The sequence below is a fragment of the Dyella japonica genome (assembly GCF_040545895.1).
GTDB classification, from domain to species: Bacteria; Pseudomonadota; Gammaproteobacteria; order Xanthomonadales; family Rhodanobacteraceae; genus Dyella; species Dyella japonica_D.
In genome coordinates, this window is the sequence record NZ_JBEPMU010000008.1 from 1 (window position 1) to 57671 (window position 57671).

The following is a 57671-nucleotide window of genomic DNA, read 5'->3' on the forward strand; positions in this document are numbered from 1 at the left end:
GCCGTTTCTGCGTTGGAACATTTCGTTCCGAGTGAGCCGCTCATCTTACATCATCTTTCCGGTCCGTCAACACCTTCAGCGAAGAATTTTTGCTGTCGTTGTTGCCGTGGGAAGAAGCTGCCAGCGGCGGGAGGCGAATAATAGGCAGGCACCCCATCTTTGACAAGCAATTTTTGAAATTATTTTTGATGTTTCGCCTAAGACGTTGTTCTCACGCGAAACATCGTTGATCGACGCATCGCGATGACGTTGCGTCATCGCGATCAACTCATGCTTGCGTCAACAGGACGCGCGCGAAGTTGCGTTTGCCGATCTGCAAAACCCCCTCAAAACCCGGGGAAAACACGCGCTGTGCGTCTTCGACGACTTCCGCATCGATGCGAACGGCGCGTTCCTTGAGTTTGCGATTCGCTTCAGCGTTGCTCGGCGTAAGTCCCGCCGCAGTAAGTAGTGCGGGCAAACGCAGGCCTTCTGCAGGCACCGTAATTTCGGTGAGCGGCAACAAGCTGGTGTCGCCTTCGCCACGCACCACTGCGTGCCAGCCGGCGATCGCTTGTTCTGCTGCCGCCGCGTCATGGAAACGCGTGGCCAGTTCACGTGCCAATTTGATCTTTGCGTCGCGCGGATTGAGCACGCCGCTGACGACCTCTTCCTTCATGCGCGCGATGTCCGCCATCGACGTCTCGAAACTCAACAGTTCGAACCAGCGCCACATCAGGTCGTCGCCGATCTTCAGCGTCTTGGTGACGATGTCGATGGCCGGTTCATTGATGCCGATGTAGTTGCCCAGCGACTTGGACATCTTGTTGACGCCGTCGAGGCCCTCGAGCAGCGGCATGGTGAGCACGATCTGCGGCGGCTGGCCGTGGTGTTCCTGCAGCGCGCGACCCATCAGCAGGTTGAACTTCTGGTCGGTGCCGCCGAGTTCGACGTCGCATTTGAGTGCGACAGAGTCATAACCCTGCACCAGCGGATACAGGAATTCGTGGATGGCAATGGGCTGCTGGCCGGCGAAGCGCTTGGAGAAATCATCTCGCTCGAGCATGCGCGCCACCGTGTGCTGTGCGGCGAGCTTGATCATGTCGGCAGCGGTCATCTGGCCGAACCATTCGGAATTGAAGCGCAGTTCGGTGCGCTCCTTGTCCAGCACCTTGTAGACCTGCTCGGCATAGGTCTCCGCGTTGGCGAGCACGTCTTCGCGTGACAAGGGTTTGCGGGTGACGTTCTTGCCGGTCGGGTCGCCGATCATGCCGGTGAAGTCACCGATGAGGAAAATGACCTGGTGCCCCAGGTCCTGGAACTGGCGCATCTTGTTGAGCAGCACGGTGTGGCCCAGGTGCAGGTCCGGCGCGGTGGGGTCGAAACCGGCCTTGATGCGAAGCGGACGACCGAGCTTCAGGCGTGCGGCCAGCTCTTCCTGCTTGATGATCTCGTCGGCGCCGCGCGCGATGGTGGCCAGCGCCTGCTCAAGCTCGTTCATGTATTCCTCAAATTTTCGTTGTTCGGGGAGCATCGGAAAGCATAGCTTCCCGGGCATTGACGTTAAGTGTGCGTTAACCGGAAAGTTATCGCAACTCATTGATGGAAAAGGCGTTGACGCCCTTTACACAGGGCCGCTATGGTACGCGGCAATTAGAAATGTAGTACCTGGGGAACACCGGGCATGGGTGAGAGAAACGAGACCGCGCGCGCTGCGCGCAAACAGGCTATGCGTCGAAAGGCGCAGAAGCGTCACTCTCATTTTTATGAACGCTGCGCCCACTGGTCCTTTGGTTGCCATGGTGAGGCCGAACCCATCCGTTGGCATCGCGAACGCTGGATTCTCGCCGGCACCGCCCTCCTTATTACTGCCGTTTCCGGCTTCCTGATTCCCGCCTGGGCCAGCGCCATGCGCCCGGACACCATTTCGACGGCGCATGCCGTGCTGCCGCTGGAATTGCCCAAGGCCGCGCCCGTGGCAGCCCAGGCGCCCACGGTGGAAGACTGGCACATTGTGCAGGTGCAGCCGGGCCAGACGTTGTCGGATCTGTTCCAGAGCCAGGGCCTGAGCCTCACCGACGTGCAGCATGTGGTCGACCAGTCGGGCGACGCCAAGGCATTGCATCACATCAGCCCCGGGCAGGAATTCGATTTCCTGCTCGACAACGATGGCAGCCTCAAGGGCATCCGCTTCGACAAGGACGAATCCAACCGCACCACCATGCGCTTCGAAGGCGACAAGGCCACGGTCACGGCACAGGCGCGCGAAGTGGACCATCGCGAGCACGTGGCCCACGGTACCATCGACAGCTCGCTGTTCGCCGCCGGGTCCAAGGCCGGCATGAGCAACGCGATGGTGCTCAAGCTTGCCGAGCTCTTCAAATACGACATCGACTTTGTGCAGGACCTGCGCGAAGGCGACAGCTTTACGGTGATCTACGACGACGTGTACCGCGACGGCGCCTATCTGCATGAAGGCGACATCGTGGCGGCCGAGTTCGTGAACCAGGGCGAGCGCTATACCGCCTACCGCTTCAAGAAGGACGACGGCAGCTACGGCTGGTTCAGCGAGGACGGCCGCCCGATCCAGAAGTCGTTCCTGCGTATCCCGGTGGATTTCACGCGCATCTCCTCGCAGTTCAGCGCGGCACGCATGCATCCGATCCTGGGCCTGATGCGCGCCCATAAGGGCGTGGACTACGCCGCGCCCACCGGCACGCCGATCCACGCAGCGGGCGACGGCGTGATCAAGTTCAAGGGCTGGATGAACGGCTATGGCAATTTCGTGGTCGTGCAGCACAACGGTTCGATCAGCACGGCCTACGGCCACATGTCGAAGTTCGCCAACGAGAAAGTTGGCCAGCATGTGGGCCAGGGCGAAGTGATCGGTTACGTGGGCATGACCGGCCTTGCTACCGGCCCGCATCTTCATTACGAATTCCGCGTCAACAACGTGCAGCGCGATCCGCAGACGGTGACGCTGCCCAAGCCCGAACCGCTGCCGGGCGTACAGCTGGCCAAGTTCAAGTCGCAGGTGGTGCAGCCGCAGCTGGCCCGCCTGAAGACGCTGGACGCCAACATCAAGCTGGCCAAGGCCAGCGGCACCAAACGCAACGACGACTGAGTCCCCGTGGACAACGCTACGGCGCTTTACCTTGGCCTGATCTCGGGCACCAGCGCCGATGGCATCGATGCCGCGCTGGTGCGGTTCGAGCACGACACGCCACAAGTGATCGACGCGCTCACGCATCCATGGCCTGAGGATCTGCGCACGCGCATCCTGGCGGTGGCGCAGGACGAGACGCGGCTCGATCTGGATGCCTATGGACGCCTCGACGTGGCCATCGGCCAATGCTTCGCGCAGGCTGCGCAGCAATTGCTTGGCCGTAATGCAGCGCATGCGCCGGCAGTTCGAGCGATCGGCTCGCACGGACAGACCTTGCGACACCGGCCCGCGGGCGCGTTTCCCTTCACGTTGCAGGTAGGCGACCCTTCGGTAATTGCCGAACACTGTGGCATCGATGTGGTGGCCGATTTCCGCCGGGCCGATGTGGCCGCGGGTGGCCAGGGCGCACCGCTGCTGCCTGCCGTGCACGCAATGCTGCTGGGTCGCGCTGATGGCGTACGCGTGGTGCTCAACCTCGGCGGCATCGCCAACATCACGGTGCTCGATCCGGCCGGGAAGGTGTTTGGCTTCGACACCGGTCCTGCCAACGGGCTGATGGATGCGTGGCATTTGCGCCACCGCGGCGCGGCCTACGACGCGAACGGTGCCTTCGCGGCTTCCGGCCGTGTGGACGACGTGCTGCTCGCCGCCTTGCTGGCCGATCCCTACTTTGCGTTGCCTGCGCCCAAGAGCACGGGGCGCGAGCATTTCCATCTCGCCTGGCTGGAAAGCCACGCAGGCGTAGCAACGCTCTCGCCTGCCGACGTGCAAGCCACGCTGCTGGAGCTTTCGGCGCGCAGCATCGCCGATGCCATCGAACGCCACGCGCCCGAAGCCTTCGACGTACTGGCTTGCGGCGGCGGCGTGCATAACGCCGTGCTGATGCGACGACTGGGCGAACTGTTGGGAACGCGCGAGCTGGCGAGCACGGCCGCTCACGGCGTCGATCCCGACTACCTGGAAGCCACGGCGTTCGCGTGGCTGGCGCGGCAACGTCTGCTGGGGTTGCCCGGCAATCTTCCCGCTGTCACGGGAGCCCGGGGGCCGCGCGTGCTGGGTGCGGTGTATCCCGCACCGCGCTGATCAGAAGCTGTCGTCGCCCAATACGCTGTTGCTCTGGGCCAGCGCGGCCGTGGGTGCGCGCGAAAGCGCCTGCAGCGCTTCCTGGAACGCGGCCTTTTCCTTGGCGTCCCACTGACCGCCGAGCGTGGTCAGGTCGCCCGGATCGAGCATGGTTTCCGCAAACACGTTCGACGAGGCCATGCCGAGGCCATGGCGCAGTGCGTGCAGCACCACGTCATTGATCGACCACTGCCTTTCCTTGGCGAGCGTCTTGATGCGCTCGGCCATGAGGTTGTCGATATGGCGTATGACGAGGTCCGGCACGGACGCTTCCTCCGACAGTCATAAGCCCCCTGTGACTTGATCTTGTCACAGGGTCAAGGGCGAGACTATCGACCGCTTGGCTGATTCACGCCGAAGGTTCTTTCGCGGCGGCGACGTCCCCGGGCCGGTCCTTGCTGAAACGTGGCCACAGATACGCAAAGAGCAGCGTGGCAGGAACGATGGACACCACGGTCAGCATGAAATAACTGCCATAGCCCGTGGCCATGGCGATGCCGCCGGCGAAGAAGCCCAGCACCTTGCCGGGCAGGTTGACCATGGAGCTGAGCAAGGCGTACTGGGTGGCCGTATGGTCGCGGCTGACCAGTGAGGAAAGAAACGCCACGATGGGAGGACCGAGCACGCCGAGGGTGAAATTCTCGACGGAAATCACCACGGTCAGCACGACAAGATTCCCAGGGTGTGCGATCAGCCACAGGTAACCCAGGTTGCTGGCACCGGCCAGCACCATCGACACCCCTAGGCTGCGCCAGGCGCCCCAGCGCGCCACCGCCGCGCCGCCGACGAACACGCCCACGATGCCGATCCATACGCCCCACAGCTTGGTGATCGTGCCGATCTGCGTCTGGGTGAACCCCATGTCCAGGTAGAACGGGCCCATCACGCCGCCTACGGTCGCCTGTTCGGGGATCTTGAACAGCAGGATGAAGAGCAAGGTGATGCTCGCCAACGCCCATCCATAGCGCCGGAAGAAATCCGCGAACGGGTCGATCACGCTCAACTGCATGGCAGCGCGCCAGCTATGCGGCGTTGTTCGCACTACCTCCGGTTCGCGTGCGAACAGCGTGGCCAGTATCGGCACCAGCATCGCCAACGCGAAAACGAAGTAGATCACCGGCCAATCGAGATGGTCGGCAAGAATGAGCGCACCGGCACCCGTGACGATGAGTGCGATGCGGTAGCCCAGCGAGTAGGTCGCCACCAGCGCGCCTTGCGTGGCCGTGGGCGCGATCTCGATGCGATAAGCGTCGACCGCGATGTCCTGCGTGGCACCGAAGAACGCCACGACCAGGGTCGCCGCCACGAACAAGGGCAATTGCGCCGGCGTCAACTTCGCCATGGCAAGCAAGCCGCCCATCACGGCCAGTTGCGCCAGCAAGAGCCAGCTGCGCCGCTGGCCCAGGCGCCCCAGCGCGCCAGGCAGACGCACGTGATCCAACAAGGGCGCCCAGAGGAACTTGAGCGCGTAGAACATCCCCGCGCTCGCGATCATGGTGATTTCCTTCAACACGATGCCGTGCTTTCGCAACCAGATGGCGACGGTGTAGGACACCAGCAGAAACGGCAGGCCCGACGAAAAGCCCAGCAGGAACATCGTCCACGCAGCCGGCTGCGTGAACGCATGCCACACCGACACCTTCGATTTCCTGGCCGGTGCCGCCTCAGTCGGCATAGTCGACCGTATACGGCGCGTGGTCCGAGAAGCGTTCGTCGCGGTAGATGGAACAACGCTTCAGGCGATCGCGCAGACCTGGCGTGACGATCTGGTAGTCGATGCGCCAACCCACGTCGTTAGCGCGCGCGTTGCCGCGGTTGGACCACCAGGTGTAGTCCTCGCCCTTGGGATGCAGCGTACGGTAGCTGTCCACCCAACCGTGCTTGTCGACCAGGTCGTTGAGCCACGCGCGTTCTTCGGGCAGGCAGCCTGAGTTCTTCTGGTTGGATTTCCAGTTCTTGATGTCCAGCTCGCTGCGCACGATGTTCCAGTCGCCGCACAGCACATAGTCGCGGCCGCTCTTCATCCACTCGTCGAAGATGGGCGCGATCCAGTCCATCACCTTGAACTTGAACTGCTGGCGCTCGTCGCCCGACGAGCCGGACGGCACGTACAGCGACACCACGCTGAGCTTGCCGAAGCGCGCCTCGATGTAGCGGCCTTCGTTGTCGAACGGTGCCCAGCCCAGCGCCGTGCGCACTTCGTCGGGTTCGCGCTTGGCGTAGATCGCCACGCCGCTGTAGCCCTTCTTGCTGCTGGCGTCACGATAGAAGCAGTGGTGCCCGTCGGGACGGAACATGGCGTCGGAGAGCTGGTCTTCCTGCGCCTTGGTTTCCTGCAGGCAGACCACATCGGCCTTCTGCTGCCGAAGCCATTCGAAGACGCCCTTGGTGCCGGCGGAACGGATGCCGTTGGCGTTGAGGCTGATGATGCGCATGTCAGGTGCTCGGGATCCAAAGGATGGGCCATCATAGCAACCATGCCTGATCGCCCCGATATCCGCGTCGTGCCCGCCGACGCTGCCCGCTACCCCACGTTGTTGCAGCTGCAGGTGCATGAGCTGCAACGCGATTTCGTGGGGCCCATCGCCGTCTCGCTCGCCGATGCCGCGCAGTGCGAGGGCAGCGAGGCCATGGCCATCCTGTGCGACGACGAGCCGATCGGTTTCTATCGCATCGAGAAACAGGCGCGCAGCATCGCGGACCGGGATTTCGAACGACCCACGCTGGGCCTGCGCTCGTTCTTCATCGACGCACGCTGGCAAGGCCAAGGCCTGGGCACGCGCGCGCTGGCTGCGGTGATGCGTGATCTCGCGCAACGTCACCCAGCGGCGCGCGACGTGGTGCTGACCGTGAACGTCCGCAACACGCCGGCCCTCGCACTGTATCGACGCGCCGGCTTCCGCGAGACCGGCGAGCTGTACCATGGCGGGCGTTCCGGGCCGCAGCACGTGATGCTGGGCGCCCTGCCCCTTTGAACCCGAACCAGAGAAAGCTGCCGTGCACGACTACCAGCGCGATTTCATCGAACTCACCCTGCAGCGCGACGTGCTGCGTTTTGGCGACTTCACGCTGAAGTCCGGCCGCCAGAGTCCCTATTTCTTCAACATGGGCCGCATCGATTCCGGCGCGGCGCTGGCCCAGTTGGGCCGCGCCTACGCAGCGGCCGTGGTCAATTCGGGCATCGAGGTCGACATGCTGTTCGGCCCGGCCTACAAGGGCATCGCCCTCGCCGCCGCCACGGCCATCGCCCTGGCGGACCAGCACGAGCGCGACCTGCCCTGGGCATACAACCGCAAGGAAGCGAAGGATCACGGCGAAGGCGGCGTGCTGGTCGGCGCACCGCTCAAAGGCCGCGTGCTGATCGTGGACGACGTGATGACCGCAGGCACCGCCGTGCGCGAATCGCTGGCGCTGATCCGTGCGCAGGGCGCCACGCCGGCCGGCGTGCTGATCGCGCTCGATCGCCAGGAGCGCGGCCAGGGCGAGATGTCCGCCGCGCAAGAAGTCACCGCCCAGTTTGGTATTCCGGTAATCGCCATCACCAGCCTGGGCGATGTGCTTGCCTATGCCGGGGAGCGCCCGGAGCTCGCGTCCGAACACGCGCGTCTGGTGTCGTACCGGCAACAGTACGGCGTGAACGGCTGACGGGCCGATCGTTGGCGACGTCGGTCACATCGTCACGAGTGACGCCATGCCAACCTCAAGGTGTCACGGTTTCGGCCGCTATACTTCCGCCCACAAGGGGGAATTCATGCGTAAAACTGCTTTTGTCATCGCGTTGCTCGCGCTGGCCACCGTCGTGCACGCCCAGAAGGCGGGGTCCTATCGATATCGGTGGAAGGATGCGACCGGCTTGCCACACTACAGCGACAGCCTTACCTCGGACGCACTGAAGTACGGTTACGACTTGGTCAACGATCGCGGCATCGTCGTCCAGCACGTCGACCGCCAGCTCACGCCGGAAGAGCGTGTGGCTGCGCAGAAGGCCGCCGAACAACAGGCCGTCGTGGACCGTGCCGCCGAACAGCGCAAGCGCAACGACGCACAGATGCTCGCGGCCTACCCGACGGAAACGTCGTTCAAAACGTCTCAGCAGGAAAACCTCGACAGCCTCGACCAGCAGATCGGCACGACCCGCTCCAACCTGCGTAGCCAGGAAAAGGCGCTGACGGATCTTCTGACCCGCGCAGGCGACCTGGAGCGAGCCAAGCAACCGGTGCCCAAGTCCCTCAACGACAGCATCGCCAAGCAGCGCGATGTAGTGGCTCATCAGCGCGATGCACTGGAGCGCCAGCAGAATGCACGCGACGCCCAGGTGCAGAAGAACACGCAGGATCTTATGCACTACCGCGATCTGAAAGCCGCCCAGGCCAAGGAACAGCAAGGCCAGTAATCCGATTTTCAGTTCAAGGAAAAAGCCCCGGCATGTCCGGGGCTTTTTTCAGAACGGCAGCTTGAGCGAGCGGTCGACCGCCAGCAACTGCTCGCGGAAGACTCTCTTGATGCGTGCGAGCGCCGCGTCGTTGTCCGCATCGAATCGCAGCACAAGAATGGGTGTAGTGTTGGAAGGACGCACCAGGCCCCAACCATCGGGCCAGTCCGCGCGCACGCCGTCGATGGTGGTTAGCGTGGCATCACCGAAGGTCGCCTTCTGGCGGAAGGCCTCGATGAAGCGGTAGTGCTCACCTTCGGCCATCTCCACCTTGAGTTCGGGTGTGGAAACGCCCTTGGGACAGGTGGCGAAGATTTCCTCGGGCGTGCGTTCTTCCAGGTCGCCGGCGAGGATTTCCATCAGGCGCGCGCCGGCGTAGATGCCGTCGTCGAAGCCGTACCAGCGTTCCTTGAAGAAGAAGTGGCCGCTCATCTCGCCGGCCAGTTCCGCCCCGGTCTCGCGCATCTTGGCCTTGATCAACGAGTGGCCCGTACGCCACATCATCGGGCTGCCGCCGGCATCGAGGATCACGCCCTTGAGGTGTCCCGTGCACTTCACGTCATAGATCACCGTAGCGCCGGGCTGGCGCGACAGCACGTCGCGCGCGAACAGCATCAGCTGGCGATCGGGAAAGATGATCTCGCCATCCTTCGTCACCACGCCCAAGCGATCACCATCGCCATCGAAGGCCAGACCAAGATCGGCCCCGGTCTGCTTCACCGCGAAGATCAGGTCTTCCAGGTTGTGCGGATCGGACGGATCGGGGTGATGGTTCGGGAACGTACCGTCGACATCGCAGTAGAGCGGAATGACATCGCACCCGATGCCTTCCAGCACCTGCGGCGCCACCGCGCCGGCGATGCCGTTGCCGCTGTCGATGACGACCTTGAGGCGACGCTCGGCCTGCACATCGGAGGTGATGCGGTCGATGTAGTCAGGCACGACGTCGACGTGGCGAAGGTTACCCTTGCCGCCGCGTTCGAGACGTTCACTGACGATGCGCTGGTAAAGGTCCTGGATGGCGCCTTCGGACAAGGTCTCGCCGCCTACTACGATCTTGAAGCCGTTGTAGTCGGGCGGATTATGGCTGCCAGTCACTGCCACGCCGCAGCCGGTATTGAAGCGGTAGGCGGCGTAATAGACCACCGGCGTGGGCACGGCGCCGAGATCGATCACGTCGATACCGGCCTCGCGCAGACCATCGGACAACGCACCCGCCAACTCAGGACCGGAAAGGCGACCATCGCGCCCCACCACGATCTCCCGCAACCCTTTCTCGTGCATCACCGTGCCGATGGCCTGGCCCAGCAGATGCGCCACCTCCTTGGTGAGCGACTTGCCAACGACGCCGCGCACGTCGTACGCGCGGAAGATGGCGGGATCGATCGTGGCGGGTGCGGGCTTGGCCGGCTTGGGCGGCGCGATGCGGGCGGGCGCGACGGGGGTTTCGGGTTCCGGCGGGGTATCGAGCAGGTCGGCCAGCACCGGCTCCGCCAGGTCCTCGCGGGCGCGAAGGCCTCGCGGGCGATTGCGCATCCAGATCAAATAGAGGCCACCGGCAAGACACAGCAAACTCAGGAAGGCGGTCAGCGGCCATACGCGCGGCAGCACGATGAAGGCGGTCGGCAAGGCCGCGAGTATGCTGAACGTGCTGCCATCGACGGGTACGCCGTTGGCTTCGCGTTCGGCCGAATTACTTCCGGAAGCGAGCAAACGCAGATCACCGCGATCGTCGCCCTGGCGAAGTTCCAGTCGTCCGCCACCCGTTGCAATGGACTCGAAACGTTCCTGCACCGGCGCAAACGGCAACGCCGTCCACACCCAGGCCTGCGGGTGCCCTGCCAGTCCCACCGGAATCACGATGGACAACACGCGCGTGCCCTTGGCATCGGGCACGCTTTGCGTCAGCGGTTTGCCGTCGGCGGTCTGCGCCGCCATCAGCTGGGCCGCCTTGCCGTAACCGAACACACGGTAGTTGGCGTGCAGCACTTCATCGAGACTGCCGCTGTACACCTCCACCGCCAGCGCGTGCGGAATGAGCTGGCGAAGTTCGGTGGCGGCCTGCGCGGGATCGGCGACGATGTGGGCAGGGTCCATGGAGTGAACGGCCGCTTCCACATGACCGCGCTCGCTGGCGATCTCCGCGGCAATGACATCGACCGCCTGCTTCTGGGCGCTATGCACGTGCTCGACGACGCTGCCTTCGTCGAAGATCTGCCAGGTCTGCCAGAGACAGAACAGGCCCGCGAGCACCAGCAAGGTACCCGCCGCCAGCGGCAGCAGGCGGCGCCCGTCGATGGATCCGGCAAGGCTTCGGCCGCCGGCGTTGAAGATCTTGGCCATGTCCTGTCCCCGCACAGGCTATCTGGTCGCTTCAAACGCGGGCGCGAGCGCCCGCATCACTCAATTGACACCGGTCGAACCGAATCCGCCTTCGCCCCTCTGCGATGGCGCGAACTCCTGCACCATCTTCAGCCGTGCCTGTGCCACCGGCACCAGCAGCAATTGGGCGATGCGATCGCCCACCGCGATGGTGTACGGCTGCGTGCCGCGATTCCAGCACGAAATCATCAGCGGGCCCTGGTAGTCCGCATCGATCACGCCCACCAGGTTGCCCATCACCAGCCCATGCTTGTGACCAAGACCCGAGCGCGGCACGATCAGCGCGCACCAACCCGGATCACCGATATGGATGGCCATGCCGCTGGGCACCAACGCGCTTTCGCCCGGCTGCAGGGTCAGCGGCGCTTCGATGGCGGCGCGCAGGTCCATGCCGGCGCTGCCGACGGTGGCCGCTTGCGGCAAGGGAATGGAATCACCCAGGCGCGCATCGAGGATCTTCAGCTCGACATCGATCCCGACGCCAGCCGTCACGGGCGCACCGCCCGGTAACGCTCGGCCACCTTGGCCACCAGCTGACGTGCCAGCTCCGTCTTCGAAGCACGCGGCAGTGCGATGGCCCCATCCGGACCGTAAAGCGTAAGAGCGTTGTCGGCGGCCTCGAAGCCGAGGCCACCGCCCACCTGGTTGGCGGCAATCATGTCCAATCCTTTGCGCTTGAGTTTGTCTTGCGCGTATCGCTCCACATCATGCGTTTCCGCGGCGAATCCGACCAAGAAGGGGCGCACGGTTTGCGCAGCCAGCGTGGCGAGGATGTCGGGATTCTCCGCAAGGCGCAGCTCCAGTGGCGCGCCGTCGTGCTTCTTGAGCTTCTGGCTGGCCACTTCGGCCGGGCGATAGTCACCCACCGCGGCGGCGGCGATATAGATGTCCGCACCAGCGGACGCATCCACCACGGCATCGCGCATCTGCTCGGCGCTGCGCACATCGATGCGGCGGACAATGCCCGGCGGCGTCGCCATGCTCACGGGGCCGGCCACGAGCGTCACGTTGGCACCGGCCTGCGCGGCGGCTTCCGCCACGGCGAAACCCATGCGACCCGAACTGCGGTTGCCGATGAAACGCACGGGGTCGATGTCCTCATACGTCGGCCCCGCGCTCACCACGACCTTGAGGCCGCGCAGCACCTGCGCACCGAACGAGGCGATCAGAGCCTCACGCAGCTCCAGGGGTTCAAGCATGCGGCCCGAACCGATGTCACCGCAGGCCTGATCACCCGAGGCAGGACCGAGGATATGCACGCCGCGCTGGCGCAAGATCTCCACGTTGGCCTGCACGGCCGGATGCGCCCACATCTGCTGGTTCATCGCAGGGGCCACATAAAGCGGCGCGGCACTGGCGAGGCAGACGGTGGTGAGCAAGTCGTTCGCCATGCCATGCGCCAGGCGGGCGATCAGGTCGGCGCTGGCGGGCGCGATGATGATGCGTTCGGCCCAACGCGCCAGTTCGATATGACCCATGGCCGCTTCGGCTTCGGCATCCCACAGGCTGGTGCGCACCGGCTGGCCGGAGAGCGCCTGGAACGTCGTCGCGCTTACGAAGTGAGCGGCGTTCTCGGTCATCACCACGCGGACCTCGGCATCGAGGTCGCCCAGGCGACGAACCAGTTCGCACGATTTGTAGGCCGCGATACCGCCGGATACGCCCAGCAGGATGCGGCGTTGGGCAAGACTCATGGTGTTGATGCCTGACGACCGGTTGGTGTCGTAGCTTACCGGAATCATTCATCCCGCTCGGTAAAACGAAGCGGGCGGCTCGGGGCCGCCCGCATGATCCTCAAGCCGTGACGCGGGGATGGAGGATGTCCTCCAGGCCGATGCGGCGCAGCAGCTCCGCCCGAACGCGATCGGCCACGCCGTTGACGATCTCGGCGCCGTCTTCCGACGGATCGATATGCACGCGGAACGGACGCTTGCCGAACGGCTTGCCCACCACCTCGACGATGGCCTGCGCTACGGCTTCCGGATCGACATCCGCGGGCTCCAGCGAGGCCAGGCCCTTGAAGGCGACCTCGCCGAAATCGCCGGTGGGGCCGTCGGCGTAGATCCTGGCGACCGCTTCATCGGCCGGCGCACCGGCATGGGCAAAATGATTGGTGCCCTTGGTGAAGGCGCCAGGCACCACGATGGACGTCTCGATGCCCCAACGCGCCAACTCGCCTGCATAGCTCACCGCCAGCGAATCCATGCCTGCCTTGGCGGCGAAGTACGGCGCCAGGTACGGCGGCGTGCCACCGCGCACGCTGCTGGACGACACCCACACCACCAGTCCACGCCCCTGCTTGCGCAACTGCGGCAGCGCGGCGCGGTTGACGCGCTGCGTGCTCAGCACATTGGTGTCGTAGAGCTGGGCGAACTGTTCCGGCGTAAAGGCTTCGGCGGGGCCGTAGGACATGTGACCCGCATTGTGGACAACCACGTCGAGCCGCTGGTGCTCGCCGATGATCTGCGCGATGGCCGCGTCCACCGACGGCTGCGAGGCCACATCCATCTCGATGGCGCGCAGGTCGACGCCGTATTCCTTGGCGTATTGCTGCATGTCGGTGACGCGCGCTGCATTGCGGCCGGTCGTTTCGCGCATGCCGGCATAAACCGTGTGGCCGGCATGGGCCAGCGCGCGTGCGCTCATCAGGCCAAAGCCGCTCGATGCGCCCGTGATGACGATGACGTACTTCATGATGCGTTCTCCTGAAAGGGTTCGATGCGGGGAAGGACGTTCAGACAATGCCGCCGTTGGCGCGCAGCACCTGGCCGTTGACCCAGCCACCGTCGGGGCCGGCGAGGAAGGACACGACGCCGGCGATGTCATCGGGCGTGCCCAGGCGTTCGAGCGGGGCCATCTTCGCGAGCTGGTCGACCTGCTCCTGCGTCTTGCCCTTGAGGAAGAGGTCGGTGCCGGTGGGGCCTGGCGCCACGGCGTTCACCGTGATGGCGCGGCCACGCAGTTCCTTCGACAACACGTGCGTCATCGATTCCACGGCGGCCTTGGTGGCCACGTACACGCCGTAGGTCGGGAAGTTCAGGCCCACCACGCTGGTGGAGAAATTCACGATGCGGCCACCCTGGCGCAGGCGCTTACCGGCCTCGCGCAGCGTGTTGAAGGTGCCCTTGAGGTTGATGGCGATGGTGCGGTCGAACAGTGCGTCGTCGCTGTCGCTGATCGGCGCCAGCTGCATGATGCCGGCGTTGTTCACCAGCACGTCCACGCCACCGAAGGCGGTTTCGGCCGCATCGAACATGCGGCGCACGGCCGCCGGGTCGGCCACGTCGGCCTGCGCGGTCAGCGCGCGACCACCCGCACCTTCGATCTTGCGCGCCAGCGCTTCGGCCGAGGCCGCATCGCCGGCGTAGTTGATGACCACGGTGAAGCCGTCGCGGGCCAGGCGTTCGGCCACGGCGGCGCCAATGCCACGGGAGGCGCCAGTAACGATGGCGACCTTGGATGCTGTGTTGGCAGACATGGGGAAGATCCTCTGAAGGGGCCGACCGTTGTCGGCGTGAGCAGAGGATGGTCTTTTCTTGGTGGCGGATAATCTGCTTGAATCCGTCATCATCATTCGGACATTCCGAACAATGGACAAGGTCGACGCCATGCGCCTGTTCGCCCGCATCGTGGAGCGCCGCAGCTTCACGCTGGCCGCGCAGGACCTGGAATTGCCGCGCTCCACCGTCACCGAAGTGGTGAAGCGACTGGAAGCCCGGCTGGGCGTGCGCTTGCTGGAACGCACCACCCGGCAGGTACGTCCCACGCTCGATGGCGAGGCCTATTACCAGCGTTGCCTGGGCATCCTTGCCGAGATCGAGGAGGCCGAGGCGGCCTTCATCGGCGCGCGGCCCAGCGGCCCGTTGCGGGTGGACGTGCACAGCGTGCTGGCGCGGCACTTCATGCTGCCGGGCTTGCCCGATTTCCTGGCGCGCTATCCGGAGATCCAACTGCGCATTGGCGAAGGCGACCGTTATGTGGACCTCGTGCGCGAGGGGGTCGATTGCGTGCTGCGCGTTGGCAAACCCACTGACAGCAGCATGATCGGGCGCCAGATCGCCACCCTGGCCGAAGGCACCTACGCCAGTCCCGCCTATCTGGCGCGCCATGGCACGCCGACAACGCCGAACGATCTCGGCGGCCATCAGATGGTGGCCTTCGTGTCCTCAGCCGCCGGCAGCGTGCTGCCACTGGAATTCCAGATGGCTGGCGGCGTGCGCGAACACCTGCTGCCCCATCCCGTGACCGTGGCTGGTGCGGAGATGTATGTCGCCACGGCACGGCTGGGCCTTGGCCTCATCCAGGTGCCGAACTATCGCGTGCAGGACGACCTGGTCCGCGGCACGCTCGTGGAGGTGCTGGCGCGCTTTCCACCCACGCCCTCGCCCGTCTATGTGCTGTATCCGCAGAACCGGCAGCTGTCGCCGCGCGTGCGCGTCTTCATCGACTGGCTGAGCGCCGAGTTCGCGGCACGGCTGCCCGCCACGATCTGACCTGCCCTCGGCACGAACACGCACAAGGGCACCGATGTGCGCCGATGGGCATGTCTCGCATCGGACGGCAGGCTCGTCGGGATGAGCATCCGTGAATGGCCCGAGGGCGAGCGTCCTCGCGAAAAACTCCTGAGCCGCGGCTGCGCGGCGCTGTCCGACGCGGAACTGATCGCGGTGCTGCTGGGCAGCGGCGTTCCCGGCAAGGATGCCATCGCCCTCGGTCGCGAACTGCTGGGTACCGCCGGTGGCCTTGGCGTGCTGCTCGCCGACCCGGCCGGCACCGTTCGCCTGCGTGGCATCGGCCCGGCGAAACGGGCGCGCCTCATGGCGGCACTCGAACTGGCGCGCCGCGCCTTGGCGGAACAACTCGTCGAACGCCCCGCCCTGGGCAACCCGCGCGACAGCGGCAGCTACCTGCGGGCGCAGCTGAAGCATCTGCCGTACGAAGTATTTGGCTGCCTGTTCCTGGACAATCGCCACCGCGTGTTGGCGTTTGAAGAACTTTTCCGCGGCACACTCGATGGCGCCAGCGTCCATCCGCGCGAAGTCGTGCGCGCCTGCCTGCGCCACAACGCGGCGGCGGTCATTTTTGCCCACAACCATCCGTCGGGCGTGGCCGAACCCAGCGCCTCGGACCGCGCCATCACGCGGGATTTGAAGGATGCGCTGCACTTGATCGGCGTCCGCGTGCTCGATCATCTGGTGATCGGCAGCGGCGAACCGGTCTCGATGGCCATGCTGGGGTTGATCTAGCCCCAAAAAACAACGGCGCGGGGGGAGATCCGCGCCGTATGGCCGTCTTGTGGGGAGAAAGGAGAGTCACGGCAGTCTCCTGTCCCCGTCGGCGGGGAGGTGCCTGGGGGACAAGAGGAAGTGTGGCAATGCCGCATGACAGGGTCATGACGTGGATCGAGACAAATGCCGGAGGCGCTCCCGGCAGGCGCGTCCTGTGACTTATGCACATTTGGCCTGAGACGGCACTTTCCGTTCACAATCTCTTGCGGCCCTCATATGTGACGCGTAGCCTGCTGATTCAATTGATTATTTTTTGTGACATGGCGATTTCCAACGGGAAAAGCCAATATCCGCTCGTGCAGCGGCCAAGCTTCCCCACAGACTTATCCACAGACTTCCCCACCGCATCGCAGCACGCTGCCGCACACCCCGGAACCACGGCCGTCAAGGCCTGTGTCTGTTAGGATTGGGGGTTCCATCGCCGTCAGACCCTTACCGTGAAAGAACAGCTGCGCGAACTGCTGCTGCAGGCCATTCGTACCCTGCAGAACGACGCCACCCTGCCTGCCGACCTCGAAGTGCCCAACTTCGTGATCGAACGCACGCGCAGCCGCGATCATGGTGACTTCGCGGCCAACGCGGCGATGCTGCTGGCCAAGCCCGCCCGCGCCAAGCCGCGCGAGTTGGCCGAGAAGCTGGTCGCCGCCCTGCCGGCCAATACGCTGGTGGGCAAGGTGGAGATCGCCGGGCCCGGCTTCATCAACTTCTTCCTCGCGCCGGGCGCCTATCACGCCGAAGTGGGCCGTGTGCTCGTGGACGGCAACGCCTACGGCCGCAGCACCAGCGGCAAGGGCGTAATGGCAGGCGTGGAATTCGTGTCCGCCAACCCGACCGGTCCGCTGCACGTGGGCCACGGCCGCAACGCGGTGCTGGGCGATTGCATCGCGCGCGTGCTCGATGCCACCGGCTGGAACGTGCGGCGCGAGTTCTACTACAACGACGCCGGCGTGCAGATCCACAATCTCGCCGTGTCGACGCAGGCGCGCGCGCGCGGGCTCACGCCGAACGATGCCGGCTGGCCGGAAGACGGCTACCGCGGCGACTACATCGCCGACGTGGCGCAGGCCTACCTCAACGGCGACACCGTTGAAGTGGAAGGGCATGTGGTCGTTGGCGCGAAGGACGCCGAAGATCTGGAAGCCATCCGTCATTTCGCCGTGGCCTACCTGCGCCGCGAGCAGAACCTGGACCTGGCCGCCTTCGGCGTCAGCTTCGACGTGTACTACCTCGAGTCCTCGCTCTACGGCGACGGCAAGGTGGACGAGACCGTGCGCGAGCTGGTTTCCCACGGCCACACCTACGAGGAAGGTGGCGCCTTGTGGCTGCGCTCCACCGACTACGGTGACGACAAGGACCGCGTGATGCGCAAGTCCGACGGCAGCTACACGTACTTCGTGCCGGACGTGGCCTACCACATGACCAAGTGGCAGCGCGGCTACGTCAACGCGGTCACCGTGCTCGGTTCCGATCACCACGGCTCGCTGGCGCGCGTGAAGGCGGGCCTGCAGGCGTTGGACACCGGCATTCCCAAGGGTTACCCGAACTACGTGCTGTACCAGATGGTGACGGTGATGCGTGGCGGCGAAGAGGTGAAACTCTCCAAGCGCGCCGGCAGCTACCTCACCTTGCGCGACCTCATCGAGGAAGCCGGCCGCGACGCCACCCGCTACTTCCTGATCGCCCGCAAGGCCGATTCGCAGCTGGTGTTCGACATCGACCTGGCGCGCTCGCAAAGCAACGACAACCCGGTCTACTACATCCAGTACGCCCACGCCCGCGTGAGCCGCGTGCTGGAAGAACTGGCCGAACGCGGCCTGCCGCCGGTGGACACGCAGGCAGGCGTGGCCCAGCTCTCACGTCTGGACAGCGAACACGAACAAGCCTTGTTCACCGAGCTGTCGCGTTACCCGGAAGTGGTGGAAGCCGCAGCCGCCAATCTGGAACCGCACCTGATCGCGCAATATCTGCGCGAACTCGCGGGCGCGCTTCACAGCTACTATCACGAGCACAAGTGGATCGTGGATGACGCCGAGTTGCGCAATGCGCGCATCACGCTGGCGCTTGCCGTACGCCAGGTCATCCGCAATGGTTTGGATTTGCTGGGACTCAGTGCCCCGGAGAAGATGTAAATGGCAGCACGCAAGGGCAAAGGTCGACAGGCCGTCCGCAACAACAGCGGTGGCATGCCGGGCTGGGGTTGGGCCGTCATCGGCATCCTGATCGGTGCCGTGCTGATGTTTGCCATGCGCGGACATCTGCCGATGGCGCCGCGCGCCAGCGATGGCCCGCAACCCAACGCCCAGGCCACCGCGCAGCGCGGCAGCGATGCCGGCGCCGCCGGCTCGGAATCCACCTCCGCCAATGACATCGCGCCCGCGGCGAAAAAGCCGCAATACGACTTCTACTCCGTGCTGTCGGAGAAGGAAGTGCGTATTCCCGATGCCGTGATCAGCGCGCAGGCCAAGGCCGAGCAGCAGCAGAAACAGCAGGCCGCCCAGCAGGCAGCGCAGGCCGCCGCACAGCAACAGGCCCAGGCCGCCGCGCAGAAGCCGGCGCCTGGTCCGGCCGCGGTGTCCGAAGCCATCACGCCGGCGCCGGAATCGGCAGTGCGTGCACCGGCACCGACCGCGGCGGCCGCCACACCGACGGCCAGCGGTTATCTCCTGCAGGTCGGTGCCTTCCCGAGCCCGTCCGACGCGGAGACGCTGAAGGCCAAGCTCGCCATGCAGGGCTTCGTCGCCAACGTGTCGCCGGTGAGCGTCAACGGCCAGACCTACAACCGCGTGCGCTTGGGCCCGTTCCATTCGGCCACTGAACTGGAATCGGCCAAGCAGCGCTTGTCCTCGGCCGGCATCAATGCGATTGCGTTGAAGGAAGGCAAGTAAGCAAGGCGCCGCTTCACGCGCGCAAGGAAAAAGGCCGTGTCGATGACACGGCCTTTTTTGTTTCAGCGTCCGCGCAGATCGACGCTCATCAGCCTTTTCGCTTGAGCCTGATCAAACCGGAAATGTCATCGTCACCGTAGCCCTGGCTCATGAGTTCGGCATAGTCGGCGAGCGAGCGCTCGATCACGCTGCGATTGGTGCCGGCGCTTTCGGCAATGCGACGCACGATGCCCAGATCCTTGTGCAGCAGGCCCAGCTTGAAGCCCACGCTGAATTCGTTGCGCAGCATGGTGGCGCCGCGCTTTTCGAGGAACCAGTTGCCGGCGGCGCCAGCACCCAGCGTGGGCAGCAAGCGTTCCGGATCCAGGCCCAGCGCCTCGGCCAGCGCGAGGCCTTCGCACACGCCTTGTGCAATGCCAGCCACGAGTACCTGGTTCACCGCCTTGGTCGCCTGGCCCGCGCCGACATCGCCCAGATGCGTGACGCGCAGCGCATACGCTTCCAGCACCGGACGCGCGCGTTCGAGCACGTCGGCGTCGCCACCCACCATCACGGAGAGCTTGCCGTTCTTCGCACCTTCCACGCCACCCGACACCGGTGCATCGAGGAAACGCGCAACGACGGTGGAAAGCTTCGCGGCGGCCTGCTTGGCCGTGTCGGGTGCCACGGTGGAGTGATCCACCACGATTGCGCCCTGCTTCAGATGCGGCATGAGCGCATCGACGGTGGAGAGCACGTCGGCATCGGCGGTGACGCACAACGCGATCACGTCGCACTGCGCGGCGATCTCCGCCAGCGACGGAGCGGCGACGCCAAGTTCCTTCGCCACGGCATCGGCATTGGACTGCGTGCGGCTGGCCACGGCATGGAGCAGGCCATGGGTTTTGAGATGTCCGGCCATCGGCGTGCCCATGGCGCCGAGTCCGATGAATGCTGCCTTGAGACTCATGTGTGTTCCTGGGGTTTCAATCGTCACAGTGTACGTCGTGCGTCACGAAGGGGTGCTCGGCCGAGGGCTTTTCGAACCACTCCGGCTCATCGAGTGTGCACTGCATGTCGTCTCTGCCGCTGGCCCAGTGCTGGCGCATGCTGTCCGCGCTGAACTCGTAATCCTTGTAGTGCCCTTCGTACGGCTTATTGCGATAGATGAGGTGGAACAGGTTGACCAGTGCGCCGCTCGCGTAGATGTCTGCCTGGCGGTAGGCCTGGTGATGACGCTGGTCTTCCGGCACCAGCGCCATCAGGTCATGCAGCACGCGCTGCTGGCGCTGGCGGTTGGCCATGTACTCGGTGATCAGGCGCGTGCGGCTGGAATACTGGATGTCCTTGGCGCGCGTGGTGACTTCGGCCAGGTCGCGCGGCAGTTCACCGCGCGCGCTCCACAGGTCCACCTGGAAGATCAGCGAGTCGCGGCACGAGGCATCGGACAGCACCTTGTACAACGGCGTATTGGAGACCATGCCGCCATCCCAATAGAACTCGCCGTCCACTTCGATGGCCGGAAAACCCGGCGGCAACGCACCGGACGCCATGAAATGCTCGACCCGCAGGTTGCCGCCGGTGTTGTCGAAGTAAGCGAAGTTGCCGGTGCGGATGTTCACCGCACCCACCGACACGCGCATCGAGGTCTTGTGGTTGATGCGGTCGAAATCGACCAGCCGTTCCAGCGTGCCCTTCAGTGGCGAGGTGTCGTACCAGCTGGCCGTGGCGGGCGACGCGCGCCATGGCAGCAGAGGGAACGGACGCGGCGTGAAGAAACCGGGTTGCCCTTCCATCAGCGCGCGCAACGCCGCCAGCCCGCTCAGGCCGTTCTGCCATGGCAATTCCCACGCCCCCGGATCCAGCGGCACCGTGGGCCAGGTGGGCATCAACGGCGGCCGCGTGATCGATTGCCAGAATTCGCGCAATCGCGCGACGCGTTGCTCGGGCGCATTGCCGGCGATGATCGCCGCGTTCAATGCGCCGATGGAAATGCCCGCCACCCAGTTCGGATGCAGGCCGGCCTCGTCCAAGGCCTCGTAAACGCCAGCCTGGTAGGCGCCCAATGCGCCGCCACCCTGCAATACCAGGGCGACGGTTTCGTATTTCTTATGGTGCTGCTTGAGCACATCGCGTGCGGAAGCGTTGGGTGCTTTGCTTTTCTTGCGGACGTCCATACGAATCAGCCTCGACTCACTCGGCCAGATAATCGTGCACCACGGTGCCCAGGTCGAGCGTCAGGTCCGTGATGAAATGCAGGGCCGATACCACTTTGAGCACGGGCAGTTCCGCCACCGGTGCGAGCGCATGCGGATGAAGCTCCAGCGATGCCGGCCCGGTCCACGCGCCCTTGAGTGTCACGTTGGTGGTGAAGTAACGGACCAGTTCGCAGATGCGCGGCGTGCCGTCCACGTGCGGAATGATCTTGAGCAGGAAGTTGGGCGCCGCCAGCGAGTCCAGCACGGCTTGGTGATCGGCCGGCCGGTGCTTGAACCCCATGGTGGCCTTGGCCACGCGCACCTTGCCGTAGTCCAGCGTGCCCACCAGCGTATCGATCTCGGTATCCAGCTGCGGCGTAGCCAGCTTTTTGGGGAAACCCCACAGCTCGCGACCGCCCGCGATCGGCGGGTGGTCGTTCAAGTACATCGAATGCACGTAGCCGCCATGCTGGCCCTGGAAGCTGACCGGAATCACCTGGCCCGATTCGGTGTAGTCACCGAAGCCGGTGGAATCGGGCATGCGGATGAATTCGTACTTCACCAGCGGCTCGCCGATCTCCAGTGGCTCCGGCACCACCTCGCGCAAGGCGTCGGGGTCGGTGCGATAAGTGATGACCAGGAATTCGCGATTGACGAAGCGATAAGGTCCCAGCGGAAACGCTGGACTGGTCAACGGCATGGCGAAGGCATTGGCCTTCACGTCAGCGATCTTCATGGTGGCACTCCCGGCAGGTTGCCCGCGCGGCGCAATCGAGCACGCGTGGTGCGGTATCGATGGGCACGAATGCTTCCCCGCCCGACACCGCCGGGCGGGGCACGTCGATTACTGCATGTACCAGCCGTGGCTCACCACGATGGACTGACCGGTGAGCGCCGCCGACGGGAACGTGGCCAGATACAGCGCCGTCTGCGCGATGTCTTCCACCGTGGTGAACACGCCGTCCACGGTGTCCTTGAGCATCACGTTCTTGATCACCTCGTCTTCGCTGATGCCCAGCTCTTTCGCCTGCTCGGGAATCTGCTTTTCCACCAGCGGCGTGCGCACGAAGCCGGGGCAGATCACGTGCGAGCGCACATTGTGCGCGGCGCCTTCCTTCGCCAGCGTGCGCGCCAGGCCCAGCAGGCCGTGCTTGGCGGTGACATAAGCGGATTTGAGCTTGGATGCCTCGTGCGAATGCACCGAGCCCATGTAGATCACGGTACCGCCGCGATCGCCCTTGTACATGTGCTTGAGCGCAGCCTTGGTGGTGAGGAAGCCGCCATCGAGATGGATGGCCAGCATCTTCTTCCAGTCGGCAAACGCGAACTGCTCGATCGGGTTGATGATCTGCACGCCCGCATTGGAAATGAGGATATCGAGATGGCCAAACTGCGCGACCACCTTGTCGGTGCCCGCATTCACGGCGTCTTCGTTGGTGACATCCATCGCGATGCCGATGGCCTTGCCGCCCGCCGCGTTGATTTCATTCGCAGCCGCATCGGCGGCCTGCTGGTTGATGTCGGCGATGGCGACTGCGGCGCCATTCTTTGCATAAAGCTCGGCAATTGCCTTGCCCAGGCCGCTGGCTGCGCCAGTGATGAGTGCCACCTTGCCGTCGAGACTTGCCATAACCACTCCTGTCGATGGGGAACGGGGGAAAGCAGAAACGGTTGTCAGGTTGAAGCCTGTGTCGTCGTCAACGGCACGGGCTGTCACAGCCTGCCGGTGTGCGGCCATGCGACGAACGGATAACGTCGCGCGCCGCCCTCTCCTGCCTCGTCATTCCGGCGCAGGCCGGAATCCAGTGGCGGCCATGTGCGGTTGTCGCGAAAAGCCCGATGTCGACCTTCGCAAAAATCCAACACCCGGCAACTGGATTCCGGCCTGCGCCGGAATGACGAGCGGAGAGCGACGCGAAGCGGCTGGTCACCGCCTCAGCGCACACCCTCGGAGAGGTAGGTATATCCGGTGAGACCTTCATTCAATGTGACAAACAACTGTTCCGCTGCATCGCCTTCGACACCGGCCGCCGCAATACGTTCGCGATAGCTGCGGCGCAGGACTTCGAGGTCGTAGCCTACGTAGTCGAGCATCAGGTCGGTGGTGTCGCCGCGGCGCTTGTGCGCGAAAACATACGAATCGCCGTCCACGCGCACGTTCACCGCGTCGGTGTCACCGAACAGGTTGTGGATGTCGCCCAGGGTTTCCTGGTACGCGCCGACCATGAAGATGCCGAGGCGATAGCTTTCATCTTCCTTCAGCGCGTGCAGCGGCAGGCTCACGTCCACGCCTTCGGCGTCGACATAGTCGTCGATGCGGCCATCGGAATCGCAGGTGAGGTCGACGATGACGCCACGGCGCGTGGGCTCTTCGTTCAATCGTGCGATCGGCGCGATCGGGAAGATCTGGTCGATGGCCCAGATGTCCGGCACGGATTCGAACACAGAGAAGTTGACGAAGTACTTGTCGACCAGCTTCTCGTCGAGTTCGTCCATCGCCTGGCGATGCGAACGCTCGGCCGGCAACAGGCGCGTGCGGACGGCGTTGGCGATGGCGTAGTACATGTCGTCCAGACGCGCGCGATCTTCCAGATGGAGCTGGCCCAGCGCGTATAGCGCCTGGCCTTCGGCAAGGTGGTGCTGCGCTTCATGGAAGAGTTCAAGCGCGGGGCGCGCGTCCATCTCGTCCCAGGTTTCGCGCAGACGACGCAACACGGCCGGTTCGTGGTCGTGCGCGGCAGGAATATTTCCCTCGGGCACCGGTTCCACTTCGGTCACGTTCACCACCATCACGGCGTGGTGCGCAGTCATCGCACGGCCGGCCTCGGTGATGATGTGCGGGGCCGGCAGGTTTTCTTCGGCCACCGCCTCAGCCAGCGACTGCACGATGGTGGCCGCGTACTGTTCGATCGAATAGTTGATCGAGTTATGGCTGCGCGAGCGCGAGCCTTCGTAGTCCACGCCCAGGCCGCCGCCGACGTCCACGATGTCCAGCGGCACGCCCATGCGCTTCAATTCCACGAAGTAGCGCGTGGCTTCGCGCATGCCGTTGGCGATGTCGCGCACGTTGGAAATCTGCGAGCCCATGTGGAAGTGCTGCAGCTTCAGCGTGTGCTTGAGGTTGGCCTGGTCCAGGCGTTCCACCAGCGTGAGGACTTGGCTAGGCGAGAGGCCGAACTTGCCCTTGTCGCCGCCGGTGTTCTGCCACTTGCCTGCGCCAATGGAGGCCAGGCGCACGCGCACGCCGAGCAGCGGCTCGACGTTGAGCGCCTTGGCTTCGGTGAACACGTGATCAAGCTCGGAAAGTTTTTCGATCACGATGTGCACGCGCAGGCCGAGCTTGCGGCCGATTAGCGCGAGGCGGATGTATTCGCGGTCCTTGTAGCCGTTGCAGATCACGATGCTGCCCGGACGCGCCATCGCCAGCACGGCCATCAGCTCGGGCTTGGAGCCGGCTTCGAGACCGAAGCCATGTTCGCCCGCGGCCACCAGCTCGCCGGCCACGCCGCGCTGCTGGTTCACCTTGATCGGATAGACGGCCGTGTAGCCACCCGCGTAATTCCATTCGCCGATGGCCTTGGCAAACGCCTCCTGCAAACGCTTCAAACGATCCGCGAGGATGTCCGGGAAGCGAACAAGCAGCGGCAGGCGCAGGCCTTCGGCCTTGGCGCGGTCCACGATGGCCGGCAGCGACAGCGCCGGGCCGGTGGCACCCTTGGGACGCATCACGATGTGGCCGGCCTCGCTGATGTCCACGTAGCCATCGCCCCAATGCGGGACGGCGTAGGTATGACGGGCAGCATCGATGTTCCAGTGCTTCGACATGGAGGGTTCCTTGTTTTACGGGTGTAACACCCTGGACATGTCGTCGCAGCGGCGAGCCTTGACGGTAACGCTCTCGTTTGGAGCAGAAGTCAGCCGGGCCGGAAGCCTCGCACGCCGCGGGGCCGCGGCTGACCTGGCGAACCGCGGGCAGATGGGCACGGCGGTTCGGACGGCTATTGTAACGGCCTCTTGTGACAATGTGCCGAAGACTTGGGCCCGGGCCGGCGGCTCCGGAGACCCCGTTCGGCTACAATTCCCGTTCTTTGAACCCATCTTTTCGTCAGGAACATCCCCATGTCGCAGCACCCCAGCTGGTTCACCGAAGCCCACCAGGCCTCCGGCTCCTCCATCGGCTACCGCGTGGAGAAGCTGCTGCACGCCGAGAAAACCCCGTTCCAGACCATCGAGATCTACCAGACCACCGATTGGGGCAACCTGATGGTGATCGACGGCTGCGTGATGCTGACCAGCCGCGACAACTTCCTCTATCACGAGATGATGACGCACCCGGCGCTGTTCACCCATGCGCGCGCCAAGCGCGTGGTGATCATCGGCGGCGGTGACTGCGGCACGCTGCGCGAAGTGCTCAAGCACGAGGAAGTGGAGCACGCGGTGCAGGTGGAAATCGACGAGCGCGTCACGCGCCTGGCCGAGCAGTATTTCCCGGAACTGTGCGATTCCAACAACGATCCGCGCGCCGAGCTGCTGTTCATCGACGGCATCAAGTACATGGCCGAAGCGGAGCCCGAGTCGCTCGACCTGATCATCGTCGATTCGACCGACCCGGTCGGCCCGGCCGAAGGCCTGTTCAACGCCGCCTTCTACGCCAGCTGCTACAAGGCCCTGCGCCACGGCGGCATCCTGGTGCAGCAGTCGGAATCGCCCATCGCCCACCTTGAGCTGATCAAGTCCATGCGTTCGGCCATGCGCACCGCCGGCTTCAGCGCGGTGAAGACGCTGCCGTTCCCGCAGCCGTGCTACCCCACCGGCTGGTGGAGCTGCACCATGGTGCGCAAGGGCGGTGACCTGGCCGGCTTCCGCGAGCGCGGCGCGCTGAGCAAGAACTTCCCTACCCGCTACTACAACGCCGATATCCACAAGGCGGCGCTGGCCCAGCCGGAATTCATGCGCGAAGCGCTGGGCGAGTAAGTCCTACCGGTTCCCCGAACCCGGTGCGGCAGCGCACCGGGTTTTTCGTTTCTGGCCCAGCTCAGAACAGCGTCTGGCGTGCCTTGGGCATCAGCACCAGCACCAGCGTGGCCAGCGGCCCGAACACCAGCGACAGCAGGAACCACAGCAGGCCGCTGCGGTTCTTGCCCTGGGCGAGGCCGGCGTTGATCAAGGCAAGCGTGCCCCAGCCCACGAACCAGGGGGCCGCACGGCCGTCGGCCAAAAAGGAAATATCGTTCACGTGGTCTTCTCCTGTGCTGCGCAGGATGACGTATCACCCCGGGGCGTCGCGAAGCGGCCATGCTAGCAAGGCAGGACGCATTCTCCCGCCCTTGGCGTCCCGCGGATCAGGCGAGCTTAATCCTTGGACGCTATCCTGAGGGTTGGCTTTGGGTAAGGACCCCTCGATGCTTGGACGGCGCCACCTCTTTTTCGCACTGCTGCTGGCCGCCGCTTACGGCCCCGCCTTGGCGGCCAAGACGCCCGCAAAGGCCCCCGCCGGCGCCACGGACGCCCAGCAGACCGCCCGCCGCCAGGCCCTGCTGCAGTACCAGAAAGACCTGGTCAGCGTGATCGCTCCGCAGGCCGATCCCATCCCGTTGATGGGCGCCGCCCTGCTCGCCCGCCCCCTGCAGGACCAGCCGGACTTCAACAGCTTCCATGCCCTGATCGACCGCGCCGCCGCCGCGCAGGGCGCAGGGCCGGAGATCAGCTGGGCCCGGCTGACCGACTGCGACGCCAAGGCCGCGGACTGCCCCAACAGCGACGCGGTGTCCAAACTGGTGCAGCAGGCACCCGACAACGCCGCCGTGTGGCTGCTCAAGCTGGGCCAGGACATCCGCGACGGCAAGAACGACGATGCCCGCGAGGACCTCGCCAAAGCCGCTTCCGCCAAGGTTTACGACGACTACGCCGGCGCCACGCTCAAGGCGCTGGCCACCACCGTGACCCTGCTGCCGCCGCCCACCAATGTGGTTGGTCCGCTCTCGGCCACCAACGGCGCCGACGTGCAGCTCACCCTGGTGTTCGGTCTGGCCGAAGGCCAGCCGCAGCCGGCGCTGCAGGCCACCGCCCGCCTGTGCGAAGACAATGCCGACAAGGCCAGCGTGAAGGCCGATTGCCTGAAGCTGGGCAAGCTTCTGGAGTGGGGTTCCAGCCCGTTGGCCCGTTCGCTGGGCCTGCATCTGCGCGAAGTGCTGGACGAGGATTCCTCGCAGCAGGAGGACGCCAAGCGCCTGCGCCGCAACCTGGTGTGGCAGGTGCAGAGCTTCTCGCAGCTGTCGATGCGCGCCAAAGGCGACAGCACGGTGGCCCAGCATCTGCTGGTGCTCGCCCGCTCCGGCGGCACGCAGATGAGCCTGGTGCTTACCGCACTACACGACTACAACATGCCGGTGGATGCGCCCACTGACTGGGAACCGGGCAAGGCTGGCTGATTCCCGCGGCCTTCGAACGCAACGCATGAGCTGCCCAACGACACTCATGCTTGCGTCGGCGCCCGGGCCATCATGTAGGCTTGGCCCCGGCTTGGACACTGGGGCGGCATCATGCTGACGGTACTGGTAGCAAGCAGCAAAGGCGGTTGCGGCAAGAGCACGCTGGTCACGCAATTGGCCTCGCATTGGGCGCAGGATGGCAAGCACACGGCCATCGTCGACGCCGACCGGCAGCAGTCCGGATTCCGCTGGGCGGCCAACCGCCCCGATACGGTGCCCGGCGTACTGGCCATCGAAGGCGGCCGGCGCTCCATGGAGAAACTCCCTCCCGATACCCAGCGCGTGCTCATCGACACGCCCGCCGGTTCGCAGGAGAAGGACCTGGAGCCTTATCTCGAAAAGGCCGACATCGTGCTGGTGCCGGTGTTGCCGTCAACCTTCGACCTCGATGCCACGTTCGGTTTCCTGGAGGAACTGAAACGCATCAACCGCATCAAGCGGGGAAGGCTGCCGGTGGGCCTGGTGGGCAACCGCCTCAAGCCGTGGACGAATGCCAGTCAGGACGCCATGAACCAGCTGTCCGAGCAGGCACCGTTTCCCGTGGTGGCGCAGTTGCGCGACAGCCAGGCCTATGTGCTGCTGACGGCGCTGGGCAAGGGCATCTTCGATTACGCCTCGGAAAACGTCCGCAGTCATCAGGAAGACTGGAAACACCTGCTGCGCTGGATCAAACGCCAGCACTGAAGGTGCGCTGCGAGTCCGTAACACCAAGGAGTGCTCTGTTCTGTTCGGCGAGGGTGGCATGATGTCCAGCAAGTCGGCGAAGTGGGGGAGCGCGGCATGGCGCAGGCGGGTGGCCTGGGCAAGTCACGCATCGCGACCTGCGAGCCAACGGAAGCGATGACACCGTCACCGCGTAGAACAGAGCATCCCCAGGAGCCCACCATGCATGAACTCATCCTGTTGCGTCACGCCGAAGCCCAACCGGCTCCGGCGGGTGCCGATGACCACAGCCGCCGCCTGAGCGGACGCGGCGAGCAGGAAGCCAAGGCCGCCGGCAAATGGCTGGTATCGCACGGGGTGAAGCCTGACCGCGTGCTGTGCTCGCCTTCCGAACGCACCCGCGCCACGGCCGCACTCGCACTCGCCGCCTACAGCCACGTGCCGGTCACCGAATTCGCCGACGACATTTACGACGCCACGCCGGGCGAACTGCTGGCCCTGCTCGATCAGCACGGCGATGCCGGCACGGTGGTGCTGGTAGGCCATAACCCGGGCATTGAACGCCTGGTGGCCCTGTTGGTGGAGGGTCGTTCCGACGAGTTCCGCGGCATGCCGCCCGCCGGCCTGGCGGTGTTGCATCTCGATGGTGCGCTCGAACCGGGCAACGCCCGCCTGGATGCTTTCTGGTCCCCATGAGTTTGCCGCTTGCCAGTTGCTGCCTCGCGCTGTTGTTGCTCGTCATGCTGCCGGCGCAGGCAGCGGATTACCGCATCGATCCCGCACGCTCCCACGCCGACTTCGGCGTTCGCCTGTTCTGGTTGAGCCAGATCAACGGCCGCTTCGAGGAAATCGACGGCGATGTCACGCTGAGCACCTTGCATGACACCGCCATCGTCGATGCGCGCATCACCGTCGACAGCATCCGCATGGGCTCGGACCGCATCCGTCGCTGGGTACTGGCGCCGGAGTTCTTCGACGCCTCGCGTTTTCCTTCGATCCATTTCATCTCCGATCCCATCTCGCTGGGCATGCTGGAGAAAGGCGGCAACCTCGATGGCACGCTGACGCTGCGCGGCGTCACCAAGCCGGCGCATTTCGAAGTGCTTCCCTCGCACTGCCCGCTCGACTCGCTGCAGGAGTGCGTGATCTCCGTGCGCGGTACCATCCAGCGCAGCGATTTCGGCATGAGCAACCATCGCACGGCCATCTCCGACCAGGTGCAACTGGGCATGATGATCAGCCTCGATTACGCAAGGCGTTCAGCGAACACTGACTGAGTCCCGCCGTCGTCTCCCGTATCATCGCGGCATGCGCCAACGTGGGATCGCCGTCTCCTTTCTGTTTGCAGCGATCCTGATCTTGTCGGGATGCAGCGTGTCGCCCACGCGCATCCGGCGAGCGGATGCTGCGGTCGCTGCAGACATGCAGCGCCAGCTCGATTGCGACCGCGACGATCATTGCGCCATCGACTCGCCCTTGCTTGACGCCGCGCATCAGGCGATCAGCGACTCCACGCCCGATCAGCCCGTGCACGTAGTCACGCTGCTCAACGACAGCGAGGCGGCGATGGTCGCGCGACTCAACCTGATCCGCGCCGCGCAACGCAGCATCGACGTGCAGACCTACATCTGGGACCAGGACGACGCCGGCCAGTTGGTGCTCAACGAGCTGATCAAGGCGGCGCGGCGCGGCGTGAAGGTGCGCATCCTCGCCGACCAGTTGTTCTCCTTCGGCGATCCCGTGCTGCTGGAACGGCTCGCCACGGTGAACCAGAACCTTGAGGTACGCCTCTACAACCCGACGTTCCACGAAGCGCAGACCTCGGTGGTGGAATTCAGCGCCAGCATCGTGTGCTGCTTCATGACCTTCAACCAGCGCATGCACAACAAGCTGCTGCTGGTGGACGACGCCATCGGCATCACCGGCGGCCGCAACTACCAGGACCGCTATTTCGACTGGGACAACGATTTCGACTACGTCGACCGCGACGTGATGGTGGGCGGACCGGCCGCGCGCGACATGGCCACCAGTTTCGAAACGTTCTGGAACCACAAGCGCTCCACGCCGCTCACCCACCTGCGCGACGTCAACCGCTACCTGCTCGACAGCGTCCATCCCGGCCCGCTGCCGGAACCGCGTTACGCGCACCCGGAACGGGTGGCCCGGGTGGTGGAAGAAGCAGCCGATGACGCATGGATCGACGACGTGCTGGTCTCCGACACCCTGCGCACCGGCCGCGTCGACTATTTCAGCGACCTTCCCGCGAAAACGGACGAACCCGGCAAGCGCAGCGCCCACGAGTTCACCACGCACCTGATGCGCATGGTCGGCGCCGCCCAGCACGAAGTAGTGCTGCAGACGCCGTACCTGGTGATGAGCGACCGCGCCAAGGCCATCTTCGAGCGCCTGCATCAGGGCACCTCGCCGCCGCGCATCGTGGTGTCGACCAATTCGCTCGCCTCCACCGATGCGTTCGCGGTGTATGCCCTCTCCTACAAGCACCGCAAGCGCTACCTCAAGGACTACGGTTTCGAAATCTACGAAATGAAACCGCACGCGGTAGGTCCTGCCGAGGACAACGCGGATGCAGCGGCGGACGAAGGTCCCGAACCATCCGTGCAAGGTGGCAAGCAGGTGCATCGTCGCGTGGGTACGGAGCGCGGCCTGCTCGGCAGCCGCGGCAGCGCGCGCCGCAACCGTCCTGCGCCGCTGACCACGCCCGGCCGCCGTTTCGGACTGCATGCCAAGTCCATCGTGGTGGACGACGACTTCGCCATGGTCGGCTCGCACAACTTCGACCCGCGCTCGGACCACTACAACACCGAGGCCGGCGTGATCGTGTACGACGCCCGCTTCGCCAGCGAACTGCGCGACAGCATCTTGCGTGACACGCAGCCGGAGAACGCCTGGGTCATCGCGCCGCGCCAGCAGAGCAGCCTGAGCATGGCCATCGGCGACATCTCCGCGAGCCTGCCCATCTTCGACCTGTGGCCGTATCGCTACGCCACCAGCTACGACCTCAAGGCAGGCTGCACGCCGATGCGGCCCAGCGATCCAGCCTTCCTCAGCTGTTACACACCGGTGGGCGACTTCCCTGATGTCGACGTGTCGCCCAAGCTGATCTATACGCGCCTGATCACCGCCTTCGGTGCGGGCGTGCAAGGCGTGCTTTGAAGCGGTCTAGAGATTCGCGGCAGGCGTGTCGTCGAAGCGCATGACCAACAGGCCGCTCAAGCCATCCGGATGGTCCACGGGAACGGCGAAGCGCCAGTGAGTTGCCGTGCGCAAGGCGCGATCATCAAGGCCCGCGTTGCCGCTGGATTCGGCCACTGCTGCCTGACCCACACGGCCTTCGCCATCGACGGTCAGCCGCAACACCACGCGGCCGCTGGCGAAGGCGACGCGTTGCAGCCATGGCGTCGACAGCGGAGGCATGTCGATCGGCGTGAGCGTGGGCAGGTCTTCTGCTGCGCGGATGGGCGCCATCAGTGTCGGTGCATGGGAAGCCGTTGCAGCGGCGACCGGCTCGCGTGGCGCCGTCGTGTGTGCACGACGACGCACGATCATGCGTACCTTGTCACGACGCGCAGAGGTGTTGTCGGCATGGCCGGTGGGGCCCTGCCAATCGCCAGTCAGCGTGCTCAGCCATGCCGTGCCCGCCACGCCCACGACCAGTGCAAGCAAACTCAGGCTGACGGTGGTGCGAAGGCGAAACATCGGCGACAAACAGCGAGCGGATTCGCTCAGCGTTCGAGAATGGCGGTGACACCCATGCCACCGGCCGTGCAGATGGAAATCAGGCCGCGGCCGGAACCTTTCTGCTCGAGCAGCTTGGCCAGCGTGGCAATAACGCGTGCACCGGTAGCCGCAAACGGATGACCGGTCGCAAGGCTCGAACCGTTGACGTTGAGCTTGGCCGGATCAATGGTGCCCAGCGGCTGATCGAGGCCAAGGCGGTGCTTGCAGTAGTCCGCGCTTTCCCACGCACGCAGCGTGCACAGCACCTGCGCGGCGAAGGCTTCATGGATCTCGTAGAAATCGAAATCCTGCAGCGTGAGTCCATGGCGCGCCAGCATGCGCGGCACGGCCACGGTCGGTGCCATCAGCAGGCCTTCGCCGTGCACGAAATCCACCGCCGCCACTTCCGCATCGCGGAACCATGCCTGCACCTTCAAGCCACGCTGTGTCGCCCATGCTTCCGTGCCCAGCAGCACGGCGGCGGCGCCATCGGAAAGGCCAGTGGAATTGCCGGCGGTGAGCGTGCCGTGGCCCGAGCTCTTGTCGAACGCGGGCTTGAGCGAGGCCAGTTTTTCCAAGGTGCTGTCGGGTCGCAGGAAGCCGTCACGTTTCAAACCGCGGAACGGCACCACCAGGTCTTCGAAGAAGCCGGCGTCATACGCAGCGGCGAGCTTGTGATGGCTGTCCAGCGCCAGCTGGTCCTGCGCCTGCCGCGCGATGTGCCACTCTTTGGCCATCTTCTCGCAGTGGTCGCCCATCGACATGCCGGTGCGCGGCTCGGCCACGCCCGGAAACGCGGGCTTCAGTTCCTTCAGCGAAAAACCGTGCGTGGCGGTGCGCAGCTTCTCCTGCCAGGTCTTGGCGCGGTTGACGGCGAGCAGGCGCTTGCGCAGGCGCTCGCCCAACACAATGGGCACGTCGCTGGTGGTGTCCGAACCGCCGGCGATACCGGCCTCGATCTGCCCGGTGGCGATCTTGTTGGCGATGATGATGGCGTTGTCCAGCGACGTGCCGCAGGCGCGTGCCGTGGTGATCGCCGGCGTGGTGGGTTTGAGACCCGACGACAGCACCGCTTCGCGGGCCAGATTCCACTCCGAGGCGTGCTTGATCACCGCGCCCATGGCCACTTCGCCCAGCTCCACGCCGTGCAGGCCGTAGCGTTCCACCAGCGACCCAAGCACTTTCACCGACATGCCGAAATTGCCGACGTCGGCGTAGGCGGTGTTGTTGCGGCAGAACGGGATACGTACGCCGCCGATCACACCGACGCGCTTGAGCGTGTTTTCCATGGCTGGAACAGTCCGAAAAAGCCGAGTCCTCAAGGCTAACGCGCGGGGCCACCCGGTGAAAGCCCAAAACCCGGCAAATGTTGGAGCCTGTTTAAGGTTTCACCATGGCCCGCGCCGGGCCTGTTTGTCCGCCAGACAAGGAAGAACGCGGGCGTGTATGTCGATACACAACCGAGTGATGACGATGGATGGCGGGCAAACAGGCCCGGCCCGCAGGGTTGTCCATCGGCATGTGGCCAGGCGCCTGGCGCGGCGAAGCGCCTGACTGGTGGTCAGGTCGAGCCGTGGCGGGCGCCTGGCCACATGCCGATGGACAACGCGGGCTATGGTGAAACCTTAAACAGGCTCTAAAATCCGGTTCTTTGCTGTTCGGGTTCGTGATCCGTGGAAGCACAAACGCTCGTCGCCCTCCCTGTGGTCCTCGCGCTGGAGCTCTCCGCCGGTGACACCCCCTCGCACCGCACGCTGAGCCGCGACGAGGCCGCCGAACTGGCCGCCCTGGTCGCCGAGGACCTGCATGCGCTCGTCCCCCAGGTGGCCGAAGCGCGCCTTGCCGTGGCCGGTGCGCTGTTCGACGCGGTGGAGCTGCTGCGCCCCGGTTTCCCCGTATGGGCGACGCTGGATGAACTGGCCCGGCGCGTGCCGCGCGGCCATCTGGAAAACGTGGTGGCCTTCGGCACCCACGAGGGCCACATGCCCGCGCAGCCGCTGGAGCCGGAAGCCGCCTTCGCCGACGGCCCGATGCGCCTGCTGCCGATCTCGCTGCTCGCTCCCGAAGCGCTGGCCGAAAGCCTCTCGGAAAAACTGGAAGTGGAGCTGGTGGGTCGCGGCGAAGCCGGCACCCGCACCGCGGACTGGTTGATGCGCACGCTGGGCGTTCGCCTGGAGCATGCGCGCTACCTCAGTCGCAACGACCTGCTCGCGCTCACCTGCGTGCAATACGAACACGTGAACCTCGCGCCGCTGTGGACCCTGCTCGAGGCCGCGCTGCTCACGCCGTATCGCGAAGAGAGCACGATGAGCGCGCGCGGCCTCGCGCTTCGCTATCACGATGGCAAGGTGGAAGCGCAATCGCCGGCCGACTGGTTGCGCAGCCAGCCAGGCGAACTTAGCCAACGCGCCCACGACTTCGCCGGTGCCGTGTTCGAACTGCGCCAGTACGCCGCGCTGCTCGATGCGCATCACCTGCCGCTGATGCTGTCCAACGGCGAACCCGCCTCGGGCTACTTGCTCGAAACCTTCGGCACCACCGACTCCGCTTATGACGCACCGGCACTCTATGCACACGAGGCGCCGGGCCTTGGCGTGGTGGCGGTGACGCTGGCACAACGCGGCGATGGCGGCCGCGCCCGCGTGCTCGCACACGGTTACCCACTGCATCCCAAGGCACTTGGACCGCTGGTGACGGAGCTGGCTGCACGCCACGGCGTCTCGGCGGATCTGCACGCGCTCGGCTGCATCCTGCTCGATGCCGATGGCCAGCTCGGCGCACCGGCCCAGGCCCTGCACTGACTGTTGACGCGGTCCGGTACACAAAGGAACCGGGACCACCTGCACAGCCGGCCCCACTTGGCGCATGATGCGCTGACAAGGCGCGGGGGGTGCGCCAGCGGGCCGAACTTACGATGCGCCAAACCGATCACGAGTTCGTCCCTGCAGGAGGCGAGGCCCAATGGCCCCGCCATGTCCTGGAAGGCACGCCCGCGCTGATCACCTACGTGGATCGCGAGCGGCGTTTCCGTTTCGCCAATGCCACGCATCGCAGCTGGCTGGGCATCGACCCCGAACGGATGATCGGCCGCACCGTCGACGAAGTGATCGGCGTGTGGAACGTGCAGCATGCCGGGGCCTGCCTCGAGCAGGCGTTGGCCGGCGAGGCCGCGGTGTACGAAGGCGAACTCCTCGCGGGCTCCGCGCGCTGCTACGTGCACGGCAATTTCCAGCCTGACGTGGACGATGAAGGCCACGTGCGCGGCGTGTTCACCGTGTTCATCGACATCACCGCGCGCCATGCGCTGGAATTGCAGCTGCGCGAAAGCGAGCAGCGTTTCTTCGGCGCGTTCCAGCACGCTCCCATCGGCATGGCCCTGGTCACCACCGAAGGCCACATGCTGCGGGTGAACGCCGCGCTGTGCGAGATGCTGGGCTACAGCGAACAGGAACTGCTCGCGCGCGCCCTGCCCGACCTCACCCACATTGACGACCTGCCCGCCTCGCGCGAGCTGTCGCGCTCACTACGGGAGGGCCGGCGCGAAACGTATCAATTGGAGAAGCGCTACATCCATCGCGACGGCCATGTCGTGTACGTGCTGCTCAGCGTGTCGCTGGTGCGATCGATGAAAGGCGAGCCGTATCACGCCATCGCTCAGATCCTCGACATCAGCCAGCGCAAGGCCTACGAGGAAGCACTGTTCCGCGAACGCGAACTGGCCGAGGTGACGCTTCGCTCCATCGGCGACGCCGTCATCACCACCGACCTGCAGCATCGCGTGACCTCGCTCAACCCCATCGCCGAAGCGATGACGGGCTGGAGCCAGGCCGAAGCGGTGGGCAAGCCGATGAGCGAGGTGTTCCGCCTCATCGACAGCCGCACGCGCGAGCCGCTGCACAGCCCGCTGCTCGATGCCATCACGCGCGATGCCATCGTCGAACTGAAGGGCAATGCGGTGCTGCTCCACCGCAACGGCTTCGAAACGCCCATCGAGGATTCGGCCGCTTCCATCCACGATCACGCCGGCAGCGTCATCGGTGGCGTGCTGGTGTTCCACGACGTGAGCGAAACGCGCGCGCTGGCGCTGAAGATGGCGCACCTGGCACAGCACGACACGCTCACCGGCCTGCCCAACCGAAGCCTGCTGCAATCGCGACTGGAACAGGTACTGGCCGCGGCCGTGCGCCGCCACGACGAAGCGGCGCTGCTGCACATCGACATCGATCACTTCAAGCAGATCAACGATGCGCTGGGCCACACGGCCGGCGACGACCTGCTGCGCGCATTCGCCGGCCACCTGCGCCACCATTTACGCAACGAAGACACGGTAAGCCGCATCGGCGGCGACGAGTTCGTGGTGCTGCTGTCGCACGTGGATGGCCGCTCGGGAGCCAGCCAGTTGTGCGAGAAGCTCATGCGCCTGTGGCAGTCCTCGGCGTCCAGCAAGATGGGCGAATTCAACATCAGCTACAGCGTGGGCATCAGCGTCTATCCCGACGATGCGCTCGATGCCGAAGCGATGCTTCGCAACGCCGACATCGCCATGTACGAAGTGAAGATGAAGGGTCGCAACGACTACCGCTTCTTCACTTCGCAGATGAGCGAATTGCCTGCCGCGCGCCTGCGCATCGAACAGGATCTGCGCAAGGCGCTCAAGCGTGGCGACCTGCACCTGCACTACCAGCCCAAGGTCGACGCGCGCACTGGTGCCATCGTCGGCGCCGAGGCGCTGTTGCGCTGGCAGGTGGATGGCCGCGACGTATACATGCCCGACCAGTTCATCCCAGTGGCCGAAGAAAGCGGCCTGATCGTGCCCATCGGCGAATGGGTGATCCGCGAAGCCTGCCGCCAGGCCGGCGCGTGGTATCGCGCGGGCCGACCCATCGTGGTGGCGGTGAACGTGGCCGCGCCGCAATTCCAGCATCCGGGTTTTCACGCCACGCTGAAGACCGCGCTGGAAGAAGCGCAACTGCCGCCGTCGCTGATCGAGCTGGAACTCACCGAGCGCATGGTGATGTCCGCGGGCGACCAGAGCCGGGCGCTCATGCAGGGCATCAAGGACCTGGGCGTGAGCCTGGCGCTCGACGATTTCGGCACCGGCTATTGCAGCCTTTCGTACCTGAAGTATTTCCCCATCGACGCGCTGAAGATCGACCGCACCTTCGTGCGCGACATCGCCACCGACGCGGACAACGCCGCCATCACCGACGCCATCATCACCATGGCGCGCGGACTGGACATGAGCGTGGTGGCCGAAGGCGTGGAAACGCTCGCACAAGCCGAACACCTGCGCCGCGCGGGTTGCTCACTGTTGCAGGGCTTCCTGTTCGGCACCGCGATACCACCGGAACAATTCAGCCGGCAATTGCTGCCGGCCTGACATACATCAGAACTCGGCTTCGTACATGAAGTAGTGGCAACGCTCCATGCCCAGCCCGGCGTAGGTACGCTGCGCGCGCTCGTTTTCCGTTTCCACGTACAGGCGCAAACCCACGGCGCCTGCTTGCGACGCACGCTGCTTGGCGTCTTCGTAGAGTTGTCGGAACACGCCTTCGCGACGCGCCGACTCCACCACATACACGCTCTGGATCCACCAGAAATCGCCAGCGCGCCAGTCGCTCCATTCGTAGGTAACCAGCAGGCAGCCGACGGGTTCGCCAGCACGCTCGGCCACGAGGTAGAAGCCGCGGCGCGGTTCATCGAATACTGCGGTAACGCCGCGTTCGATCACGGTGGGCTCGAGCACCTTTTGTTCGGTTTCCCACGCCATCGACACGTTCCACTGTGAGATATGCGCGATGTCGTCGCGGGCGGCGATGCGGGTGGTGACGCTCATGGTGAGTCTCTCAGGGTTTGGATGGCCGACGTGTGCGCGACGCGCCCAGTTTGCGGGTCAATGTATTGCGGCCCACGCCGAGGGCTGCCGCGGCGTGCTGGCGATGGCCTTCGTGGGCTTCCAGCGCTACCTGCAACAAGGTGTGGTCCAACGCTTCGCGTGCCCGCGTGTGGATATCCACTTCGCCATCGGCCAGGGCCTGCGATACCCATTCACGCAGCGCCTCGGTCCAGCCGCCCGCCGAACTGCTTGCGGTATTCGCGCCAAGGTCGGCCGGGAGAATCTCGTTGCCAGGCGCAATCACGGCCAGGCGACGGCAGAGGTTTTCCAGCTCGCGCACGTTGCCGGGATAGTCGCGCTGCGCCACCGCCTTGAGCGCCGCCTTGGAAAAGCGCTTGGGCGGCAGGCGCAGCTCCTGCGCGGCACTGGCGAGAAAATGCTGGGCGAGCAGCGGGATGTCGTTGCGACGCTGGCGCAGCGGCGGCAGCTCGATGCGCACCACGTCGAGTCGATGCTTGAGGTCCGCGCGAAATTGCCCTGCCGCCACGCGCGCATCCAGATCCTGATGCGTGGCGGCAATGATGCGCACGTTGCCGCGAATGAGTTCGCGTCCACCCACGCGATAGAACTCGCCGCCGGCCAGCACGCGCAGCAGGCGTGTCTGCAAGGCGAGCGGCATGTCGCCAATTTCGTCGAGGAACAAGGTGCCGCCTTCCGCCTGCTCGAAGCGCCCGGCATGTCGACGCGTGGCGCCCGTGAAGGCGCCGGCCTCGTGGCCGAACAGTTCGCTTTCCAGCAGTTCGCTGGGGATGGCCGCCGTGTTGAGCGCGACGAACGGCTTGCCGCGCCGTGCGCTTTCATCGTGCAGCGCGCGCGCCACCAGTTCCTTGCCGGTGCCGGTTTCGCCGGTGATCAACACGTTGAGATCGCTCGCCGCGACGCGGCCGATCAAACGGAACACTTCGCGCATCGCCGGGCTTTCGCCAAGCAAGGCGTGCGTGGGCGCAGGTGCTGTGGCGGGAGCGGCGATCGAAGCGGGCACGTCGGCCAGCGCGCGTTGCACCGCAGCCACCGCCTGGTCGAGATCGAACGGCTTGGCCAGATAATCCACCGCGCCCGCGCGATAGGCCGCCGCCGTGGTAGCGACATCGGTGAACGCGCTCATCACGATCACCGGGCCCACGCCTTGCGCTTTCAGCGCAGCGATGAGCGCCAGGCCGCCTTCGCCCGGCATGCGCACGTCGGTAACCAACAGCGCGGGCGATGCCGAACGCAATGCCTCTCGCACTTCCTCGGCGTCGCCAAACTCGCGTACGGGCAGGCCCGCATCGCGCAGCGCCTCGGCTAGGACGAAGCGAACGCCGCGGTCGTCGTCGGCAATCCAGATCTCGGAGCGTGGCTCAGTCATGCGCGTGCCCCATCGGCAAATACAGTGAGAAGGTGGTTTCGCCGGCGCGTCCCACGTGACGCAGCTCGCCGCCGTGTTCGCGTGCGATCTCGCGTGCCAGCGCGAGGCCCAGGCCGCTGCCATCGGCGCGACCGGAAACCAGCGGTTCGAACAAGGTGTCGCGCAGAGATTCCGGTACGCCCGGACCATCGTCGACCACGTCCACGCGCAAGGCCATGCGCGCCATGCGTTCGCCCAGGCGTACGGCCGGCTCGGCGCGGGTGCGGAAGACCAGCGTCTTCGCACCGGCTTCGATGGCGTTGCGCGCGAGGTTGAGCAGCAACTGCAACAGGCGATCGGCGTCGCCGTAGATATCCGGAAGGCTGGGGTCGTAATCGTGGCGCAACGTCGGCGGCGACGGCTCGGCCAGCAACAGATCACCAAGGCGTTCAAGTTGTTCGTGAATGTTCACATCGCCCAGTTGCGCGGCCGCGCCGCCGTGGCGCAACAGTCGATTGGCCAGTGCAGCCAGGCGGTCGGCTTCAGCAATCACCAGGCCGGCCAGACTGCGCAGCTGTTCGTCCTCGACGCGTCGCTGCAGTAGTTGCGCGGCGCCACGCAAACCCGCGAGCGGGTTCTTCACCTCATGCGCAAAGCCGCGCAGCGTAGCCGAGAGCGGCGTATCCGACACGGCGGTCGGCGCCAGCGCATGCACCTCCAACAGCAACTCGCCACTGGCAAGGCGCTGCATCGACACGTCGACCCGCGCCGTCTCGCCACGCGCCGACGGTATGTCGATGCCACGCAACTGATGCGGCGACGGCTCCCGCAACGCGCGCTCCGCCAACGCCATCCATTCCGGACGATGCAGCAACACGGCCAGCGACTGACCCACGGCACTGCGCGGACCGATATCCAACAACTCCGCCAGCGCCGGATTCACCCACACCAGGCGCAACTGCCCATCCGCCAGCGCCACTCCGGTCGCCAACGGCTCCGCCCACGCCCGAGCTGCCGTATCGTTCATTGCACCATCATGGACAATGCGCCGGTGTGGTGCAATGGTGAATGGCGATTGGCCTAGCCGCCCACAACATGGGTGTTCCCACGTCCATAGTTTGTGCGCGCGTCACAAACTATGGCGTTTAGGGGCTGCACAAACTATGGCATTCGCAATTTTTCCACAAATTTACGTTGGATCAATGAGCTAGAACGCTCTTTTGTGGCGAATGGTGTCGGGAATTTGTGCGCGTATGGCCCAAACTAGACACAGCCAGAAACCGACGGTCGGTCTGCTTTGCTCCGCTGCCCCCCTAGATCGGCCAAATATGAGCCGGCGCGAGAACGCGGATATCCGTTTTCGACCCGCAGCACCCAATGAAGTCGTCCGCGCAAGCCTGCCCCGAAAGGTTAGGGGTCTAGTGTTTCATTGCGCTGATTGTTCGATGGATGCAACATCAGGCTTCCAACCCTAAGCGGCAGTTTCGTGATGAAACCCTAAGGTTTACAGAAAGGGGGGTCTGGGGCTAGCGTGCGGATCGATCCTGCCGGCAGCGCTTGCGATACCTGGGATGTCGCCTTTGGCTCGAAGCGGACGCGCAACTCGTGGCAAGGAGCACTCAGCCGCCGAGCCACCTTGTCACTGATTTGTGACTTGTGGGGCAAACGTTCCTGCGACGGTATATGCGCCAGGCTCAAACGTAGCGATCTCCAAAGCCTCCGTTAAATACGGAATCGCGACAGGATCTCCGCGCATGGCCTGATACGCTTCCATGCTCTGCCATTGGGCATACATCGTGACTTTGGTGCCATCCAGACTGCGGTGCAAAGCGGCAGAAACGAATCCCCTTGCATGGCGCACGGATAGATCAGTTGCTTGAGTCAGAAGATCGATAAGCCTCTGCTGATTGTCTGGACTCACCGTGAACACATTGATGAGAGTCAGCAAACCGCTCTCTTCCGAGATGATTGTCATAGCAATGGCCGCCGTTAGGCGCGTAGTGAGGTTAGCTAAGGATTATGGAGGGATTGATGGGTGCTATGTGATTCTTCGGCGAGCGCAGAACGATCCACCTAGTGGGCCGTTCCTTTAGTTTCCAATTGTTGCTTCTGCCGTTTTTCAAAACATCAAGCGAACTGAGCATCAGCAAGTAGCAATGCGGCTTCAATGCCGCCCTCTAAGATCTTCTCCGCGCGTGACGTATCTGCCACCGCGCGCGCAAACTCGAGTGTCCCCACCATGAGTGCGAAGATGGCTGTCGCACGGCGATGAGCGGCTGCAGAGTCAGGGTTCTCAAGCTGGCCCGCCAACAGCGAAACATAGCGGCTCAGCCCCTGCTCATAGGCCTCCCGAGTTGGCTGAGGCTGCCGTGCGATTTCCGGCAGCAGTGCCGCTGACGGACATCCAATTTCCGGTGCTTTAAGGTGATCCGGGTTCAAATAGCCACGGATGACGGCCTCAAGACTGAGTCCCGCGTGCAGGTCTTCCTCAAGGCGACGTTGCTGGCCGTCGAGCGCCTCGGCTAATGCATCACGAACCAGTTCTTCCTTCGATGCGAAGTGGGTATAGAACGCCCCGTTCGTCAAGCCAGCCTCACTCATAATTCCGGCGATTCCCGCGGCCGACACACCATCGCGGCGAAAACACCTCGAGGCTGTCTCGAGTATCTGGCGCCGTGTCGTTGCCTTTTGACCTTTCTCGTAACGCATCGTTCTTTTCGCTCTTGAGATTTGCCTTCGATTTCAGCTCGCAGCTTCTTCCAGCAAAGCCCTGAGATCGCGATCAAGCTGCAGTGCCACCTCGTCGACTTCGTCACAGCCAAACTGCCCAAAAACGAAGGCAGGTCGGTCGTATTCGAAAGCGACCTGGCCACCCGTATCCTCGCGCAGCAGAACGCGGACCGGTGCGTACAGGCCAGCTGACAAATGGTGGCGGGTCATTTTGGAGGCTGTAAGTGGATTTCCAATATCGTACTGAATGGAACGGCGCTGGAGTCCCGCCACAGCTAGCAGCGCGCCGTGATCACGCTGAGAGAAAATAGACAGTGCGGGACATGCCTCCAGTTCCTGAAGTGCTCGCTTGCTCTCACCGTAGCGGAGAAGGACGAAGATTCCATCATCGATGCGGGGGGCCAAGGATGAGAGCTTCGCTCGAACATTCTCGAAGGGGTTTGCAGAACTGATGGTGACGTGCTCGACCGAAATCGTGCGCACAGAATACGTTGCGTTTGACATGTGGTGATCCTTGCTAGCGCGAGATGGAGTCGGCCCCTCCCGCAATGGAAAGGGGCTCGAGGTTCAGAACGTACCCGCCCGTGCACCCAAAATGGCCTCAACGCGACGAGCTAGGCCCAGCAGGGCGCGGTCGCTTCGCAAAGGGGCATCGAGCTCAAGGCCGATGGGAAGCCTGTCACTCGACAGGCCCATCGGCAGGCTGATACCCGGCAAGCCCACACTGCTTGCGGAAACCGTGTTGGTTGCTAGGGCGAGATAAGTGACGTCTTTGCCCGCGATGGTGAAATTCGTCTGCTGGTCGATCAGTGGTGCCGTGCTGGGCGTGGTCGGCTGCAGAATTGCCGCGGCTCCTTGCGCCACGAATACCTTGTCCAGCCGACGCTGGATTTCCGGACGACTGACCGTTAGCGCTGTTTGATAGGCCTCTTGGGAGATCGCGCCCCCGCCGCCGGGCAACACCATGTGTCCCCAAACGTCGCGTAGCTCGGGCTTGAGGGCCTGATAGATCTCATCAAACGTCGTCGGGATTTGGTGGCGGCGAACAAACTCCGAGACCGCGCCCATCGTTTCGTGGAAGAAGATGCCCCACGTTGCGGAATGGATGAGGGCGCCGTAATCGTCGCCAAGATCCACCTCAATCAGTTCAGCACCCGCGTGCCGAAGCTGTCGGAGTGACTCATGGAAGCGAGCTTCGACTTCCGGATCGACCAGATCGAGGAATTGCCGCGGTGCATAAGCCAGCCGGACGCCCGTCAGGTCACGTCCGCCCTTGAATGACTCCCTGTCCCGTTCGCCGGTCACGACCTGATCAAGCAGCGCGACATCTTCGACGCTGCGTGCAAATGCACCGGTCGTATCGAGCGTATGGGAAATGGGCGCCACACCGGTGCGCGGCCATCGACCCGTCGTCGGCTTGAAGCCCACTACGCCAACAAGGGAAGCCGGCACGCGGATCGAGCCTACGGTGTCACCACCCAAGGAGGCCGGGACAATGCCGGCGCCCACAGAGGCGGCGGAACCGCTCGAAGAGCCTCCGGTCACCCGATCATGCGCGTGTGGATTCTTTACTTGCCCGAAGTCTCCGTTGCTGCCGGTCAAACCGAAGGACATCTCCACGAGGTTGTTCTTGCCGAGTACCAATGCGCCGGCATTCTTAATCGCGCGGACAGCATCTGCATCCTCTTCTGGTACGAAGTGGCGGAGGCCGCCAATCCCTAGGCTCGTTGCCAACCCCTTCGTCAAGTAACTGTCCTTCACGCCGAACGGAACGCCCAAAAGCGGGGCTGCCGAGCCGGCAGCACGCGCCTTATCGGCGTCTCTTGCTGCGGCTAGGACGCCAGCTTCATCAACGCTGATGAATGAGTTGAGTTCGGTCTGCGTTCGCGCCTGCTGCAATAGGGCAGACGTGTAGGCCTCGGAGGTAACTTCGCCGCGGCTGATGGCAGCGGCGGCCTGGGCGAGCCCGAGCATAGCCAGGTCACTCGCCCCTGCCTGCGCAGGGCGGCTGGAGATATCGGTGGCGGCGGTTGTGTCGTTCATAAAAGCCTCGCAAGAGCGGAATGATGTGCCTTTGTCATGGCCGCGCAGGGCGCCACCGCGATGCCATTACGATCATCATATAGCATGATGATCGTAATTCAATAGGTCAAGTTCAGCCCGCAAATAGAGCGCCCAACACGAACGCGCCTTTCAGGCGGTGCCAGAACTCTCTCATGCAGTTATCGCGAACTGCGCATTTCCCGCACAGTTGGTAGCCGTCACGCCTGCTTTTCAGTAGCGGCGAAAGCTCGTGTAGCAGAGGTCGCTGACGCCTCCTCCAAGTTACGATTTATTAATATACCGACAGGTATAGTTATTCCATGTCGAGAGACATCAGTCCCACCGCTTAGCCTGGCTTCCCCTCCTACCTAAGCAGACTAAAGATGGATGACCCAAAGCCCGCAGGCTCCCCCTTGCGGGCTTTTTATTTGCCGATATCAAGAAAGGCGATGTACAGACTATCGAGTTCTGTACGCCCAGCTGCTGCAATTTGGCATGTGATAACCGACTGATTTCAAATGATAGGTACAAACTATGCGCCCTGTTTGTACGCATGGTCTGTGTCGGGGGCTCACTAAACTCACAAACTATGAGACCCCAAAGGGGACGAACTATGAGGTTCTGACCAGATGACGGCAGCCGTCGCTATGCAGGCGCCTGACAAGAGCCGATGCGTTTCGCATCAGCGTCTGACGTCGAAGCCCCGTGAGGTGACGAAGGCGTCCACGTCTGCGGCACGGAAGGGACTGGCATCGCCCCCGACCGAGTGCTTCAGGCAGAACGCGGCCATGGCGAAGGCCAAGGCGTCGCGGTCCGCGGCGCCCTCGAACAGGCGATGGAGCAAGCCCGCGGCGAAGGCGTCGCCGGTGCCGATGCGGTCGACGATGCCCTTGAGTTCATGGGCATCGGTGGTGATGAGCCCATCGCGCGAGGCGCACAAGCCCCGCGCTTCCTGATGATCGGCGCTGTGGTGCACGCGTGCGGTGGATGCCATGCGTCGCAGTCGCGGCCACTCCGTGAATGCGGCATCGGCGGCGGCAGCGAACCGATCGATCGCCTGATCCTGGGAAAAGCGATGGCCAAGCATGAGTGCGATGTCGCGATCGTTGCCGAACAGCACGTTGGCATGCGCCACCATCTCGCGCATCAGTGCCGGAGCCTCGCTGAAGCGCCGCGCCCATAGCCGCTCGCGGATATTGCAGTCGAACGACACGGGAATGCCCGCATCGCTGGCGGCACGCGCGGCGGCAAGCGCGGCATGTGCCGAAGCGTCGCTTACCGCCAGCGTGATGCCGGAAAGATGCAGCCAGCCTGCATGGGCGAGCAGGCGTGGCCAGTCGTACGACGCTGCAGGCGCCGTAGCGAAGGCGGAGCCCGCGCGGTCGTACAGCACGTCACTGGCACGCTGCATGGCGCCTGGCGTGAGGAAGTACAGACCCATGCGTCCCGACGCGTATTGGACGTCCATATCCACGCCGTAACGCCGCAACTCACCGACGCATGCACGTCCCAGCATGCTGTCCGGCAGCGTGCTCACCATGGTGGTCGGATGGCCCAGCAGCGCCAGCGAGCATGCCACGTTGGCCTCGGCGCCACCCACATGCACTTTCAGCGCAGGCGATTGCAGCAGCAGCTCGCCCGTTGGCGGCGAGAGACGCAGCAGCAGCTCGCCGAAGCAAGCGACGCGGCGATCGCCGATGTGGATGGTCGGTTCGGACACGGCCTATTTCCTGCGTTCGATCATCAAGAAATGGCCCCGCCGCTCCAGCGGCAGGGCCATGGTGCCCACATCCTGCACCGCCAGCGTTCAGCGGTGCGTGATGCATGCCTGGATGCGACCCATGTGAGGGCATGGGTGCACCGGGCGGGCCTTACTGGAAGTTGTACGTCGCGCGGATGCCGAAGTAACGCTCAAAGTCACGCGGCAGGTACGACTGCACGGCCAGCTGGTTGGCATAGTTGCTGGTCGAGTTGGTGAGGTTGGAGTAGTAGTGCTTGTCGAACGCGTTGTTGACGAAGCCCATCACTTCCCAGCGACCGCTTTCCTCACGCACGCCGATCGAGAAATTGGCGATGCCGTAGCCGCCCTGCACCGTCATCGGGTCCTGGCTCAGCGAATAGTTCACTTCGCTCTGGTACGTGTACGAGCCATTGACCACGCCGAGCAAGCCGGTGCCACCCAGCGGATGGGTGTAATTGAAGTTGGCGTCGAACTTCCACTTCGGCGCCAGCGGCGGACGTGCGCCGGCCAGGTTCTGGCTCTTCACCGACGTGCCGGTACAACCCTGGGCGACCGTCTGGTTCGGATAGCACTGCGCGAACGGGAAACTGGTGATTTCCGCATCGAGGTAGGTGGCGTTGGCGCCGAACGTCAGGTCCTGGTTGACGTGGTACGAGCTTTCCAGCTCTACGCCGCGCGTGTGCAGCTTGCCCACGTTGGCCAGGCGATAGTTGGTGGTGCCGTCGGACAGCGTCTCGATGCCCTGCGCCTGGAAGTCCTTGTAGCGGGTATCGAACAGCGTGGTGTTCAACGTCAGGTGACGATCCAGGAACTGCATGCGTGCGCCCAGTTCGTAATCCGTCGACGTTTCCGGCTTCACCGGCCCGCCTGCGGCGCGAACCGCGTTGAAACCGGTGGAAAGATCGTAGGTTTCGCCCTTGTGGCCCGAGGCGGTGGTGAAGTACAGCATGAAGTCGTCGGTGACCTGCTGCTGGATGCCCGCCTTGTAGGTGCCGAAGTTGTCGCCGTTGCTGCCGTTGAAGGCGGTCTTGGCGAGGTAGTCGTTGAAGGTGTAGCCGATCTTTTCGTAACTCTCGCGGCCACCCAGTATCAGCGTGGTGCCCGGCCACAGGTCGTACTCGATCTGGCCAAAGCCGGCGTATTGCTTGGAGGACGAAGTGGCATACCAGGACGCGAGCGAGTAATACGGGCCGCGGCCGAAGTTGCGGCTGTAATCCACGTCGGCGTAGAACAGGCCCAGCGTGTAACGGAAGCGGTCATCGCCCGGCGAGAGCAGGCGGAATTCCTGCGTGGTCTGGTGCGAGGCGAAGGTGCCGAACTGGCGGTTGTCCAGCTGCTTCAGGGCCGATTCGTCCTGGTCCAGGCGATCGAACATCTTGTAGCTGTCGTACGAGGTGATCGACATCAGCGTCGGGCCACCGTTGGCGAAGTCATAGGAGACCTTCACCGAGCCGGCCGTGTCGGTGTAGTCCGTGCCCGTGGTGTAGTTGTTCGACACATCCGTGTTGTCCGGGCCGGGCGTGATGCCCGGGGCAAACACCGACGGTGCATAGATGCCGCGCAGGTTGGCGTTCGGCGCCAGCGCAATGAACGGACGACCCGTGGTGGTGTGGCCGTCGATGTAGTCGAAACCGGCCGTGACGTTCCACTGGTCGGTGGGATCCCACACGAGCTTGTTGCGCGTGGACAGCGTGCGACGGCCGTTTACGTCATTGCCGTTGTACTTGTTGGTGACGTTGCCGCCGAAGTTGTCGTAGTTCCAGCTGCTGCGGAAACCAAGATGCTCGGCCAGCGGGCCGGAGAACACCGCCGAGCCACCCATCTCGCCATCGTTGGTGGTCAGCGCACTCACCGATGCGGTCAGTGTGTCGGTCGGCGGCAGCGTAGTGATGTTGATCAGGCCGGCCGAAGCCGACTTGCCGTACAGCGTGCTTTGCGGGCCGCGCAGCACTTCGATCTGCGCGATGTCCGACAGGTCGGTGAACGCACGCGGCTGGAAGGCGATCGGCACATCGTCCACCACCACCGCCACGCTCGGCTCCACGCCGATGGAGAAGGCGAACGTGCCCACGCCACGAATGGTCAGCGAGGCGTTCACCGGATTCTCCGCCGGCTTGATCACCAGCGACGGCGCGACGCGGTTGAGATCGTTGAAGTCACGCACGTCGTAGGCGGCGAGCTGATCGGTGTTGATCACCGCCACGGCCACCGGCACCTTCTGCAGGTTTTCGACGCGCTTCTCGGCCGTCACGGTCACGGCCTGCAGGTCTTTCGTGGCTGCCGGAGCGGCGGTGTTCTGTCCGTTCGTCGTGCCGGACTGCGCCTGGGCCGGCGCGTCGGCGTCGGTATCGGCAGCGAATGCAGGAACGCTGACGAGCACGCCACCGGCCAGAACGGCCGCCACCCATTGGCTCAACATCTTGCGCTTCATAAATTGGCCTCTCCCCGAGAGCCTTATTGGTCAGACCAATGATGGCAACGGTACAACGCGGGAGTCAACCAATTCGGTTATGCAGATTTGCAATTATTTTTATGTGCGAGTGAATGTCCGACAAACTTGTGCGACGCATCAAAAAGGCCGGCAAATCAGCTATTTCAGGATTTTCCGCGCTATACACCGAAACGCAGGAAAATAATGGCGGTTCGGCCACTTCGGATGCTGCTAGGCAGCATGTCCGGAAATAATTGGTCAATCCGAATCGAGCAGTCCCGTGAGCGCCTGAAGGTCGACTTCAGGAGCAACCCACGAGGCCTCAAAGCGACCCTGCGGCCCGAACAGCGCCCTGGCGATGCCACCACGACCTTCGCTCGCCCACAGCGCCGCCAGCGCATCGGCCATCGGGTCATCGACGAGGCGGCCTTCGCCGCGCACGTAGTCGATCCACGCCGCCAGCGCCGTGATCAGCGCGGGACAGCGTTGATTGCGACGACTGTGCCAGTCCAGCGTGGCCAGCCAACGCTGGGGAATCTTCTGCGAGCCGTCCATCGCAATCTGGCGTAGCCGATGCGGAAGCGCGGCATTGGTGAAGCGCTCGATCAACGCGTCGGCGTAGCGCAGCAGATCCATGTCGACCGACGGCAACGTCGGCACGGCTTCCTCGCGCATCAGGCGCGCGATCAATGGCGCAATCTGCGGATCGGCAATGGCCTGGTGCACGTACTCGTGACCGCGCGCGAGGCCAAGATAAGCCAGCGCCGAATGCGCGCCATTGAGCATGCGCAGCTTGGCCGCCTCGTACGCGCGCACGTCACGCACGAATTGCGCGCCGCCGGCTTCCCAGCGCGGACGCGGGCCCGCGAAGCGGTCCTCGATCACCCATTGATGAAAATGCTCGGTGACGACGGCGGCCTCGTCACGCACGCCGATGGTGCGAGCAACATCGGCCCGGTCGGTGTCGGTCGTCATGGGTACGATGCGATCGACCATCGTGGATGGGCACGCGCACTCGGTCTGAAACCAGCGTGCGGTGTCGGCGTCGAGCGACTCGAGATATTCACCCAACGCCGCCGAGAAGCGCTCGCCGTTATGCGGAAGGTTGTCGCAGCTGATCAGCGTGAGGCCGCCCGAGCCTTGCGATCGACGTCGCGCGAGCGCCTTGCCGATGTAGTCGTAGAGACTGCCTTCGCCGCGCGCGAGATAACCCTTCTCGGTCACCGTGAGCGTGACGATGTGCACGCCCGGATCGGCCATGGCATCCACCACGGCGCTTGGATCGCGTGGCGCCACCAGCACACGTCGCACGGCACCGATCAGTCGTGGCGCAGCGGCGTTCGGGCCGCGCTCGTTCAGCGTGTAGAGACCATCCTGCGGCGCGAGCTGGTCGTGCACGTCCGGCGAACGCAACGACACACCCGTGATGCACCAGTTGCCATCGCCGCCATTCATCGCGTCGTCGGTATACACGGCCTGATGCGCGCGATGGAACGCGCCAATGCCCACGTGCACGATGCCGCAAGCCTTCGCGTCGCGATCGTAGTCGGGCCGGTGCACCGAAGGAGCGAGTTGCGCTAGTACATCCCGCGAAAGGCGCTGTGTCACAGGCGATAAGCCTGCTTGGCGAGCTTGCCGGCGAGATCGACGGCCAGCTCGGCCGCCTCCCAGTCTTCGATGCGATGCTCCATCACCAGCTCGGCGAGGAAACCGCAATCAATGCGGCGCGCCAGGTCGTGCCGCGCCGGAATGGAAAGGAAGGCACGCGTGTCGTCGTTGAAGCCGACGGTGTTGTAGAAACCCGCCGTTTCCGTCGTCGCCTTGCGGAACCGGCGCATGCCTTCGGGACTGTCGTGGAACCACCACGCGGGACCCAGCCGCAGCGCGGGATAGTGTCCGGCGAGCGGCGCAAGCTCGCGCGCATAGGTGGATTCGTCCAACGTGAACACGATGATGGTGAGCGACGGCTCGTTGCCATAGCGCGCCAGCAGCGGCTGCAGCGCGCGCACGTATTCGGTGCGCATGGGAATGTCCGCGCCCTTGTCGCGGCCAAAGCGCTCGAACAGCGACGGATTGTGGTTGCGCCAACTACCCGGATGAATCTGCATCACCAGGCCGTCTTCCACGCTCATGCCGGCCATCACGGTCAGCATCTGCGCGCGGAACAGCTCGGCGTCTTCAGGCGTGGGCTTGCCGTTCGTGACGCGGGCGAACAGCGCTGCCGCCTGTGCGTCGGAAAGGTCGGCCGTGGCCGCCGTGGGATGGCCGTGATCCGTCGAAGTGGCACCCATCGCCGCAAAGAACGCACGTCGCTGGCGCAGCGCGGCCAGATAGCCCTGCCAGCTGCGCGCATCCTCGCCCGTCATCTGCGAAAGCAGGTCGAGGTTGCCGAGAAAGCCTTCAAATTCCGGATCGACCACCGGATCAGGACGAAACGCCGTGATCACACGGCCCTGCCATCCACTGTTGCGGATGGCGACGTGATGCTCGAGCGAGTCGATCGGCGATTCCGTGGTCGCCAGCACGTCGATGTTGAATCGCTCGAACAATGCGCGCGGCCGGAAGGCCGGCGTGGCGAGCCTCTCGCCGATGCAATCGAAATAGACGTCCGCCGTGCTGGCATCAAGGCGCACGGTGAGTCCGAACACGTCGGCGAACACCCAGTCCAGCCACGTGCGCGACGGCGTGCCGCGGAACAGATGGTAGTACTCGGCAAAACGACGCCATGCCGCACGCGGATCGACGCTGGCCTTTTCGCCGCGCGGCTTCACGCCCAGCGCTTCCATCGGCACGCCCTGGCTGTAGAGCATGCGCAGCACGTAGTGATCGGGTGTCAGCAGCAGGCTGGTGGCGTCGGCAAAAGGTTCGTCATACGCAAACCAGCGCGGATCGGTGTGCCCGTGTGGGCTGACGATCGGCAGCTTCTCCACCTGTTCGTAGAGCTGGCGGCACAGTTTGCGGGTTGCCGGATCGGCAGGGAAAAACCGGTCCGGATGGACCACCAGGGGACGGGACATGGGCAAGCTCAGATCGAGGCGATGTTGCCGAAACGGCGACGGGTGGAAGCGACGGCCTCGCGCGCCTTCGCAAGCGCCTGCTCTTCGGTCGCGAACAGCAGGTGGTCGATCACGGCCGCGAGATGCGCGCGCATGGCCGCGCGTGCCTTCGCCGGGTCACGCGTGCGCAGGGCCTCGACGATGGCGCTGTGCTCTTCCACCACGGGACGCACGTTGGCCGCGCGCGCCTTGGCGTGCAGCAGCGCGCATTCGGGCGAGGTGGAGCGAAGCCGCCACAGCTCTTCGATGGCATTGACGATGGCGAGGTTGCGCGTGGCACGCGCAATCAGCATGTGGAAATCGCGATCGGCGTTCTCGGTGACGCTGCGGCGCTGGTTCTCGTCCGAGATCTGGCGCACCAGGGCCTCGAGCTCGTCCAGTTCGGCCTCGGTGATGTTGGTGGCAGCCAGCGCCGCGCTTTCGCCTTCGAACAACAGGCGCGCCTCGGTGAGCTCGAAGGCGGTGACGTTGAAGCCCGGCCGGTCATCCACGCCCGGCAGGCGACGCACGTACGCGCCGGAACCCACGCGCACATCGATGAGGCCCTGCACTTCGAGCGCGATCATCGCCTCGCGCACCGCGGGGCGGCTGACCTCGTGCTCGATCGCCAGTTCGCGTTCCGCCGGCAGGCGGTCGCCCACGGCGTACTTGCCGTTGGCCAGTTCCTGGAACAACCGGTGCGCCACGCGCTGGTAGAGCCGCCCGTTCGCCTGCGCAGCCGCGGCGTCGCTGGCGGCGGCCTTCCGGCCCTTCTTGGAAATCGTCATATGGCTCGCTTTCGCCTAATTAGTAAGACCAATATTGTCTAAATTGGCAAGGCAGAATAGTATGCCCAGCAGTATAGCCCCCCACCGCTGAAATGGAATACGCACCCTCCATGAAGATCGAACGTGCCCGCGTGATCGTCACCTGTCCAGGTCGCAATTTCGTGACCCTGAAAATCGAGACGGATCAAGGGGTCAGCGGTATCGGCGATGCTACGCTCAACGGCCGCGAAAAGGCGGTCGTCGCCTATCTGGAAGACCACGTCATCCCCTGCCTCATCGGCAAGGATCCGCGCCGCATCGAGGATATCTGGCAATACCTCTACCGCGGCGCGTACTGGCGTCGCGGCCCGGTGACCATGTCCGCCATTGCCGCCGTGGACACGGCGCTGTGGGACATCAAGGCCAAGATGGCCAACATGCCGCTCTATGACCTGCTTGGCGGCCAGAGCCGCGACCGCGTGCTGGTCTATGGTCATGCCAATGGTGCGGACCTGGCCGAGACCGTGGATGCCGTCGCCCGCTACGTGGACATGGGCTACAAGGCCATCCGCGCGCAGTCGGGCGTGCCCGGCATGAAGGACGTCTACGGCGTGGGCCGCGGCAAGCTGTTCTACGAGCCGGCAGGCGTCGGCCTGCCGCAGGAAACGCAGTGGAACACGCCCAAGTACCTGCGCTTCGTGCCCACGCTGTTCGACAAGCTGCGCGAGAAGTTCGGCCTCGACGTCCAGTTGCTGCACGACGCGCACCATCGCCTGACGCCCAACGAGGCGGCGCAGCTGGGCAAGTCGCTGGAGCCCTATGGGCTGTTCTGGCTGGAGGACGCCACGCCGGCCGAGAACCAGGAAGCCTTCCGCCTGATCCGCCAGCACACCACCACGCCGCTGGCGGTGGGAGAGATCTTCAACACCATCTGGGACTGCAAGGACCTGATCCAGAACCAGTTGATCGACTACATCCGCACCACCGTGGTGCGCGCCGGCGGCATCACGCACCTGCGCCGCATCGCCGACCTGGCCTCGCTTTACCAGGTGCGCACCGGCAGCCACGGCGCCACCGACCTGTCGCCGGTGACCATGGGCGCCGCGCTGCATTTCGATACGTGGGTGCCCAATTTCGGTATCCAGGAATACATGCGCCACTCGCCGGAAACCGATGCCGTGTTCCCGCACGCCTATCGTTTCGAGGACGGTTACCTGTACCCGGGCGATGCCGTGGGCCACGGCGTGGACATCGACGAGAAGGAAGCGGCCAAGTATCCGTACGAACCCGCCTATCTCCCGGTCGCGCGCCTGGAAGACGGCACCATGTGGAACTGGTAAGCGCTTCTTTCCAACGCTTTTCCCTCGGCCGTCACGTGATGCGTGGCGGCCTTTTTTATGCGCGGCGTGTGCCGATGGTCGCGTTGACAGCAGGAACACCATACCGGAGTATTGGTCAAACCAATATTTCAGAAACAGGATGACCGGTGATGCAGCGGAATCGTGGCCGACACGCTCTTGCCCTTGCCTGCCTCATCGGCCTCATGACGTCCGCCGCATGCTCCGGCGCCAGTGCCGCGGGCTCGTCCGGCTCCGAGGGCCACTCCGTGCAAACACTGGCCTCGGGTTGGCACTTCCGTTTCGGTGGTGACGCGGCTGGCGTCACCGGCAACACCTACGACGATCGCGCCTGGAACGAAGTCAGCCTGCCGCACACCTGGAACCGCGTGGGCGAATACGGCCTCACGCCCTCGCCCGCCATGAACAACGCCCACGGCATCGGCTGGTATCGCCTGCATGTGGACGTGCCCAAGGTGGCGCCGGGACATCACCTGTTCCTGCAGTTCGATGCCGTGGGCAACGTGGCCGACGTGTGGGTCAACGGCGAGCACGTGGGCCAGCACCGGGGCGCCTTCTCGCGCTTCCGCTTCGACATCACGCGTTTCGTGAAGCCGGGTGTGTCCAACCTCATCGTCGTGAAGGCCGACAACAGCAAGCCGGACATCGGCGCCTCGACCGAGAACGTGATTCCGTTGGGCGGCGACTTCTTCGTCAACGGCGGTATCTACCGCCAGGCGTCGCTGATCGACACCGACAGTGCGCAGATCGACCTGCTCGACCACGGCGGTCCCGGCGTCTACGTGAGCACGCCCAACGTCACGGCAGACGAAGCCAAGGTGTCGGTGCTCACGAAACTGCGCAACTTCGCTCCATCGCAGCGCGATCTCAGCGTTGTCACCACCATTCGCGATGACGCGAAGCATGCGGTTGCCACGGACAGTACATCGGTGAAACTGGGCGGCGCGTCCATGCAAGACGTGCCCCGCATGCTGACGCTCGCGCATCCGCGCCTGTGGAATGGCCTGAAGGATCCGTACCTCTACACGGTGACGGTGGAGCTGCGCGACCACGGCAACGTGATCGATCGCGTGGAGCAGCCGCTGGGCGTGCGCACGTTCCACTTCGACGCCAACACCGGCTTCAGTCTCAACGGGCAGACGCTGCCGCTGCATGGCGCCTCGCGTCATCAGGACCGCCTCGGCAAGGGTTGGGCGATCTCGCCGCAGGATCACGCCGAAGACCTGGCCATCATGGCGGAGATGGGCGTCAACACCATTCGCGGCGCGCACTACCAGCACGCACAGGAGTGGTACGACGACGCGGACAAGGCTGGCATGGTCATGTGGGCCGAAGTGCCCTTCGTGCATCAGTCGTCGTTCACTAATTCGGCACCCAAACAGGCGCTGATCGACAACGGCAAGGAACAGCTCACCGAGCTGATCCGCCAGAACTACAACCATCCGTCCATCGTGGTGTGGTCGATCGGCAACGAGACGGACATCCGTCCGGTGCAGCTCAAGCTCAAGGTGCCTGCGCAATCGCTGACGATGCTCAAGGTGCTCAACACGCTGGCCAAGCAGGAAGATCCCTCGCGCGCCACCGGCTATGCCGACTGCTGCGAAGACGCCATCCCCGGCCAGCCCGTGCTGAGCAACGTGGCCGACCTCACCGGCTACAACCGCTATTTCGGCTGGTACTACGGCAAGCCCGAAGACCTCGGCACATTCCTGGACACGATGCACGCACGCTATCCGTCCATGCCCATCGGCGTGAGCGAGTACGGTGCCGGCGGCGGGCTCACGCAGCACACCGACAATCCGCTGGGTGGGCCGGTCAATGTGTTTGGACGTCCGCATCCGGAGGAATACGAAAGCTGGGTGCACGAGCAATCGTGGAAGGCGATGGCTGCGCGTCCTTACCTCTCCGGCGTATGGATCTGGAACATGTTCGACTTCCCTTCCGACCTGCGCGAGGAAGGCGACGCGATCTATCTCAACGACAAAGGCTTGGTTAGCTTCGACCGCAAGGTGAAGAAGGACGTCTTCTACTTCTACAAGGCGCAGTGGTCCAACGAGCCGACGCTCTACATCACCAGCCGGCGCTACGTGGATCGTGCATACCCCGTGACGGACGTGCGCGTGTACAGCAACGCCGAACGTGCCACGCTCAGCGTCAATGGCCAGGCGCGCGGTGAAGCGCTCTGCCCCGAGCACATCTGCGTGTGGCAGAACGTGGCGCTCAAGGCGGGCGACAATCAAGTCATCGTGAATGCCTCGATCCAGGGCCATGCGCTTTCCGATTCGGTGACGTGGCACGCGCCCGATGCAGCGAACGGCGTGCGCATCAAGGCCGGCAGTCTCACGGGAGTCACCACGGCCGACGGGCAACGCTTTGGTTCGGACACGTTCTTTGTCGGCGGCGAAGGCAAGGTGCTCAACCCGTTCCGCCGCGGCGCCCAGGAGGAAGGTCCTGACGTGGCGGTGAAGACCATCACCGGTGCGAAGGAGTCGGCGCTCTACGCCGCGTATCGCGAAGGCCGCTTCCAGTACCGCGTACCGATGCCCAACGGACGCTGGCTGGTGACGCTGCATTTCGCCGAGCCGGATGCATCGCTCGCTGCGACGCGCACGTTCTCGGTCAAGGCGGGCGATGCCGATGTGCTCGCGCACTTCAATCCCGCATCGGCGGCCGGTGGCGCGCTGAAAACGGTGACGCGCCAGTTCCCCGTGGTGGTGAAGAACGGCATGCTCGTGCTCGACTTCGTGCCCGAAGGCGGCCCCGCGCTGGTTTCCGCCATTGTCGTCACGCCGGGCTGAGATCGCCGGTCTTCATTGCTGCGCCAGCCGTAGCGCGAGGTGTCTTTGATGTTCACGCACGGCCGCCGCTGGTGGATCATTGGCCTGGTTACCATTGGCACAGTCCTCAACTATCTCGCGCGCTCGACGTTGTCGGTGGCCGCGCCGACACTCAAGTCGGCATTCGCGATGTCCACGCGCGAATACAGCTGGGTGGTGGCGACGTTCCAGGGCGCGTATACGGTGATGCAGCCGGTCGCCGGCTGGGTGCTCGATCACGTGGGTTTGCGCCTGGGCTTTGCGCTCTTCGCCATCGGCTGGTCGCTCGCCAACTGTGCGCACGCACTGGCCACCGGCTGGGGCAGCCTCGCCTTCTTCCGCGGCCTGCTCGGCGCCACGGAGGCAGCGGCCATTCCCAGCGGCCTGAAGGCGGTGTCGGAGTGGTTTCCACCGAAAGAGCGCACGGTGGCCACCGGCTGGTTCAACATCGGTTCGTCGCTGGGCGCGATGATCGCGCCGCCACTGGTGATCTTCTGCATCCTGCATTGGGGCTGGCAGGCGGCCTTCGTTGTCACCGGCAGCGTGGGCCTGCTGTGGGCGGCGCTGTGGTACGTGGGCTATCGCAAGCCGGAGCATGACCGCCGCCTCGACCCGACTGAACGTGCTTACATTCTCGCCGGACGAGAAGAAGCACCCGCCGCCAAGGGCGCGGATGCATGGCACGCCGTGCTGGCGACGCGCGAGTTCTGGAGCATCGCGCTGCCGCGCTTTCTCGCCGAACCGGCATGGCAGACGTTCAACTTCTTCATTCCGCTGTACCTGTCGGAAGTGCGCCACATGGAGCTCACGCAGATGGCGGCGTTTGCGTGGCTGCCGTTCCTCGCGGCCGATGCCGGCTCGCTGTGCGGCGGTTATCTCGCACCCTGGCTCATGCGCCGCTTTGGCGCCTCGCTGCTCACCTCGCGCAAGCTGGTGATGACGCTGGGCACATCGCTGATGTTCGGGCCTGCCTGCATCGGCCTTGCCGACAGCGCCGGCGTGGCCATCGCCCTGTTCTGCGTGGGCGGATTCGCGCACCAGATGCTGTCCGGTGCGCTCATGACGCTCTCGGCTGATGTTTTCGACAGCCGCGTGGTCGCCACGGCCACCGGCATGGCCGGCTCGGCCGCGTGGATCGGCGGCCTGGCGTTCTCCCTCATCGTGGGTGCCGTGGCTGATACCGTGGGTTATCACCCGCTGTTTG

At 64.5% G+C, this 57671-nt stretch carries 50 protein-coding genes (1 of these 50 running past the window's edge); 20 read left to right on the plus strand and 30 right to left on the minus strand.

Going from position 1 to position 57671, the window contains the following annotated elements:
- Nucleotides 1-75: 75 nt before the first annotated feature.
- Nucleotides 76-258 (minus strand): hypothetical protein, encoded by a 183-nt coding sequence (locus tag ABIC75_RS21590; RefSeq protein ID WP_354015963.1) that lies wholly within the window; start codon nt 256-258, stop codon nt 76-78.
- 10 nt (nt 259-268) lie between these two features.
- A complete protein-coding gene (tyrS, locus tag ABIC75_RS21595; protein ID WP_354015964.1) occupies nt 269-1480 on the minus strand; it encodes a tyrosine--tRNA ligase in 1212 nt (403 codons plus the stop codon).
- 183 nt (nt 1481-1663) lie between these two features.
- Here tyrS and ABIC75_RS21600 point away from each other — a divergent pair, with 183 nt between their 5' ends.
- Entirely contained in the window at nt 1664-3103 is a 1440-nt protein-coding gene (locus ABIC75_RS21600) for an OapA family protein (RefSeq protein WP_354015965.1), read from the plus strand.
- Between the two features lie 6 nt (nt 3104-3109).
- Nucleotides 3110-4228, plus strand: coding sequence for an anhydro-N-acetylmuramic acid kinase (locus tag ABIC75_RS21605; RefSeq protein WP_354015966.1), 1119 nt, complete (start codon nt 3110-3112; stop codon nt 4226-4228).
- Here ABIC75_RS21605 and ABIC75_RS21610 read toward each other — a convergent pair whose 3' ends face one another.
- The 3 genes from ABIC75_RS21610 to ABIC75_RS21620 form a co-directional block, all read right to left on the minus strand.
- The gene (locus tag ABIC75_RS21610) at nt 4229-4531 is read right to left on the minus strand and encodes a hypothetical protein (RefSeq protein WP_354015967.1); all 303 of its coding nucleotides are present in this window, start codon (nt 4529-4531) and stop codon (nt 4229-4231) included.
- An 85-nt stretch (nt 4532-4616) separates the two neighbouring features.
- Nucleotides 4617-5906, minus strand: coding sequence for an AmpG family muropeptide MFS transporter (locus tag ABIC75_RS21615; protein ID WP_436407967.1), 1290 nt, complete (start codon nt 5904-5906; stop codon nt 4617-4619).
- Between the two features lie 25 nt (nt 5907-5931).
- On the minus strand, nt 5932-6702 hold the full coding sequence (locus tag ABIC75_RS21620) for an exodeoxyribonuclease III (protein ID WP_354015968.1): 771 nt from the start codon (nt 6700-6702) through the stop codon (nt 5932-5934).
- Between the two features lie 42 nt (nt 6703-6744).
- Between ABIC75_RS21620 and ABIC75_RS21625 the strand changes: the two genes are divergently transcribed.
- The 3 genes from ABIC75_RS21625 (at nt 6745) to ABIC75_RS21635 (ending at nt 8660) form a co-directional block, all read left to right on the plus strand.
- Nucleotides 6745-7242, plus strand: coding sequence for a GNAT family N-acetyltransferase (locus tag ABIC75_RS21625; protein ID WP_354015969.1), 498 nt, complete (start codon nt 6745-6747; stop codon nt 7240-7242).
- 22 nt (nt 7243-7264) lie between these two features.
- Nucleotides 7265-7912 carry an orotate phosphoribosyltransferase gene (gene pyrE / locus ABIC75_RS21630; protein WP_354015970.1) on the plus strand — a complete coding sequence of 216 codons (648 nt, stop codon included), beginning with the start codon at nt 7265-7267 and terminating at the stop codon, nt 7910-7912.
- 106 nt (nt 7913-8018) lie between these two features.
- The gene (locus ABIC75_RS21635; protein WP_354015971.1) at nt 8019-8660 is read left to right on the plus strand and encodes a DUF4124 domain-containing protein; all 642 of its coding nucleotides are present in this window, start codon (nt 8019-8021) and stop codon (nt 8658-8660) included.
- Between the two features lie 48 nt (nt 8661-8708).
- Here the strand turns inward: ABIC75_RS21635 and ABIC75_RS21640 are convergent, their stop codons facing one another.
- The 5 genes from ABIC75_RS21640 to ABIC75_RS21660 all read right to left on the minus strand — a co-directional run bounded on the left by ABIC75_RS21640 (nt 8709) and on the right by ABIC75_RS21660 (nt 14559).
- A complete protein-coding gene (locus ABIC75_RS21640) occupies nt 8709-11042 on the minus strand; it encodes a phosphomannomutase/phosphoglucomutase (RefSeq protein ID WP_354015972.1) in 2334 nt (777 codons plus the stop codon).
- A 60-nt stretch (nt 11043-11102) separates the two neighbouring features.
- Entirely contained in the window at nt 11103-11573 is a 471-nt protein-coding gene (gene dut, locus ABIC75_RS21645; protein WP_354015973.1) for a dUTP diphosphatase, read from the minus strand.
- Nucleotides 11570-12775, minus strand: coding sequence for a bifunctional phosphopantothenoylcysteine decarboxylase/phosphopantothenate--cysteine ligase CoaBC (gene coaBC, locus ABIC75_RS21650; protein ID WP_354016059.1), 1206 nt, complete (start codon nt 12773-12775; stop codon nt 11570-11572). Before coaBC ends, dut begins: the two co-directional genes overlap by 4 nt.
- Nucleotides 12776-12875: 100 nt before the next feature.
- Entirely contained in the window at nt 12876-13775 is a 900-nt protein-coding gene (locus tag ABIC75_RS21655) for an SDR family oxidoreductase (protein ID WP_354015974.1), read from the minus strand.
- 40 nt (nt 13776-13815) lie between these two features.
- Nucleotides 13816-14559, minus strand: a complete 744-nt coding sequence (locus tag ABIC75_RS21660; RefSeq protein ID WP_354015975.1) for an SDR family oxidoreductase — start codon at nt 14557-14559, stop codon at nt 13816-13818.
- A 112-nt stretch (nt 14560-14671) separates the two neighbouring features.
- Between ABIC75_RS21660 and ABIC75_RS21665 the strand changes: the two genes are divergently transcribed.
- The 4 genes from ABIC75_RS21665 (at nt 14672) to ABIC75_RS21680 (ending at nt 19254) form a co-directional block, all read left to right on the plus strand.
- A complete protein-coding gene (locus tag ABIC75_RS21665) occupies nt 14672-15574 on the plus strand; it encodes a LysR family transcriptional regulator (RefSeq protein ID WP_354015976.1) in 903 nt (300 codons plus the stop codon).
- An 81-nt stretch (nt 15575-15655) separates the two neighbouring features.
- Nucleotides 15656-16327 (plus strand): RadC family protein, encoded by a 672-nt coding sequence (gene radC / locus ABIC75_RS21670; protein ID WP_354015977.1) that lies wholly within the window; start codon nt 15656-15658, stop codon nt 16325-16327.
- A gap of 479 nt (nt 16328-16806) precedes the next feature.
- The gene (gene argS / locus ABIC75_RS21675) at nt 16807-18498 is read left to right on the plus strand and encodes an arginine--tRNA ligase (protein ID WP_354015978.1); all 1692 of its coding nucleotides are present in this window, start codon (nt 16807-16809) and stop codon (nt 18496-18498) included.
- Nucleotides 18499-19254: an SPOR domain-containing protein gene (locus tag ABIC75_RS21680; RefSeq protein ID WP_354015979.1), complete on the plus strand. Its 756-nt coding sequence runs from the start codon at nt 18499-18501 to the stop codon at nt 19252-19254.
- Nucleotides 19255-19342: 88 nt separating this feature from the next.
- Here ABIC75_RS21680 and ABIC75_RS21685 read toward each other — a convergent pair whose 3' ends face one another.
- From ABIC75_RS21685 to speA, 5 genes are all read right to left on the minus strand, one after another.
- The gene (locus ABIC75_RS21685; protein WP_354015980.1) at nt 19343-20203 is read right to left on the minus strand and encodes an NAD(P)-dependent oxidoreductase; all 861 of its coding nucleotides are present in this window, start codon (nt 20201-20203) and stop codon (nt 19343-19345) included.
- 16 nt (nt 20204-20219) lie between these two features.
- Nucleotides 20220-21410: a patatin-like phospholipase family protein gene (locus ABIC75_RS21690; protein WP_354015981.1), complete on the minus strand. Its 1191-nt coding sequence runs from the start codon at nt 21408-21410 to the stop codon at nt 20220-20222.
- A 16-nt stretch (nt 21411-21426) separates the two neighbouring features.
- A complete protein-coding gene (locus tag ABIC75_RS21695; protein ID WP_354015982.1) occupies nt 21427-22167 on the minus strand; it encodes an acetoacetate decarboxylase in 741 nt (246 codons plus the stop codon).
- A 108-nt stretch (nt 22168-22275) separates the two neighbouring features.
- The gene (locus tag ABIC75_RS21700; RefSeq protein WP_354015983.1) at nt 22276-23061 is read right to left on the minus strand and encodes a 3-hydroxybutyrate dehydrogenase; all 786 of its coding nucleotides are present in this window, start codon (nt 23059-23061) and stop codon (nt 22276-22278) included.
- 305 nt (nt 23062-23366) lie between these two features.
- Nucleotides 23367-25256, minus strand: coding sequence for a biosynthetic arginine decarboxylase (speA, locus tag ABIC75_RS21705; RefSeq protein WP_354015984.1), 1890 nt, complete (start codon nt 25254-25256; stop codon nt 23367-23369).
- Between the two features lie 294 nt (nt 25257-25550).
- Here speA and speE point away from each other — a divergent pair, with 294 nt between their 5' ends.
- Complete coding sequence (speE, locus tag ABIC75_RS21710; RefSeq protein WP_019466540.1) at nt 25551-26405, plus strand: polyamine aminopropyltransferase; 855 nt, start codon at nt 25551-25553, stop codon at nt 26403-26405.
- 61 nt (nt 26406-26466) lie between these two features.
- Here the strand turns inward: speE and ABIC75_RS21715 are convergent, their stop codons facing one another.
- A complete protein-coding gene (locus tag ABIC75_RS21715) occupies nt 26467-26667 on the minus strand; it encodes an antitermination protein NusB (RefSeq protein ID WP_102302759.1) in 201 nt (66 codons plus the stop codon).
- Between the two features lie 166 nt (nt 26668-26833).
- Here ABIC75_RS21715 and ABIC75_RS21720 point away from each other — a divergent pair, with 166 nt between their 5' ends.
- The 5 genes from ABIC75_RS21720 to ABIC75_RS21740 all read left to right on the plus strand — a co-directional run bounded on the left by ABIC75_RS21720 (nt 26834) and on the right by ABIC75_RS21740 (nt 31759).
- A complete protein-coding gene (locus tag ABIC75_RS21720) occupies nt 26834-27862 on the plus strand; it encodes a hypothetical protein (protein ID WP_354015985.1) in 1029 nt (342 codons plus the stop codon).
- A gap of 111 nt (nt 27863-27973) precedes the next feature.
- A complete protein-coding gene (locus ABIC75_RS21725) occupies nt 27974-28606 on the plus strand; it encodes a ParA family protein (protein WP_354015986.1) in 633 nt (210 codons plus the stop codon).
- A 201-nt stretch (nt 28607-28807) separates the two neighbouring features.
- Nucleotides 28808-29281, plus strand: coding sequence for a SixA phosphatase family protein (locus ABIC75_RS21730; RefSeq protein WP_354015987.1), 474 nt, complete (start codon nt 28808-28810; stop codon nt 29279-29281).
- Nucleotides 29278-29862, plus strand: coding sequence for a YceI family protein (locus ABIC75_RS21735; protein WP_354015988.1), 585 nt, complete (start codon nt 29278-29280; stop codon nt 29860-29862). Before ABIC75_RS21730 ends, ABIC75_RS21735 begins: the two co-directional genes overlap by 4 nt.
- Nucleotides 29863-29893: 31 nt before the next feature.
- Nucleotides 29894-31759, plus strand: coding sequence for a phospholipase D-like domain-containing protein (locus ABIC75_RS21740; RefSeq protein WP_354015989.1), 1866 nt, complete (start codon nt 29894-29896; stop codon nt 31757-31759).
- 6 nt (nt 31760-31765) lie between these two features.
- On the opposite strand, the gene ABIC75_RS21745 is transcribed toward ABIC75_RS21740, so the two are convergent.
- Both ABIC75_RS21745 and ABIC75_RS21750 read right to left on the minus strand, forming a co-directional pair.
- The gene (locus ABIC75_RS21745; protein ID WP_354015990.1) at nt 31766-32302 is read right to left on the minus strand and encodes an energy transducer TonB; all 537 of its coding nucleotides are present in this window, start codon (nt 32300-32302) and stop codon (nt 31766-31768) included.
- A gap of 26 nt (nt 32303-32328) precedes the next feature.
- Nucleotides 32329-33612, minus strand: a complete 1284-nt coding sequence (locus tag ABIC75_RS21750) for an acetyl-CoA C-acetyltransferase (RefSeq protein ID WP_354015991.1) — start codon at nt 33610-33612, stop codon at nt 32329-32331.
- Nucleotides 33613-33996: 384 nt separating this feature from the next.
- Here ABIC75_RS21750 and ABIC75_RS21755 point away from each other — a divergent pair, with 384 nt between their 5' ends.
- Entirely contained in the window at nt 33997-35124 is a 1128-nt protein-coding gene (locus ABIC75_RS21755) for a hypothetical protein (RefSeq protein WP_354015992.1), read from the plus strand.
- Nucleotides 35125-35237: 113 nt separating this feature from the next.
- Nucleotides 35238-37703 (plus strand): sensor domain-containing protein, encoded by a 2466-nt coding sequence (locus ABIC75_RS21760; RefSeq protein WP_354015993.1) that lies wholly within the window; start codon nt 35238-35240, stop codon nt 37701-37703.
- A 6-nt stretch (nt 37704-37709) separates the two neighbouring features.
- On the opposite strand, the gene ABIC75_RS21765 is transcribed toward ABIC75_RS21760, so the two are convergent.
- The 12 genes from ABIC75_RS21765 to ABIC75_RS21820 all read right to left on the minus strand — a co-directional run bounded on the left by ABIC75_RS21765 (nt 37710) and on the right by ABIC75_RS21820 (nt 52314).
- Nucleotides 37710-38159 (minus strand): GNAT family N-acetyltransferase, encoded by a 450-nt coding sequence (locus tag ABIC75_RS21765; RefSeq protein ID WP_354015994.1) that lies wholly within the window; start codon nt 38157-38159, stop codon nt 37710-37712.
- 10 nt (nt 38160-38169) lie between these two features.
- On the minus strand, nt 38170-39567 hold the full coding sequence (gene ntrC / locus ABIC75_RS21770) for a nitrogen regulation protein NR(I) (RefSeq protein ID WP_354015995.1): 1398 nt from the start codon (nt 39565-39567) through the stop codon (nt 38170-38172).
- On the minus strand, nt 39560-40573 hold the full coding sequence (locus ABIC75_RS21775) for a two-component system sensor histidine kinase NtrB (protein ID WP_354015996.1): 1014 nt from the start codon (nt 40571-40573) through the stop codon (nt 39560-39562). Before ABIC75_RS21775 ends, ntrC begins: the two co-directional genes overlap by 8 nt.
- A gap of 612 nt (nt 40574-41185) precedes the next feature.
- On the minus strand, nt 41186-41521 hold the full coding sequence (locus ABIC75_RS21780; RefSeq protein WP_354015997.1) for an antibiotic biosynthesis monooxygenase family protein: 336 nt from the start codon (nt 41519-41521) through the stop codon (nt 41186-41188).
- A gap of 152 nt (nt 41522-41673) precedes the next feature.
- Nucleotides 41674-42255 carry a TetR/AcrR family transcriptional regulator gene (locus ABIC75_RS21785; protein ID WP_354015998.1) on the minus strand — a complete coding sequence of 194 codons (582 nt, stop codon included), beginning with the start codon at nt 42253-42255 and terminating at the stop codon, nt 41674-41676.
- A 33-nt stretch (nt 42256-42288) separates the two neighbouring features.
- A complete protein-coding gene (locus ABIC75_RS21790) occupies nt 42289-42780 on the minus strand; it encodes a DUF302 domain-containing protein (RefSeq protein WP_354015999.1) in 492 nt (163 codons plus the stop codon).
- 63 nt (nt 42781-42843) lie between these two features.
- On the minus strand, nt 42844-44319 hold the full coding sequence (locus ABIC75_RS21795; RefSeq protein WP_354016000.1) for an amidase family protein: 1476 nt from the start codon (nt 44317-44319) through the stop codon (nt 42844-42846).
- 682 nt (nt 44320-45001) lie between these two features.
- Nucleotides 45002-46018 carry a sugar kinase gene (locus ABIC75_RS21800; RefSeq protein WP_354016060.1) on the minus strand — a complete coding sequence of 339 codons (1017 nt, stop codon included), beginning with the start codon at nt 46016-46018 and terminating at the stop codon, nt 45002-45004.
- A gap of 172 nt (nt 46019-46190) precedes the next feature.
- Nucleotides 46191-48491, minus strand: a complete 2301-nt coding sequence (locus tag ABIC75_RS21805; RefSeq protein WP_354016001.1) for a TonB-dependent receptor — start codon at nt 48489-48491, stop codon at nt 46191-46193.
- Between the two features lie 258 nt (nt 48492-48749).
- The gene (locus ABIC75_RS21810; protein ID WP_354016002.1) at nt 48750-50099 is read right to left on the minus strand and encodes a mannitol dehydrogenase family protein; all 1350 of its coding nucleotides are present in this window, start codon (nt 50097-50099) and stop codon (nt 48750-48752) included.
- Nucleotides 50096-51508, minus strand: a complete 1413-nt coding sequence (gene uxaC, locus ABIC75_RS21815) for a glucuronate isomerase (RefSeq protein WP_354016003.1) — start codon at nt 51506-51508, stop codon at nt 50096-50098. The genes ABIC75_RS21810 and uxaC overlap by 4 nt, the downstream gene beginning before the upstream one ends.
- Nucleotides 51509-51516: 8 nt before the next feature.
- Nucleotides 51517-52314, minus strand: coding sequence for a FadR/GntR family transcriptional regulator (locus tag ABIC75_RS21820; RefSeq protein ID WP_354016004.1), 798 nt, complete (start codon nt 52312-52314; stop codon nt 51517-51519).
- Between the two features lie 92 nt (nt 52315-52406).
- On the opposite strand from ABIC75_RS21820, the gene manD reads away from it, so the two are divergent.
- From manD to ABIC75_RS21835, 3 genes are all read left to right on the plus strand, one after another.
- A complete protein-coding gene (gene manD / locus ABIC75_RS21825; protein ID WP_436407968.1) occupies nt 52407-53633 on the plus strand; it encodes a D-mannonate dehydratase ManD in 1227 nt (408 codons plus the stop codon).
- 266 nt (nt 53634-53899) lie between these two features.
- Complete coding sequence (locus ABIC75_RS21830) at nt 53900-56449, plus strand: glycoside hydrolase family 2 TIM barrel-domain containing protein (RefSeq protein ID WP_354016006.1); 2550 nt, start codon at nt 53900-53902, stop codon at nt 56447-56449.
- Nucleotides 56450-56497: 48 nt separating this feature from the next.
- On the plus strand, nt 56498-57671 hold the 5' portion of the coding sequence (locus ABIC75_RS21835) for an MFS transporter (RefSeq protein ID WP_354016007.1). Its footprint extends 80 nt past the window's final position; 1174 of the gene's 1254 nt are visible here — the first part of the coding sequence; the start codon lies at nt 56498-56500; its stop codon lies off the right edge, out of view.

Coding starts and splice junctions, on each gene's coding strand:
- coaBC (WP_354016059.1), bottom strand. CDS start 12,775: ATGAGTCTTGCCCAACGCCGCATCCTGCTGGGCGTATCCGGCGGTATC.
- ABIC75_RS21795 (WP_354016000.1), bottom strand. CDS start 44,319: ATGAACGACACAACCGCCGCCACCGATATCTCCAGCCGCCCTGCGCAG.
- ABIC75_RS21660 (WP_354015975.1), bottom strand. CDS start 14,559: ATGTCTGCCAACACAGCATCCAAGGTCGCCATCGTTACTGGCGCCTCC.
- ABIC75_RS21680 (WP_354015979.1), top strand. CDS start 18,499: ATGGCAGCACGCAAGGGCAAAGGTCGACAGGCCGTCCGCAACAACAGC.
- ABIC75_RS21790 (WP_354015999.1), bottom strand. CDS start 42,780: ATGTCAAACGCAACGTATTCTGTGCGCACGATTTCGGTCGAGCACGTC.
- ABIC75_RS21820 (WP_354016004.1), bottom strand. CDS start 52,314: ATGACGATTTCCAAGAAGGGCCGGAAGGCCGCCGCCAGCGACGCCGCG.
- ntrC (WP_354015995.1), bottom strand. CDS start 39,567: ATGACTGAGCCACGCTCCGAGATCTGGATTGCCGACGACGACCGCGGC.
- ABIC75_RS21695 (WP_354015982.1), bottom strand. CDS start 22,167: ATGAAGATCGCTGACGTGAAGGCCAATGCCTTCGCCATGCCGTTGACC.
- ABIC75_RS21690 (WP_354015981.1), bottom strand. CDS start 21,410: ATGGACGTCCGCAAGAAAAGCAAAGCACCCAACGCTTCCGCACGCGAT.
- ABIC75_RS21780 (WP_354015997.1), bottom strand. CDS start 41,521: ATGACAATCATCTCGGAAGAGAGCGGTTTGCTGACTCTCATCAATGTG.
- ABIC75_RS21600 (WP_354015965.1), top strand. CDS start 1,664: ATGGGTGAGAGAAACGAGACCGCGCGCGCTGCGCGCAAACAGGCTATG.
- ABIC75_RS21665 (WP_354015976.1), top strand. CDS start 14,672: ATGGACAAGGTCGACGCCATGCGCCTGTTCGCCCGCATCGTGGAGCGC.
- ABIC75_RS21735 (WP_354015988.1), top strand. CDS start 29,278: ATGAGTTTGCCGCTTGCCAGTTGCTGCCTCGCGCTGTTGTTGCTCGTC.
- ABIC75_RS21765 (WP_354015994.1), bottom strand. CDS start 38,159: ATGAGCGTCACCACCCGCATCGCCGCCCGCGACGACATCGCGCATATC.
- ABIC75_RS21620 (WP_354015968.1), bottom strand. CDS start 6,702: ATGCGCATCATCAGCCTCAACGCCAACGGCATCCGTTCCGCCGGCACC.
- ABIC75_RS21625 (WP_354015969.1), top strand. CDS start 6,745: ATGCCTGATCGCCCCGATATCCGCGTCGTGCCCGCCGACGCTGCCCGC.
- radC (WP_354015977.1), top strand. CDS start 15,656: ATGAGCATCCGTGAATGGCCCGAGGGCGAGCGTCCTCGCGAAAAACTC.
- ABIC75_RS21730 (WP_354015987.1), top strand. CDS start 28,808: ATGCATGAACTCATCCTGTTGCGTCACGCCGAAGCCCAACCGGCTCCG.
- ABIC75_RS21635 (WP_354015971.1), top strand. CDS start 8,019: ATGCGTAAAACTGCTTTTGTCATCGCGTTGCTCGCGCTGGCCACCGTC.
- ABIC75_RS21745 (WP_354015990.1), bottom strand. CDS start 32,302: ATGTTTCGCCTTCGCACCACCGTCAGCCTGAGTTTGCTTGCACTGGTC.
- ABIC75_RS21775 (WP_354015996.1), bottom strand. CDS start 40,573: ATGAACGATACGGCAGCTCGGGCGTGGGCGGAGCCGTTGGCGACCGGA.
- ABIC75_RS21700 (WP_354015983.1), bottom strand. CDS start 23,061: ATGGCAAGTCTCGACGGCAAGGTGGCACTCATCACTGGCGCAGCCAGC.
- ABIC75_RS21750 (WP_354015991.1), bottom strand. CDS start 33,612: ATGGAAAACACGCTCAAGCGCGTCGGTGTGATCGGCGGCGTACGTATC.
- manD (WP_436407968.1), top strand. CDS start 52,407: ATGGAATACGCACCCTCCATGAAGATCGAACGTGCCCGCGTGATCGTC.
- ABIC75_RS21655 (WP_354015974.1), bottom strand. CDS start 13,775: ATGAAGTACGTCATCGTCATCACGGGCGCATCGAGCGGCTTTGGCCTG.
- ABIC75_RS21590 (WP_354015963.1), bottom strand. CDS start 258: ATGACGCAACGTCATCGCGATGCGTCGATCAACGATGTTTCGCGTGAG.
- ABIC75_RS21725 (WP_354015986.1), top strand. CDS start 27,974: ATGCTGACGGTACTGGTAGCAAGCAGCAAAGGCGGTTGCGGCAAGAGC.
- ABIC75_RS21785 (WP_354015998.1), bottom strand. CDS start 42,255: ATGCGTTACGAGAAAGGTCAAAAGGCAACGACACGGCGCCAGATACTC.
- tyrS (WP_354015964.1), bottom strand. CDS start 1,480: ATGAACGAGCTTGAGCAGGCGCTGGCCACCATCGCGCGCGGCGCCGAC.
- ABIC75_RS21720 (WP_354015985.1), top strand. CDS start 26,834: ATGCTTGGACGGCGCCACCTCTTTTTCGCACTGCTGCTGGCCGCCGCT.
- ABIC75_RS21685 (WP_354015980.1), bottom strand. CDS start 20,203: ATGAGTCTCAAGGCAGCATTCATCGGACTCGGCGCCATGGGCACGCCG.
- uxaC (WP_354016003.1), bottom strand. CDS start 51,508: ATGTCCCGTCCCCTGGTGGTCCATCCGGACCGGTTTTTCCCTGCCGAT.
- speE (WP_019466540.1), top strand. CDS start 25,551: ATGTCGCAGCACCCCAGCTGGTTCACCGAAGCCCACCAGGCCTCCGGC.
- ABIC75_RS21805 (WP_354016001.1), bottom strand. CDS start 48,491: ATGAAGCGCAAGATGTTGAGCCAATGGGTGGCGGCCGTTCTGGCCGGT.
- ABIC75_RS21740 (WP_354015989.1), top strand. CDS start 29,894: ATGCGCCAACGTGGGATCGCCGTCTCCTTTCTGTTTGCAGCGATCCTG.
- ABIC75_RS21760 (WP_354015993.1), top strand. CDS start 35,238: ATGCGCCAAACCGATCACGAGTTCGTCCCTGCAGGAGGCGAGGCCCAA.
- ABIC75_RS21640 (WP_354015972.1), bottom strand. CDS start 11,042: ATGGCCAAGATCTTCAACGCCGGCGGCCGAAGCCTTGCCGGATCCATC.
- speA (WP_354015984.1), bottom strand. CDS start 25,256: ATGTCGAAGCACTGGAACATCGATGCTGCCCGTCATACCTACGCCGTC.